Here is a 56,321-nt window from a genome sequence, read left to right as displayed (position 1 = left end):
ATGCGAAAAAAACTAAATACCTTGACTGAAGCCGATCACTGAAGCTAGATTTTACGGAGGTCTACTGGCGAACAAAAAAGTGATCGGCTTGAATGGTATTGACCGATCGGCATCATGGTATTACGCATCGGGTTGGATTCATTGACCGACGCCATGGTTGGCAGCGCCATTGGTTCGTTGCTTTTATCCGATCTTACCGCTGTGGCCGGTGACCGCTATAACTATGGTGTTGAAAATCGTCCCGTAAATATCTTCATCGATGAGGCGGCTGAAGTCGTCAACGATCCCTTCATTCAACTGCTCAACAAAGGCCGTGGCGCAAAAATGCGTTGTGTAATTGCTACTCAGACCTTTGCTGACTTTGCAGCTCGTACAGGCAGTGAAGCTAAGGCTCGCCAGGTGTTAGGTAACATCAACAACCTGATAGCCCTTCGGGTGATGGACGCCGAAACGCAGCAGTACATAACTGACAATCTGCCTAAGACTCGGTTGCAGTACATCATGCAAACTCAAGGTATGTCGTCCAACTCGGACAGCCCCGCGTTATTTACTGGCAATCATGGCGAACGCTTGATGGAGGAAGAAGGCGATATGTTTCCACCGCAGTTATTAGGCCAGCTACCTAACCTGGAGTACATCGCCAAGCTTTCAGGCGGCCGCGTGATCAAAGGTCGAATTCCTATTTTAACCAGCTCTACACAGGCAGCATAAGGAGTCTGTATGCATCATTCTGTCTGTCTGAAAATGACAACACTTACCAGTAAAGAAATGCTCGCTCAGTGGCAGCAACATAACCCCCAGTTCAAGGAAACCTTAAGACTGCTTGAAACCGACTGGCCTCATGCTTTGGCCTCGGTGTATTGCTTGGCGGACTACTTAACGGATGCGTTCACGTTAGATGGCCATTCCATCTTTGATTTGTGTCTCTGCAATGGATTGGGCAGTTATGAAGAAGTCAGTTGTGATGATGATAGTGTACGCCTTTGGAATTTCATTGAGGCACTGACCTGGACTGCCGCCAGTGCTTTAACCGGGATTCGCCTGCGTGATCCTGACCATTTCGAGTGGGCTGCCGTAGATGGTGTGTATTTCCACACATGGATTCGTAATCGTCCAAATCGAATGGCGTATTTGGCTGAAGGACGTATTGATGTGCGTTATGTCAGTGGCCATACATCGACAAAGCGGCTTCAACAAGTGATTAAAGCCCGGATTATGACGCCAACCGTTGCAGCCATGCTGGCGCGAGTAGAAGAGGATGTTTGGCATGAGCAAGCATAAGTCGGTTTGGCTGCTGTGTCTGGCACTGATGCTGGAGATTATTGCCATTGGCGTGTTAGTGCCCGGTGATTGGACTGGCCGGGTTATTAATAAAGAGAAGCAGATGATCCAAAATCAATTGGGCGCACAAACAAGCTATTGGATTGGTCAAACTAGCCATCGCTGGTATCAGTCATGGATTGTGGATACACAGATGGAGCAATCTGTGCGTGATTTTCTAATCCCCACTGAAGAACAACGACTTCGTTCTAAAGGGATGGAGAACATGGGAGGCTTTTGGTTCGTCTGGGTAGAAGACCGTATTCAGTCATTTTTTGATGTGTTGTACCAAGTGTTCACTCGATTTGCTTTGCTGATGGTCTGGTTGCCCTTTGCGCTTATTCTCATGTTACCGGCCCTGTGGGACGGCTTGATGACCTGGAAGATTAAGAAGACAACCTTTGATTTTTCGAGCCCTATCATTCACCGCTACAGCATGATCATCTTGGGTTCAGGCGTCATCTTACTGTTTATGGGATTGTTCGCCCCGTTGGCTATTCCACCGGTGGTTCTACCGTCGATGATCATCGGCTTGGCATTGATGGCAGGGTTGGCGTTAAGCCACTTGCAGAAACGGGTTTAAACTAAGTGATGAAATTTATGCTTCTATCTGCTAAAATTTTGTGGCGTCATAATATCTTGATGTGAGCTTTGGGGTAATAAATGAATATAAATGATGTGTGTGATTATGTCATACATAGGGTTATTGAATCAGGTGAGAGCCTAAGTAACCTAAAATTACAAAAATTGCTTTATTACGTTCAGTCGTGGCACTTAGCTTTTGAAAGTAAGCCGTTGTTCAATGGTAAGTTTCAAGCGTGGGTGCATGGCCCTGTTTCACGAGAAATATACTCAAGGTTCTCAGACACAAAATCTCTATATTCAGATATTAATCAAGAAGATATTAGCCAAGACTTCGACCCTGAAAACTTGGATTCAGATTGTAAGAGTCATATTGATCGTGTTTTGAGTGTTTATGCAAAGTATTCAGGTCCGCAACTTGAAGAAATGACTCATAAAGAATCTCCATGGGTTGAAGCCAGAGAAGGTTATTCTTCTTGGGAACGTTGTGAAGTGGAATTGAATGAAAATACCATGATGGAGTGCTACTCAAAGCGCTTGCAATAATGCAAAAAATACCAGTTTTAGATTTTGAACCTAAGTCATCTAAAGAGCCCGTTTTACTAAGTTCACCTGAAGCAATCAGGTGGACTTTTTCTTTACGGTATTGGGAACAAATTGACTATTTTGGTTTGGATAAATCGGAGTCTAAATGGTTTGTTTCTTTGCTAAATAAGTTAAAGGATTTATCACAAAAAGAAGTTGAAAAATTTATATCGGATGCCGCTGAAAAAGAGGCCTGGCGTTACCACAATATCAATTGGAATCAAAAGAACATACCAATTAAGCGCGAAGACTTAACTTGGATTGATGATTGTTATAGGAATAATCCTGAAGATTTTCCCATATTGCAGTTTCAAGTATCAAAATCCTTAGGACGTGTTGTTGGGTTTTGGGACGAAAGGAACGTATTCAACGTTGTACTTCTAGATCCGCTCCATAATATCCAGCCAAGTAAATCCCACTCGTATCGAGTCGATGATTGTAGTCCATTAAGCTGCGATTATTCTTCCATGATCTATAAATTAGATCTTATAAAGAAATCCCCTAAATGCACAGAAGAATGCATGACATTTAAAGACTTATCAAAGATTGATTCCATGAGTATTTCTACTAATGTGCTAATGCATTACTTGAATGATGAAGATATTCAAGAATTAGAGCGCGCTCTACAGGACGGAGGATATTCCGTAACAGACATACTGTTGCTAGGAATAGAAAGTCTTAAGCCGTAATTTTTCGAGATTGGCTTAATAACTACAAAATTCTTCAATCTATCTGACCACCGAACCCACCAATCCCAAGTCATTCTTCACTTCCCAATTCAAACAACGTGGAGTGACTATGGAACCTGTAAATATTCCATCCTATATCGATGACCCGCCGCACTTCCTGCTTTGGAGTGCCGATGAGATGGCTCCCATTCTGTTGGGGCTAGTGATCGGCATTTTTACCGGTAATGCCTTGGTTTTATGCCTGTTGGGGTTGGTGACAACCAAGCTCTATCGGCGTTTTCGTGATGGTCGCCCGGATGGTTTTATTCTTCACGCCATCTACTGGGCCGGACTGTTGCCAACCAAAGCCAAGACGATCCCTAACCCATTTATCAGGAGCTATCTGCCGTGAAGTTCGACGTGTTTTTAAAATCATGGCAAGGCACGCAATTAGAGAACCGATGGCAACGGTTCCTGATTGCGGTGCTGGTGCTATCTAACTTGCTGCTTGCGGTTGCGGCATTTTCTCGCAATACCGTGGTAGCCATTCAACCGCCAACCTTGTCTGAAACGGCTGAAGTGTCACGAAACCAGGCTACTCAGCCTTACTTGGAATCCTGGGGGCTCTACCTAGCTGAGCTTATGGGCAACGTGACGCCGGGCAATGTGTCTTTTATCCGGGTTGCTATCGAGCCGCTACTTTCACCTGCGGTGTACCAGCAAGTGGTCGATGCACTGGAGATTCAGGCAAGACAGATCCGTGAAGACCGAGTCACGCTCAAATTCCAACCCAGACAAGTGGAGTATGAGTATGAAACCGGCCATGTCTTTGTGACCGGTTATTCCTTGGTCTCTGGACCATCTGGAGATGAACAGCGTCAAACTCGCACCTATGAGTTTGACATCGACATTGAGCAATACCGTCCAAAGCTCAATTGGATGGATACGTATGAGGGGCAAGCTAGAACGAAGCGCGTTCGTGAAAAGTTGACCCAAGAGCAAAACCGGAGGGTGAATGATGCGAACCAAAATTAGTCGATGGCTGACTCCAAGCTTAATCGCAATCAGCTTGAGTGGCGTCCTGTTATCTCAAGCGTCGTATGCAGACGTGGAATTGCCGATTGTGCCAGCCAGTGTGATGAAGCAGTCTGCTACTGCAAATCCACCGACTCAAACCAATACGGCTTCAACGGATGTGCCAACAACGCTAATGATGACACCGGGAGTTAATGAACTGATCCCTGTAGCTCTTGGTCATCTGAATCGGATTGTGACGCCGTTTGAATCGCCTCAGGTGAGAACAACCAGTGATGCTCAGACGCAAATCAAGGGGAATGTTGTATATGTGGCCACGGACAAAGAATCACCGGTTTCACTTTACATCACTCCGCCTGGTCAGGAAGCGCCCGCATTATCTGTCACCTTAGTACCTCGTCGTATTCCACCGCGTGAAATTACCTTAGCTATTGATGGTCAGCAGTGGCCTATTAAGGGCGTCGTGAACCGAAAAGCCGCCACTTGGGAAACGGCTCAGCCATACGTCGATAGCTTACGTGATTTACTCAGACGCCTTGCACTAAATGAGTTACCACAAGGCTATGACATCCGTTTAGCTGGCCAAACTGACACAAGCCCGAAATGTTTTCAGCCTGGCTTAAAGTTTGGTTTTAAGCAGGGGCAAATTGTGACGGGACATTACTTCACCGTCTATGTAGGACTGGTTGAAAGCTTTGCCGATGAACCGATAGAAGCCAGTGAAATAGCTTGTCATGCACCAGATATAGTGGCAAGCGCCTACTGGCCTCGCAATATCTTGTTGCCGGGTGAAAAGACTGAGTTGTATGTGGTTGTTCGCAATCATCGTGAAGAAGCGGTGGAAAGTCAGCGACCTTCGCTTCTTGTGGGAGGTAAGTAACGATGAAAGCACAATGGGAACAAATGAGCCCGAACATGAAGCGGGGCCTATCGGTTGCCGGTATTGCTGGTGGTCTCATTCTTATGGTGATGGTGTTTTCACCTAATCCTGATGATGGCTCAAGCAGTCGGAACCGACAGGAAACAATCCGGCACATTCTTACGGATACCAATACTCGTGATGTTGGGGTCGATAGTTTGGCTGCAAACGTAAAACTACTCAGTGAGCGCAACGAGCAGTTACGCCGTGAAGTTGAACGCTTGCGTCGTGACGTCGATTCAGGACGGCTAAGCCCAGGTTCGCCTTCAATACCAAGTGAGGTTAATGCGGAGTTGGCTCGCCTTCGAGCGGAGCTTGATGATGTTCGCGCTGGAGGTGATTCAGTAGCTGAAGGCACAAATAGCCGTTTTGAAGTACCTTTATCTGCCATGGAATTGCCTAAAGAAGAAAAGCCACTGCCGTCTAACCCAGACGACTATTTTGCCAATGCGCCGCTGCCAGATCCGCTCTATCAGCAGCCAGCCAGTGGCCAAGGTTCACGAGCACGGGATGTTCCATTGCCGCCAATCACGATTCGTATGATTGAGCCTGAAGTGGTTGTCGAGCCAGAAGTTGTAGTGGAAGAAGCGCCGCCTTTGTATCTACCGGCGGGCAGCATCATCTCAGGTACTTTGATCACGGGTTTGGATGCACCTACTCACGAGTCCGCAAGACGCGAACCTTTTCCAGCATTGCTGAGGATTCAAAAGGAAGCCATTTTACCCAACCGATTTAGAGCGGATATCAAAGAGTGTTTCTTGATCGCCGCAGGTTACGGTGATTTGAGCTCTGAGCGTGCCTATTTGCGAGGCGAGACCATTTCATGTGTGAGAGAAGATGGCGGCGTCATTGAAACACGACTGGATTCTTATGCCGTAGGTGAAGACGGCAAAGCCGGTATTCGTGGCCGATTAGTGTCGAAACAAGGCCAACTGGTGGCTAAATCGATGATGGCCGGATTCCTACAGGGCTTGGCAGGCGCATTTGATGTGAATCCTGTACCAACGATTCAGACGGGTAATGCCGGTGATACTCAGCTGTACCAGCAAGTCATGAGCCAAGAAGCATTACAAGGTGCTGCGATTAAAGGCACCGGTAAAGCATTGGATCGAGTGGCCAAGTTCTATTTGGACATGGCTGAAAATATGTTCCCAGTCATAGAGGTAGACGCTGCAAGGAAAATTGAAGTCATAGTCACTCGTGGGGCCTCGTTGTCGTTGGCCACTTCGCAAGGGGGAGGTGCAAGAAGATGAAAAAATTCTGCATGTTGCTAACCGATCGAAGTCCGTTTCAGACAATAAGATGTGTATCCAGAGGAGAGTTAACCATGACGACATCAATGCAGAACAACCTAAAGCACCAGTCAAAACAGTGGTCTAAAGCTGGATTATTTTTATTGGCAGTCGGCTCAACCTTATTGTCTGGCTGTAGTTCATTGGGTCTCGGGAGTAGTGAATATGGATGCCCAGGTATGCCTGACGGTGTGCGCTGTTTATCCGCTCGTGAAGTCTATGAGCTTACCAGTAATGGCGCTGCACCCAAGACGATTGATGCTGTGGCGACTCGAATTGGTTCTCCCTCGGGGTATTCACAATCTGATTTAGAAACAGGACTGTTGAGCCATCCAGCATTACCCGAGACGCAGCAATCTGCACCTATTCGCATTCCTTCAAGGGTAATGCGGATTTGGATTGCGCCTTGGGAGGATGATCGTGGGGACCTGAATTTATCCAGCTACGTGTTTACCGAAATTGAACCGCGCCGGTGGGATATTGGGGTGTCAGCACCTCGAACGGTTTCGCCAGTGCTACGTCCACTTCAGACTCAAAGCGATTCTGCCTCAGCGGGAGCTGATGGTAAGCGCGATAACTTGAGTATCTACGGAGAAACTAACGAATGACAAATGCAGTTCGCACCATTCAGACTCAGCGCCTAATGACCATTGGTGCGCTTGGTTTGATGGCGTTAATGATTTCGGAGCCCTCATTTGCGGGCACCGGTGGTGATGCTTTCACCGATGTGTGGGATACCCTAAAAGATTGGACCCAAGGTACTTTGGGACGGATCGTAGCGGGAGCCATGGTTCTGGTGGGTATTGTGGGCGGTATCGCTCGCCAAAGCTTGATGGCTTTTGCTCTGGGCATTGGTGGCGGTATGGGTCTCTACAATACGCCAACCGTCGTTGAAAGTGTTATGTCTGCAACCTTACCTGTTGTTGCCAGCACTCAAGAAGTTATTGGCACAACAGTTCCAGCAATCAGTGCCGTTTTACTGGGCACCTGAATGTGAGCCATAGTAGGCAGTTCACTTAAGGTAATCAAACTAGGTCTACACAGCATCGGGTTATTAGTGATGTTGTGTAGACCTTTTCATTTCAACAACGCCGCATTAGCGAGTTTAGTTTACAGTATTAGGTATATTAATACCTAAGGTGTTAAAATCTCTATCACAATAAACCAAATGGTTTATACTGTTCGTGATATTCATACTTTGGGTGTTAAAATGTCATCTAAGATAAACTGGCTTGTTGCTCATACTTCTCCTGGTGCGCTAGTACTTCAGCAATGGCTGACTGAAAACGGCGTGAGCTACTCGTTGGCTCAGAAGTACGCGCAGAACGGTTGGCTGAAGAAGCTTAGTTCTGGTGTGTACTATCGTCCAAATGCGCAAGGCGATATAAAGCCAACTTGGGTTGATGCCATTCAAGCATTAGATGTGCAATTGGGCGTTTCAGTTCATTTGGCTGGATTGAGCAGCTTAACTCACCAAGGACTGAGTCACTATTTACAGCTGAACAAAGAGCAAGTTTGGATTTGCGTTAAAAACAAGTCGTCCTTACCAAAATGGTTTCGTGAATTCCCTTATCAGAATTGGTTTTACTGTGGAAACCATAAGCTTGAACTGAATCCCGAGAAAGATTTGAAAAGGATCACGGTTAAAGAGAAAGAGCTCACTGTCAGCTGTGCAGAACTTGCTGCCTATGAGGTGGTAGACGCGATTGGGAAGCTGATTTCATTTGAGCATGTCGCAGAATTATTTCAGGGTTTAGTCAATCTTAGCCCTAGAAAAGTACAAGATATTCTTGAACGAAGCAGCTCTGTTCAGGCAAACCGAATATTTCTATTTCTGGGTCGATACTACGATCACCAGTGGGTCAATCGCATAGATGAAACAAGAATTGAATTGGGTGCAGGAAAGCGGCAGGTTGTCGAAAAAGGACGTTTTGATGAGCGATATCAAATCACAGTGCCAGAGATATTAAGCGTCAAAAAAGGTGAACAACATAATGGATAAAGATAGCCCATATTACAAACAGGTTTCCTTGCTCATAAGAATGCTTCCTGTGGTAGCAACAGAGACGGTTTTTGCACTTAAAGGTGGCACCGCCATTAATTTATTTGTGAGAGATTTTCCTCGGTTATCTGTAGATATTGATCTTGCTTATCTTCCACTTGAACCAAGAGATGAGGCTTTGATTAATGTCAGGGCTGCATTGCAGCGCATTACAGACAGAATCAATACTCAACCAGATATCCGAGCGGCACTTCAGGATAATAAAGCTGATGAACTGAGAATAGTTGTATCAAGCCCGGTTGCGACGATCAAAATTGAAGTGTCGCCCGTCGCCAGAGGTACATTACATAGTGCAGAAATAATGCCAGTTCAAGAGTCTGTTGAAGACGAGTTTGGTTATGCTGAGATTCAGGTAGTCAGTCTTCCCGATCTGTATGGTGGGAAATTGTGTGCTGCAATGGATCGCCAACATCCTCGCGACTTATTTGATGTGCGTATGTTACTTGGCAGTGAAGGGATTTCGAGAGAGATTTTGGTGGGTTTTTTAACCTATACATTAAGTCACCCTAGGCCTATTAATGAAGTCATGTCGCCAAACTGGCAGCCTCTGAATGAGAAATTTCAGGCAGAATTTGACGGAATGACTTTTGAAAAAGTTGAATGCGAAGACTTAGCCTCTGTTAGGCCCATGATGTTAATTGAACTGCAAAAACATTTCACAGAAAGGGATCATGCTTTCCTTATGTCATTCAAAAGAGGGCAACCTGACTGGGCATTGTTTGACTATCCTAATGCAGCAGACTTGCCAGCGATTCGTTGGAAATTGCAGAACATTAACAAATTGGCAAAGAATCAAGCAAAACACCAAGAGCAATTAGATAAATTGAAGCAAGTGCTTGATGATTGGCTTGTTAACGCAAACGCCGAGTAATTCGTTTATAACAAACCTCAACGAGCTATAAGCCCCCTAGTTAGATTGCGATTTCTTCAATCTATCTAACCGAGTCCACATAGGACAACTGCATAGACTGGAGCCTCGATTTACATTAACGAGGACTCCTCATGCGAAAACTATCTCCAATCATTCTGGCGCTTGCGCTGTCTCCATTGGTTCAAGCTGAACCTGTGTCTGAAGTGTCGCCCGTTGGCAAAATTGACGGCATGGTTTCTTTGCCGGTCACGGGTATGAAAGCGGTCGAAAGCAATGGCCGTATTGTTTTCATGTCAGACAGTGGCCGGTTCGTCATTGATGGCACGCTCTATGATGCCTGGTCGAAAAAGCCGCTTACCAGCCTTGAAGAGATTCGTGAAGCGGGAAACACGCTGGACTTAAGTCGTCTTGGCTTAAAAATGGATGATTTGAACCCACTGACGCTGGGCGAAGGCAAAAAGAAAGTGGTGGTCTTTGTTGACCCCCGGTGCCCGCACTGCCATGAGCTTTTGAAACAAGCTTTACCGTTAACCAAAGAATACACCTTCCAAATACTCCCTGTGCCAGTGCTTGGTCCTGATTCAGAGCGTCAGGTTCGCCAGCTTGGCTGTGCGCGTGACAAAAAAGCGGCCACCGATGCATTGCTGAATGGCCGGATTGGTAACCTAGAACAGGATGATGCCTGCAACTTAGAACCAATGCAGCGTACCTTGGTGACGGCTCAAATCCTGGGCATTCAAGGTGTGCCTTTCATCGTCGCCAATGATGGTCGCATCAGCCGAGGCCGTCCTTATGATCTTTCTGCTTGGTTGGAGGGGCGTTAATGAAAGCCTCTCTGTATTCAGGGCAACGCGCTTCAGAGCTCTTGCCAGTATTGGCCTATTCCGACGATGAGCAACTGTTTTTCATGGAAGACCAGAGTGTTGGCTTTGGTTTTCTATGTGACCCGTTGCCGGGTGGTGATGAGTCTGTTGCAGACAGGGTTAATGTTCTACTCAACAACGACTGGCCAAAAGACACTTTGCTGCAATTTGGCCTGTACGCATCCCCTGATATTCAAACCGACCTTCAGCGCATGATGGGCTTACGGCATCGTCAATCCGATCCATTGCTTAGGGCGTCGATACGCAAACGTGCGGATTTCCTCGATGGGGGCACGGTTCAACCGATAGAAGAATCGACCCAGACTCAGGTACGCAACTTTCAACTGATCGTCACTTGCAAATTGCCTTTGGAAAGTTCTATACCGACGGAGCGTGAGTTGAGTAGAGCATCCGCGCTTCGAGCTTCTTTCTCACAGGCGTTGGCAACGGTTGGTTTTCGCGTCACTGAGATGACTGACCGAAATTGGCTCGCGGCATTAAGTGCTCAGCTTAACTGGGGAAAAGATGCTTCTTGGCGCAATCCATCTCCAATCCGCAGTGAGGCAGATAAACCACTTAGGGAGCAAGTGTTGGATTATGACCGAGCTATCAAGGTGGATAGCCAAGGTCTGATGCTGGGTGATTACCGAGTTAAAACCTTATCATTTAAGCGCTTGCCTGAGCGGATCTGGTTTGGTCATGCCGCAAGTTTTGCGGGCGATATGATGACGGGCAGTCGCGGTTTACGCGGCAGCTTTTTGCTAAATGTCACCATTCACTTTCCCTCAGCTGAGGCGATGCGATCTCGTTTAGAGACGAAGCGTCAATGGGCGGTCAATCAGGCCTATGGCCCGATGCTCAAGTTTGTGCCGGTGCTTGCAGCCAAGAAAAAGGGGTTTGATGTTCTTTTTGAAGCTTTGCAAGAAGGTGATCGTCCTATTCGGGCAAATATGACCTTAACGCTGTTTTCCCCGACGGAAGAGGCGTCCATCAGCTCTGTTTCAAATGCTCGAACCTATTTCAAAGAGCTCGGATTTGAGCTGATGGAAGACAAGTACTTCTGTTTGCCCATTTTCCTGAATGCCTTGCCATTTGGAGCTGACCGCCAGGCGATGAACGACTTGTTTCGATTCAAGACCATGGCGACACGGCATGTCATCCCTCTGTTGCCTTTGTTTGCGGATTGGAAAGGCACTGGCACGCCGGTGATTAACTTTGTTTCCCGTAATGGTCAGATCATGAGTGTGTCCCTTTATGACTCGGGCAGTAATTACAACTGTTGCATCGCGGCGCAATCGGGGTCGGGCAAGTCTTTCCTAGTGAACGAAATCATCTCCTCCTACTTATCAGAAGGAGGCCAATGCTGGGTGATTGATGTTGGCCGCTCTTATGAAAAGCTGTGTGAAGTCTATGACGGTGAGTTCTTACAGTTCGGGCGGGACAGTGGCATTTGCTTAAATCCGTTTGAAATCGTTGAGGACTATGACGAAGAAGCGGATGTACTGGTTGGGTTATTGGCCGCAATGGCCGCACCTACGCAGTCATTAACGGATTTTCAGATGGCCAACTTAAAACGTCAGACCCGTGAACTGTGGGAGAAAAAAGGTCGTGCCATGTTAGTTGATGATGTGGCAGAGGCTTTAAAAAATCACGAAGACCGACGTGTGCAAGACGTGGGTGAGCAGCTCTATCCGTTTACGACACAGGGCGAATATGGCCGTTTCTTTAATGGTCACAACAATATTCGCTTCAAAAACCGTTTCACCGTTCTGGAGTTAGAAGAGCTCAAGGGGCGTAAGCATCTACAACAAGTGGTGTTGCTTCAGCTTATCTACCAAATCCAACAAGAGATGTACTTAGGTGAGCGGGATCGTCGCAAGATTGTGTTCATTGACGAAGCCTGGGATCTGCTGACTCAAGGTGATGTCGGTAAGTTCATCGAGACGGGTTACCGTCGATTTCGAAAATATGGCGGCAGTGCTGTAACGGTAACGCAGTCGGTCAACGATTTGTATGACAGCCCTACAGGTAAAGCCATCGCTGAAAACTCGGCCAATATGTACCTGCTTGGCCAAAAAGCTGAAACCATCAACGCGCTCAAAAAAGAAGGCCGCTTGCCACTAGGTGAAGGCGGTTATGAATACCTGAAAACGGTTCATACCGTCACGGGTGTCTATTCCGAAATTTTCTTTATTACCGAGATGGGCACCGGGATTGGCCGCCTCATCGTCGATCCGTTTCACAAGCTGTTGTACTCGTCCCGTGCAGAAGATGTAAACGCGATTAAACAGTTAACGCGCAAAGGCCTTTCTGTTGCTGATGCCATCTCTCAGTTGTTGAAGGAGCGAGGCTATGAATAAAACCACGCTTTGGCCATTTATGGCTTCTATTACTTTGTCTATTGCTGGTAGCGGTTTAATGACCAGCTGGCTCTTAATGAAAACACTCGAACCCATCCACAGCCAGTTGGCGTTAAGTACGCCCATTGCAGTCGTGGATTTTGGGGAGGCGGTGTTGTCATTGGGCCCCAATGCCAGCGAACAAGACATCGAATCCAGGTTGCTTCAGACCAATCAGCAAATTGAAAAGCTAAAAGCAGCCGGTTTTATCGTGCTGGATGCCCAAGCGGTGGTGGGTGCTGATGATTCTGTATTTGTGCCAGTAGGCTCAAAGGAGGTGTCTCATGCAGATACTCCGTAAAAGAATGCCTTGGCGGCCATATCTCATTCGGTTGACCGTTCTTGCGTTAATCATGGCCTTGGTAGGCACCTACGCCATGATGCGCTACCGAATAGGTATTGATACCCAGCAAGAGCGCTGCCTGCCTGATACCACGGTGTATCTGATTGACCTATGGAATAAAGAGCCCGTTAAGGATGGTTTGTATGCCTTCCACTCAAAAGGACTCGCTCCGTTATATAACGACGGTACTCGTATGCTGAAACGCCTAACAGGGATGCCTGGGGATGAAGTCAATGTGACTCCTGAGCATGTGCTGGTGAATGGTGCTCAAGTCTCTACCGGCATGGCATTAGCCCGGCGTCTTGGTGTGGCGGAATCACAATTTAGCCGCTCATTGACGCTGCAAGAAAACGAGTATTGGTTTTCCGGCGAGGCTGCTACGAGTTTCGACTCCCGCTATTGGAATGCCGTTAAGCGCGAGCAGATTGTCGGTCGCGCTTGGCCGCTTTGGTAGGAGGTAGATGATGCAAAGACTATGTCTCTTATTTTTGTTGGTTGCTCCATTGGCTTGGGTTCAAGTGTCCTGGGCACAAGAGCCTTATCCGTTGTCTGACGAGGACAAAAAGATCGTCGAAATGAGCCGCAGCATTTTACAAAGTGCTGTGGATGGCTCATCTGAATTTATCGAGCCTTTTGCACCGGTTGAACAACCTGTGTCGCTCAAACACAGCGATGAATGGTTGATATTTGCGTCGTCCTCACTGGGGGATTCCTCACTGAAGCAGCTATTTAAAGAGGCCAGTACAACCGGCGCTATTGTGTTGTTTCGGGGAATTCCTGAAGGAAAGACCTTGGGGGCGGCTATCCGTGATTGGCATACGCTGATGGTGGGACTTGATCCTGTTCCTCAGGTTCGAATCGATCCGAAAGCCTTTGTGCACTGGCGGGTGACTAGCGTGCCTGCCATTTTCCGCATAGAAGATGACAAGGTGACTGCAAGTGCACTAGGGGTTTACAGCAAGGACTGGTTGCAGCGTCAAATTGAAACCGGCAATACCGGTTCATTGGGTCAACGCGGTCCTATTCATTCGATTTTAGAACCGGATTTGATGCAAGTGGCGATGCAGCGTTTACAGTCGATTGACTTAGGCGCGTTAAAGAAAAAAGCCATTGAGCGTTTCTGGTCTCGCCAAACATTTACTGAGTTACCCAAAGCCACGCAGTATCGGATAAGAATGGTTGATCCAACCATCGTCATGCATCGGCCACTATTGGATGCCAATGGCCGAACATTGATCCCAGCAGGAACGCGTATTAACCCGCTAAAAGCCTTGCCATTTACTCAGCAGCTTGTGGTGTTTAATGCGTCGAACGCTGAAGAAGTGGACGCAGTTGCGCATTGGCTTGAGACGCAAGATAGGACACTACGACGCATTACGCTTATCACCACGCAGCTCGACCGTACTCAAGGCTGGAATAGCCTCAATGCGCTCGAAAAGACATTGGACAGTCCGGTTTACCTTCTCAATGCCTCGCTAAAGCAGCGCTTTGATTTGCAAGTCACCCCATCGTTTGTTCAAGCAAAGGGACTCGCGTTTGAAATTGAAGAAATTCCAGCAAAGGAGCTTGTTCATGAAAAAGCTCAATAATACGTATCGTCTGTTGCGGACTCTCGTTGTCATGTTTGTCCTTGGCGCATCTATTCCTGCTAAAGCCGAATTGACCTGCCCAGACGCGGGGTTATTGTCCGGCAAGTTGCTGACGTATGTTTGCTGGTCATGCATTTTTCCTATCCGGGTTGCCGGTCTTCCTCTTGGCTCTGGCAATGTCCCAAGCGGCGCATCAAACAAGTCATTTTGCTTATGTGAAGACAACTTAGGTGTGCCAAGGCCAGGTATTGTTACCAGTATGTGGGAGCCAGCGCGTTTGATTGAACTGGTCAGAACGCCGGGTTGTTCGCCTTCCCTGGGAGGGATTCGTTTACCGTTAGGTGATAGACGACTGCAAGGTGGTCATGGCGAGGGTGAATACGATACCGGTGATCTTGCTTTCTACCATTACCATTATTACGCCTTTCCGCTTTTGGTCATGCTCGATTTGTTCATGGATGGCAATTGCAATGCCGATGGTTACATGGACTTTGACTTGATGTATTTGTCGGAATTGGACCCAACATGGCTGAACGATGAACTGGCCTTTTTTACTCAGCCTGAAGCTGCTGCCGTTGCCAATCCATTGGCTATCTCTGCTTGTACCGCTGACGCTGCCTCATCAACGCTTGGTAAACCCATCGACCAGTTGTTTTGGTGTGCTGGCAGTTGGGGCCATCTCTACCCGTTATCTGGCCACACCTTAGCTTTTGGCTCATTAGCAGAAAACACCAGTCATTTAGCGGCGCGAGCAATCGCGGCTCAACACAGGCGTGGTCTTGCTAGGCGAACAATGGGGAACAGTGCGCTATGCCGACCTGTTATCGAACCCATGCTGCCGAAATCCCAATACAAGATGAGTATGTTCTTCCCTGTACCGGAAACTGAAAGTGCGCATGTCATCGGTGAAAGCACCATGAAATGGGGAGAGTGGCGAACGATCCCCGGTGCCGGAGAAGATGCGCTCTACATTTTGTGGCGCTGGCAAGACTGCTGTAACTTGGGAGGTTAACTATGAAACCAACACTTTTTACCCGAGTTTTAGCGGGTATTTTATCAATCACTATGGCGTGCTTGCCCTTACATGGTGTGGCCGCTGATGTGCAGCGCCAATCCGGCCTAAGCGGACAACAAGAAGGTAAGCAATTGCTGCAAAACTGGACGATGCCCGCACTCAATGGCAATACATTGTCGGTGCCGAATGGCAGTGGTAATGAGTCCATTAACTTGCAAGAGCTTTTCCCTGGTATGGATCAGGGCTCATTGGATGTCTTAACGGGCGTTTATGGCTCTGATGCCAGCATGAATCAATTGGGGACACAGCGCCAAGAGAGCATGGCATCCGAAAGTGGCGCTACGGGTGAAGCATTTCGTTCGTTACAGCAAATCAAAGACAGGTCTCGGCCAGATATGGTCAATGATCCGCTTTGGGCATTAACTGATGCGGTTCAAACTGACCCCAATCTATTAACGCAAAGCTTCCCAGGCTGTGAGTCTCAAGGTGAAGGCAGCCCAAACTATCAGCAATGTGACAGGCTCAATACAGCGGTTAACAGCTGCACTATTACTCACGATTACACGGCAGGCATTATTGAGCATGTTTCAGGACCGATGAACCTTCGCTCTTGTGGTGAGGGGTGTCTTGAAGTTTGGATAGGACGAATTGGCGACAACTACTGGAGTGGTCGTTGTAAAGTGTTCGAACAGGCCATCACACTCAAAGTCGTGAATCCCGATGCGATTACCTCAGCCGTACTTGAGTACGCCAAATGGGATGACTACATGCAAGTGTGGCTTGGTGATCAGAAAGTCTGGTCTGGGCCGAACAATAACTTTCCACCAGAAACGGCTGGTCGCTGCGAGCTTAGTACCAGTTGGGAGCGCAATCCTAATACTGACTTAACCGCTAAGCTAAAAGCGGTAGAGCCCGGTTTAGAAGTGCCGGTAAAAATTCGCGTATCGGTTACGGGTAGTGGTGAGGGGTATGCACGCATCAAGGTGCGTTTTGATCCAACCAAGGTGGTGATGAATGATAGTTGGTCACCACAGTCCTGTATCGAACAAGCAGCGGATATCCCGACGAAGTTTTCAGACTACAGCATTCAATGTACGGATCAGCCGTCATCAACCAACGGATGTACGGTGGTCAATGGTGTTTCAGTTTGTGAATCCTATTTTGCCCCAAGCCCAGTGGCTGGCATATCGCCTTTGTGTCGGCGTGTACAAGTGAGTGTGGATGATGAAAGCTATAAGGGGATTGAAAATCAGGCCTGCCAAGTGCTTGAAGCGAATCCTTCCTGTGGCTTCATGTCATCAGAATGTGCTGAAACCAATGATAAAGGTGAATGCATTCGTTTTACCGATACCTATGACTGTGGATTGCAAACCAGCGATCCAAAGTGTGTGGTATCCAACCTTATGCCAAGTAGTTTTGAGGCCTGTGAGCCTACTCAGACGATTACGCCATTCACTGAAACCAAGCATGTACCGGATTACCAGGTGTGCGAAAAGATCAGCACGCTTACTCAGTGTCAGTTAGAGCGACGTGTATCTGCTGAAACCCATCAACAAAGCTGGTCCATTGAGCGTGGTTGCTTTAGCTCCGAAACGCTCAGTTTTGTTCCACAGCACAGCAGTACTATGCAAACTGGAAACGCGACGCTGAGGATTTTTGATAATCAAAATACTGAGATAGAAATCACCGAGTCGCCATCCAAGGCAAATGGTTGGAAAACGACACTCTCACTGACGGGCAATAAGAAAACGGTGACTGAGACGAAACCGTCCATTAAGTACCCTGAAATGACCTGTCCAAAAGGAACCTTGGTTGGCTCATTGTGCAAGGTCGTTAATGGGTCGATTATTTCGTGGCATGAACCTCAGGAAGTCACTCGTTCCAGATGTGAATCCGGCTGGAACAAAGTCGATTTCGATACTTGCAGCCGAGAAGTTCAGAAGTGTTTGGCTCCTGCGAAACTGAGCGCTTCATTGACCTTCTCTGGCAAGTACTTAGAGCAAGACGTTGTTCATCAATCAAGTGACCCAGGCATAGACCAATGCTTGATGCAAACGGATCAGTTTACTGCGGTGCAGTGGCAGTGTTTGGATACGGGCACAAAACGAATTGAAGGGTTAACGGTTGGTAGTGGCGAGTTGGCCAATCTGGGAAGCCTTTATCCGGCGGTTGTTTCGTCTCCTGCTCATTTAACCAGTCGTGGCAGTTCTGATGGACTGGGGCTCTCATGCTGGAGGGCAAGAGCGACCTACAATGCTTCGACTGCTCATCCAGAGTTCAACATGGGCAGCTCAGATAGCTGGGTAGATGCCAATGGTAATACACAAACCATCGTCAATAACGGACAAAATACGACCACCAATACGTGTGCCGCGCTAGAGCAAAACCCGGCCTGCCAGTATGTCAGAACCGAATGCACTGAAGGCGGGGCTGGTCATGAAGGCTTCTGTTATATCCAAAGTTTGGTGTATGACTGCGGACAAAGCGTTGAAGTGCAAAATGCTCGAATGGAAACTCAATACAACTGTGAGGGGCCAGTTCGCTGTATGGGCACAGATTGTTTAGAGCCAGAGTCAATCAAGCAGGCTAACTTTGCAGAAGCAGCTGCGATGCTTAATGCGGCGCAGTTTATGACCAATGATATGTCATGTACGGGCGCTGATGGCCAAGATAACGTCGAGTGTACGGTCTTTAAAGGTAATGCTGGCCAGTGCAAAAAAGCCGTTGGTGGCATAGTGGATTGCTGTGAAAAGCCAAGTGGCGTGTCGTTATCGGATTACATCACGATGATAGTGGCGGTTAACAAGCTTGATACGGCAGTCATGGCCATGAATCCGTCGTCAGCTATCTATGGTTCGTGGAATACGCTTAGGGAACCAATCACCAGTACTTGGAGTGCGGTCAAAGAGCCCTTTGTGTCTGCATGGGACTCTCTCATGGGGGCTGGGCCATCAACGGCTGCTGGCGCGGGAGCGGAGCAAGCTGCGACAGGCTTCATGCAGGTGTTGACCAACAAAACGGCTGAATGGGTAGGCACGACCTTTGGTTCGGGGGCGCAATCGGCACTGTTTAGTAACGTTGGTGGCGCGGTTGGAGCCGATGGTGTTGTTTCGGGTGGTAACTTCGCGCTGGGTGGCGCTGCTGGCGCGGTTCTGAGTACGGTTATGACGGCCTACATGATTTATTCAGTCACCATGATCCTCATTCAGCTTATCTGGAAATGTGAGCAGAGTGAGTTTGAAATGAACGCCAAGCGGGTATTGAAGAGTTGCCACTATGTAGGCTCTTACTGCAAGTCTAAGTTCTTAGGTGCCTGTGTTGAAAAACGGCAGTCATATTGCTGCTTTACTTCGCCGCTTTCACGGATCATTCAGGAACAAGTACGTCCGCAATTGGGCCTTGGCTGGGGCAGTGCCAAGTCACCAAACTGTGAAGGTTTAACCGCGAGTCAGTTAAACCAGGTGGATTGGAGCCAAGTCAATCTGGATGAATGGATAGGTATCTTATCGATAACAGGCAACCTACCCGAAGTACCGCCACTGGATCTGGAAAGACTCACTGGCTCAGGAAGTACCCTAAACGTTGATGGAAACCGTCAAAGTACCGCAGACAGAGCCATTGAACGGCTAAACGGAATGGATGCCCAGAAACTGCGTCAGGAGGCGACAGAAGAAATTTCGGGGAATAATTAAAAGAAGTTGCTTCATCAGTATTAATGGAACCAGTACTGATGAAGAAATAGAAGTGTTTGATTCATCATTCTTCCGAAGTTTACTAAATAGCTTGATCGATTAGCATAAGCTTGAGTTTTAGGGAAGCTGCGAATAGGTCCTGCGATTTAGGTATCGAGCGAAGCTTTGAGCTTTGAGCTGACCGCCTAACTTTTGAACACCAAATTTCCAATTCTCCCCAATTTTCGGCCGGATTTCGACCCTATTTCGGGCGATTCCCGGATTTCAGACAGATCTTGGCTGTCGTCGCAACATTTGGTCTACTTTAAACAGGTTTGCCAAGGTGAATAGCATGGCTAACTGAGAGTCATTTTTCATCAGTCCTTTATAGCGTGCTTTGATAAAGCCAAACTGACATTTGATGATCCGAAACGGATGCTCTACCTTTGCCCGGATGCTGGCTTTTAAGTATTCGATGTTAATAATGGTTTTGTTCTTACGAGGATGCTTTTTCAGGGCTCGCACCTTGCCGGGACGCTCGGCAATTAGCCATTCTACATTCGAGTCTTTCAGTTCTTCCCGCTTCTCTGCGCCCTGATAACCAGCATCACCAGAGATGAATTCCTCGTCGCCGTGCAACAGGTTTTTCAACTGATTCAGATCATGTTCATTGGCGGCAGTAGTCACCAGCGTATGGGTTAAGCCGCTCTTGGCATCCACGCCAATATGGGCTTTCATGCCGAAGTGCCATTCGTTGCCTTTCTTGGTCTGATGCATATCCGGGTCACGTTGCTTGTCTTTGTTCTTGGTGGAGCTAGGCGCTTCAATAATCGTCGCATCCACCAACGTGCCCTGTGTCATCATCACACCACAATCCGACAGCCATTGGTTGACGGTTTTAAATAACTTGCGCGTGAGTGTGTGTTTTTCCAGTAAGTGCCGGAAATTCATGATGGTGGTGCGGTCAGGAATGGCCTTATCCAGTGACAGTTGTGCAAACTGGCGCATTGAAGTAATCTCGTACAGCGCGTCCTCCATGGCTTCATCACCAAGACTGTACCACTGCTGCATACAGTGAATGCGGAACATGGTTTCCAGCGGATACGGACGGCGACCATTACCCGCCTTGGGGTAGAAAGGGTCTATTACATCCAGCAATTGAGACCACGGTAGCAGGTTATCCATTCGGGATAAAAATATCTCTTTACGAGTCTGACGGCGTTTGCTGGAAAACTCGCTATCGGCAAAGGTGAACTGGTGGCTCATGGAACATTGGTTCCTGCTGGATTGCTATGTCACTATGATCTCACATCAGGAACTTATTCGCATCTTCCTTAGATGGCACTGTGTTGAGTTAGATTGAATTTAACCAGTTCAATGCTTCAAGTTCATCTGAAAACTGTTTTACTCTATATTGAGTAAGTTGGACATTATCTTTGATTGCAGGATAGATACCATTTTGAGGTTCATTATCGAGTATTGCAATTGCAGCGTGTTTGAATTTTAGTTCTGATGTTACAAATCTCGCGAAAATAGTTTGTTCAACTTTTGAAGCTTTTAAATTGGCTAATCGATAATCAATGAGTAACTTATAAATGGCTTTTTGTTTGTAATCAGTAATTATTGTTTGAAAGATTTGAGTGCGTTCATCGAAGTCTATCTCTCCTTCATATACCACCATTATAATGTGAGAATTATCAATTTTTGATATATGGTGTGGCATAACAAAGTTTACTCTATACAAGGCTCATTCATAGGGTTGATTATAGATTAATATGCCAGTGAATCGCTACCAATAACTTAGACACTTCCCAGCCTTTCTTGGTAACGGTTTTCATACTCTACTGGTGACAGCAGATTATTGGAACCATGTTTTCTTTTGCAGTTATAAAACATCTCGATGTATTCAAAGATATCGCTTCTGGCATCGTCTCTTGTTGAGTAGATTTTTCGCTTGATGCGTTCACGTTTCAGTAGTTGGAAGAAACTCTCAGCAACAGCATTGTCGTGACAGTTTCCTCGTCTGCTCATGCTACCTTCCAGGCCATTAGCTTTGAGGAATGCTTGCCAATCATGGCTGGTGTACTGGCTTCCCTGGTCGGAATGCACCATCACTTGTTGTTTAGGATTACGCCGCCAGACAGCCATCAGCAGCGCATTCAGCACAATGTCTTTGGTAATGCGTGACTGCATTGACCAGCCAATCACTTTGCGTGAGAACAAATCCACGACCACTGCCAGATATAACCAACCTTCGTGAGTGCGGATATGTGTAATATCCGTTACCCAGGCTTCATCTGGCGCCGTAGGATTAAACTGACGCTGCAACCGGTTGGGAACAACAATGTGACTCTCACCACCACGATGACGTGGCCTGCGATAGCCCACCTGAGCCTTCAGATCTTCTGAGCATTACTTCAAACAGCTACGTATGATAATAGATTCCCCGTTTAACACGCTATTTACTCTCTATTGCATATCGACTCAAAATTAGTGCAACAATGTTCTTGGCAATATTCTTTTTAGCCTCGTCACTTAGCGCATCTTCAATTTTAAAAAGCTGTGGCCAGAAACACTGCCCTTTTACCAAACTGTCTATTTCATTCACCACGTATTTAACATCATCAAAAGCCAATCTGCCATCAGCCTTTGCATCATTGAGCCATCGATGCATGGCCGTTTCCTGAGCTTTTAACTGCGCTACTTCGTCTTTGAGTTTATCAGGTTTATAAAAGAAGTAGCCAATCGCTACACGGGCTAAATCAAGATGACTTTCACTTACCATAAACTCGATGTCTTTGAGAATGATGCTTTGCAGCTGTGTATCGAGAGGTTCGTTAGGTAAGTAATGCGCTGTGATATTCATTATGGCACTTTGCCACTGCTCGGTGACAAGATGCATAACTAAATCTTCTTTCGTAGAAAAGTGATTATACACAGTACGCTTAGACACATTAGCCAACTCAGCAAGCTTATCCATGCTAGTACCTTTCACGCCAAATTCTTGAAACGCTTGCGTCGCTGCTTGAATAATCGCTTCGCGTTTTAAGTCGCTAAGGGTTCGTGTATTGCCAGCCATTGGTCTACTCTCTTAATCATATAAAACTTCTTTTTACACCGACCAGTTTACTTTTCAATGCAGATGAACCATAATGCACTCGCCAGTTTACTTTTGTATTAGCATACTATAAGGCGCACAATGTTTGCAACGTAGGTTGTTTTTAAATGCAACGATACTGGTTATCTATGTTCAACATATTACTAATGGATGGCATACGACTATGCCCTTGAAACACTACTCACATACTCTAGCGCTAAGTCTCTTTTCTATTTCTATTTTTATTTTCACCGCTTGCTCACCTGAAAAAGCTCAGCAGCAACAATCGGAGGTAGTGCGGCATGTGAAGTTTGCTGAAGTCTCACCTATTCCCAATTTTGACGAATTTACGTTTCCTGCCGTCGTATCTGCTGTGAAAACTGTTGATTTGAGTTTTGAAGTCTCTGGCCGATTAATACAAACCGATTTAGTTACCGGCAGTGATATCACTAAAGGCAAGCTGCTTGCCACAATAGACAGAAAGCCCTTTGAGCGCAGAGTTGAAGAGTCTAAAACCAGATTAGAACAAGCAAAACGAGAACTCGATAGAATTGAAAAAATGTTCGCACAAAATTTTGTATCTCAAAGCGCACTGGATTCGGCAAAAACATCCTATGAATTATCTGTTATTGACCTTAAAAACGCAGAACAAGACTTAAGTTATACTCGGCTTTACGCGCCATTTGATGCGAAAGTATCCCAACGTCTTGTAGAAAATAACAGTTTTGTAAAATCAGGGACTGCTATCGCCCGTTTGCAAGATGTGTCGAAAATCTACTTTAATATCAATGTGCCAGAGCGCTTACTTACCGCCAACATAGGGCGTGGCATTAAGCAAGCGAGTGCCACATTGGCGACAAACCGCAGTCAGTGGTACCCAGTAACTTATGTTGAGCATTCCACACAACCGGACCCCGTATCTCAAACCTACGAAGTAGTATTCGCCATGGAGCCTCGAAAAGAATTACCACTCACTCCTGGTGCTCGAGCAGTGGTTAAAGTAAGCCTTCAAGGTAGTTTATATTCCGACGGCTTAGTCGTGCCAGTGAAAGCACTAGTCGGTGATGAGAACGATGGCTTTGCCGTTTGGGTACTTGATGACAGTCTACAAACAGTGAAACAACACAGCGTTGATGTCAAACATATCGAGGGGGATATTGCTGTAGTAGAAGGGCCAATTTCACTTGGTCAAAAGGTGGTTGCCGCTGGAGCAGCACAAATGCGAGAAAACATGAAAGTGCTTCCGTATAAGGGAGAAAAATAAACCATGGATATCGCCCGCTTTTCAATCGACAAACCCGTAAATGTTTGGCTGATGGTCATCATACTGCTACTAGGTGGTGTGCTGGCTATGACCAAAATTGGTCGACTTGAAGACCCTGCTTTTACCATCAAACAAGTTAAGATATACACTGCTTATCCTGGCGCTAGCGCGGAAAAAGTTGAACGTGAAATCACAGAACGTTTAGAAATCGCTATTCAACAAATGCCCCAATTAAAAGAAGTGACTTCAATATCTTCTCCAGGGCGTTCTGAAATTACCGTAGAGGTAAAGAGAACTTACGATAGTGATGTGTTACCTCAAATTTGGGACGAATTGAGGAAGCGCCTTCACGACACCGCCAGTTCGCTGCCCACGGGCGCTCAAGACCCCGTAGTATTTGATGACTTCGGTGATGTTTATGGGCTTTATTACGCTCTCAGCGCTCCAGATTTCGATACCCATGAGTTACGTGAGTTTGCCCGAATTATTCGTCGAGATTTACTTACCACTGAAGGTGTGGCAAAGGTCAACGTAACCGGTATTCAAAAAGAGCAAATTGTTGCTTACATCAACCCATATCAACTCGCTGGGTTGGGTATTTCTTTCCCAGATTTGACCTCATTGTTCCAAGACAATCTTCGACCATTCAATGGTGGGCGCGTAAAGGTGGATGAAAAAAACGTGCGCTTGATTGTCAAGCGTGCACCAGACAGATTAGATGAAATTTCAAATCTATCACTGGTGATCCCTGGTACAAACCGTTCTTTGCGTGTTGCTGATGTTGCGACCTTAAAACTCGAACCTGCTGATATTCAGCCTGTATTAGTGCGATATAACGGTGCAGAAGCCCTTACGCTAAGTGTGTCAGCATTAACGGATGTGAACATCGTAGATGTCGGCGAGCGAGTAAATGCAAAAGTGGAGGCCCTGCTCAAACAACTTCCAGTTGGTATTACCCTGACTCCCATTTACGATCAAGCCTCAGTAGTTGATGATTCGGTGGACGGCTTTATCAATAACCTTGTGATGTCTGTGGCCGTGGTAACATTAACCTTGTGTTTATTCATGGGATGGCGCTCTGGGGTTGTGGTAGGCACTGTATTACTTGTTACCGTACTCGGTACCATCCTCATCATGTGGTTGATGGATATTCAGCTTCAGCGTATTTCATTAGGGGCAATGGTCATCGCCATGGGTATGCTGGTCGATAATGCAATAGTGGTAGCAGAAGGCATGATGCTGCGAATGGCAACAGGTGCCTCAGCAAAAGATGCAGCCAGCTTCATTGTTAAGCGCACACAATGGCCGTTATTAGGCGCAACCATAATAGGTATTGCCGCCTTCTCTGGCATTGGTTTATCTAACGATGCAACCGGCGAGCTCCTTTATTCATTGTTTGCCGTAGTGTTGGTTTCATTGATGATCAGCTGGATACTTGCCGTAACGTTGGTCCCCGTATTAGGCGCACATTTTTATCGCAAGGGCATGTCGCAATCACAAAGTGATGCGCCCTCCGCTGCACAACAGTGGTTTAAACACACACTTATCGGCGCACTGAAACTGCGTTGGGTAACCATTGCAGCACTCCTCGTTATTACCATTGTTGCCTATGGCAGTTTTGGTATGGTCAAACAAGGGTTCCTTCCACCATCAAATGCACCGGTATTTTTTGTGCACTATTGGGGGCCCCAAGACCGCGACATTCGCGCGACAGAGCAAATTGCCAAAGAAGCAGAGAAACGTATTTTAGCGCTGGATAATGTCAGTGCCGTAACCACATTTATTGGGCAAGGTGCTGATAGATTTACGCTGACATACGCGCCAAAAAGCGCTAATGAAAACTATGCATTCTTTATGGTCCGTGCCAGCGAATTAGAGCACATTCCTGCCATTCAACGTGCATTAACCAGCAAGCTAAGTGATTTGGATTTAGATGCCAATTTCTATATGGAGCGCATGCAATTTGGTCCAGGCTCAGGCGCTAAACTCGAAGCGCGTTTCTCAGGTCCAGATACTGAAGTGTTACGCCAACTAGCAGAAGAAGCCAAAGCCCGTTTATTTGAAGATGGTCAGGTGATTGATGTTCGTCATAACTGGCGAGAGAAAGGGTTTGCAATAAACACACAGTTCGACAACTACAATGCGGGAATTGCTGGGGTTTCGCATTCAGATTTTAGTCAAACCGTACAGTACGCAAGCAGTGGTGTGAAACTGGGCACCGTGCAAGATGGTGATTATGCCTATAATATCATGGCAAAAATGGGGAACGCCGATGACACGGCTCTTCAGTCTATTCGCGAGTCTCAAGTATGGTCTTCTCAGCAACGTCAGTATATTCCTTTTACCCAGGTATCACATGGCTTAGACCTTATGACTGAAGAGCTGCGCATTCATCGCAAAGATCGCCTGCGCACCATAACCGTTGAAGCAGAGCCTGGCGAACATGAAACCGCAGGCAAAGCGCTGGCGCGTATTCGCCCGTTAATTGAAGATATTGATTTGCCTGCGGGCTACAACCTTGAATGGGGTGGTGAGTTTGAAAGCGCTAGCGAAGCTCAACAGGCCTTAGGTGCAGGTTTACCCGCTGGTTTCTTAGTGATGTTCATTATCTCGGTGTTATTGTTTGGCCACGTACGCCAACCGCTTATTATATGGCTGGTTGTCCCCATGGCGGTAGTAGGTGTAGTCACGGGCTTGTTGTCTACTGATATGCCATTCGGCTTTATGTCGCTACTGGGCTTTTTGAGTTTATTCGGGATGCTGATTAAAAATGCCATAGTACTTATTGAAGAAATTGATCTTCAAATTGAAGAAGGATTGGCAATAAAAAGCGCCATCGTTGAAGCCACACTAAGCCGCGTCAGACCCGTAGCACTTGCGGCCGTGACAACTATATTGGGGATGGCTCCATTGTTGTTTGATGCTTTTTTTGCCGATATGGCTGTGACCATAATGGGCGGACTCACATTCGCGACAATTCTAACGCTTATTGCCGTTCCCGTTTTATATAGCCTGCTATTTAAAGTAAGTTATAGAAAAGCCTAGCAGCTTCTGAATAAATGTAACGTTAATTTGGCGCTTGCTCGATACGCTCTATCACCTTTGATAAAACGCTCGTCAAAGGTGCTAGCGCCATTTTAGCGTTTTGCTTCTACCCTTTTCTGCATAAACTTCATCACATTTCGCCACGACACTATACCCACTGGGTGATAATGTATGTCGACTATGGGTATGCACGATATCTTATTGTTATTGAACAATTCGATGGCAGTAAAAACGGAATCCTCCGGGGTTAAGGTGATGACTTCTCGGGTCATGATTTGATGGGCACGCTTATCTAAATGTTGCTCTGTCTCGCACTCGCTCACCAACGGTATCAATAAACGGACTTATCGCTTTTAAAAAATCGCGATCTGAAATGATTCCGGTAAGTACATTGTCATGTACCACGAGTAAATGATGAAATCCCGTTGCCGAAAATAGCTCTCTAAGCGACTGTAAGCTGTCATCCATGTGAACACTCACTACGCGCTTAGACATTATGTTCGCTATGCCCATGCATACCCTCTTGTCGACTACAAAGCACCTGTCTAATTATTGAGATTAAAAATCACACTGGCGAAAAGCAAGTATTATCTCAATAAAACAATTTTATTGATGAGCAATTCACCTGTGCATCTTTATTACCAAGCCTGAGCCCTAACGGGGTAAGATTAATGCACAAATTGAGTATTCCTTATATCTGCAACAGAATATTTATAAGAAGCGTCTAGCCACTGCTTGTAATAAGCCTTAGACTGCGAGCATAAAAATAAAAACGACAGTTATGGTGAATCCTCAAATCACGCACTTTTTCCCATTCGTCAACAGGGTCCATTCCTGCCCAATCTTCAAATAGCTGAGTTTGTTGCCTGCTTAGTCTTAGGCCGTATTGATCACGCATGTAGAAATAAATTCTAGCAATATCACCCTGACGGTTAACTGGTGGTTCTGCTCGACGGTCTTTGAAATCAACTTCGAAGTCACATAGACCATAGGATCTTGGTTCATTCGGAATCATGCCAAATCGTAAATTTGATCTATCCCCATTGAGCTCTCCTACAGATGGTACGAGGTTATGGAGATCCGAAACCATTTTAGAAAACTCAGGCTCATTCTTTTCGCAGTTCCGACGTCCGCCGTTTTGCCAGCATTGGCGTGGATGGTCAATTTCCCAAGCTGAGACAACGTGCTCCCACTCCAAGCGTTCTCCTAGTTTCGGTTGCTTCCTTGGTTCATATCCGCAAGATGCAGCATCAATCGCACCATCATTGTTATAGCTACATCCACAGTAAAACGTACTCTGGTTGTCTTGGTAAATTTCTCGGGCAAATCGTTTTGCCTGGCTGAACGATGTTGGGTGTTCTGCAAATGCAGGGATAGCGAACAACACTATCAAGAAAGTAACGAGAAAATTAGTTCTATTCATGTAAATTGGCCAAAAATGACAGTTAAATTCATTTTAATGATTTTGATAGAAAATACAGCAAGATGAAGAGCCCCTTCGAGAGGGGCTGGTTGATGGGAGCCTAGTTGGCTAGTTGGCGGGGGTATCTGTTTCCTCTTCAGTGATATCGTCATCGGTTGAAGGCACCGCTTGTTCAACTTCTGCTTCTTTACCTTTGGCTTGAGCTGATTTTCGTGCTCGAATTTCGATATCAATAATGCGTCGTGCAAGTTTGATAATGCGCTGTTGCCATGCGTAGTTGCCATCAACACGTTGTTTGTTGCTGAGCACGCTAGACAACCAGAGTGTGTCCATTGAGATCATCAACGCATCGAGTTTGCGAACTAAGCCGACAAACTGGCCAACCTGAGGCGAGCTGATTTTGGCGTTGAAGGTAATCGGGTCGGTGTAGTCAGGTACTTCATCGATGCCGTTGGACTCCATCAGTTTGTCCAAACGAGCTTGTTCGTTGTCTACCGCTTTAGCGCAATCCTCGATCAACTGGCTAATGATCTGTTCCACTTCATCAATTTCGTTCTCATCGCCAATGATGCGCAGGATGACATCGATTCCGTAAAGCGCACTGACCGTCCGTCTAAAAACACGGTCAACGACACGTTGCGCCTGTAAGCTGTTAATTGTGAATGATTGTTCAAAGATGGGTTTTGAGTAATTGGGTTTTGCTTGGGCCATAAGTTTGCTCCTGATATGACAAAAATCAGTCCCTAGCCTAATCCTCTGTGCGGTAATGGCCTTTCAGCTAGGTGGAAGAATTGAGCATCTTTCTGACTATCCTGTCTGGATAAGACGGTTATACTGACTATCAAATATTGCTGATCTGTTTCAGTGATATCTGCGCCTGAGAGCATGAGCTCAAAGGAAGCCCGCCGCTGAGTATTCTCAGTGGTACTAAGAGGTAGCTAGCCTCCCTAAACAAATAGCCTGCATGTTTTTACATGCTCAACCATGCGTTCCTTACGGTTCGCCTTTTCACCACCCAACTGGGGGAGTTTTCCCCAGTTGGGGGTGACTCCTTCAAAACCAACTTAAGGAGTCACCAATGGAATATATCTTCGGATTTATTATCCAAATCGCAGGCATTATGTTGCTTGCAAAACTGAGCTGGTCGCTTTTGCGATTGCTTGCTCGTCAAAGCGTGCGTCCGTTTCGATTTGTACTTACTCAAATTAAGCGATTGCTCACACCAACACTAAAACGTCGTCCAATGGCAGTGCCTAAAGCTCCTGGTATGCCCCGTTTGACATCTGCGTTTTACAAAGAGCCACATCCGTACGACATGGCTTTACTCGAAATACCAACCTATCTGCGTCGTCAGTCTTCTTTGCCCAGCCGGGTAGAAGCGACTGTGTGCACAGAGTTCAACTAAGACGAGGAGAACATCATGAAAAACCAAGTAACACTCATAGGCTACGTTGGCTCTGAGCCAGAGACACGAGCCTATCCATCAGGTGATTTAGTGACCAGTATTTCACTGGCCACTTCTGAGAAATGGCGCGACCGTCAATCCAATGAGCTCAAAGAGCATACGGAATGGCATCGGGTTGTTTTTCGAGATCGTGGTGGATTTAAGTTAGGGCTAAGAGCAAAAGATTTAATCCAAAAAGGAGCGAAGCTTTTTGTTCAAGGGCCTCAGCGCACGCACTCATGGGAGAAAGATGGTATTAAGCATCGATTGACCGAAGTGGACGCGGACGAGTTTCTGCTTCTTGATAGTGTGAACAAAGCATCTGAGCCATCATCTGCGGATGATGCGGGCTCCAAAGCTAATTGGGCACAAACTTATCTTGAACCAGATTTTTAACCGAGCAAGAACGCTTTAACCCAGCCGGGAGTACTTTCCCGTCAGGGGCAGACTCCCACTTTGATTGTCGGAGTCCAAAATGGAAAAACCAAAGCTAATCCAACGCTTTGCTGAGCGCTTTAGTGTCGATCCAAACAAGTTGTTCGATACCCTAAAAGCAACAGCATTCAAGCAACGTGACGGTAGTGCACCGACCAATGAGCAGATGATGGCGCTCTTGGTTGTTGCAGATCAGTACGGCTTGAACCCTTTCACCAAAGAGATTTTTGCGTTCCCTGATAAGCAAGCTGGGATTATCCCAGTGGTAGGTGTCGATGGCTGGTCTCGCATCATCAATCAACACGACCAGTTTGATGGCATGGAGTTTAAGACTTCAGAAAACAAAGTCTCAATGGATGGTGCGAAAGAATGCCCGGAATGGATGGAATGCATCATCTATCGGCGCGACCGTTCGCACCCAGTCAAAATCACTGAGTATTTGGATGAAGTCTATCGACCGCCTTTTGAAGGTAACGGCAAAAATGGCCCTTACCGTGTAGATGGTCCATGGCAGACGCACACTAAGCGAATGCTAAGACATAAATCCATGATCCAGTGTTCCCGCATTGCGTTTGGCTTTGTGGGAATTTTCGATCAAGACGAAGCGGAGCGAATTATCGAAGGCCAAGCAACACATGTTGTTGAGCCATCGGTGATTCCACCCGAGCAAGTTGATGATCGAACCCGAGGGCTTGTTTACAAGCTTATCGAGCGGGCGGAAGCTTCAAACGCTTGGAATAGTGCATTGGAATATGCCAATGAACATTTTCAGGGTGTTGAACTGACGTTTGCGAAACAAGAAATATTTAATGCACAGCAACAAGCAGCCAAAGCGCTTACACAGCCTTTAGCTTCTTAGAGCCACGCATTCATTTTACTAACCCTGGCGGGATTATTCTCCCGTCAGGGGGAAGGTCTCGTCTTTTTTTGGAGATCTTCCATGACTAAATCAGCCTCACTTTTTCGCTTGGTATTGGTTGTTGCCCTTGTCTTAGGTTCGATTCAAGCCGGTAAAGCGGCAATTGATTCGGTTCAAGCAAGTGTTGTTCAGCACCAAACAGCGTTAGCACAAGCTGCAAAGTAACCACTTAACCCTGAAGGGGAGTTCTCTCCTTCGGGGAAGTCTCCCCTCAAAGGAGGCAATATGAAGGTTATCGACCTATCACAACGTACTCCTGCATGGCACCAGTGGCGCATTGCAGGGGTTACGGCATCTGAAGCCCCAATTATTATGGGGCGTTCACCCTACAAAACACCTTGGCGATTATGGGCAGAAAAAACTGGATTCGTATTACCGGAAGACCTGTCGAATAATCCAAATGTGCTTCGCGGTATACGGTTGGAGCCTCAAGCAAGGCGAGCATTTGAGAATGCGCACAATGACTTTCTTCTGCCGTTATGTGCTGAAGCCGATCATAACGCAATCTTTCGGGCCAGCTTTGATGGCATCAACGATGCGGGCGAACCCGTTGAACTGAAATGTCCTTGCCAGTCAGTTTTTGAGGATGTGCAAGCTCACAGAGAACAAAGTGAGGCGTACCAGTTGTATTGGGTGCAAGTTCAGCATCAAATACTGGTCGCCAATAGCACGCGTGGTTGGTTGGTATTCTATTTTGAGGATCAACTGATTGAGTTTGAAATACAACGAGACGCGGCGTTCTTAACTGAATTGCAAGAAACAGCGCTTCAGTTTTGGGAGTTAGTACAGACCAAAAAAGAACCGTCAAAATGCCCTGAACAAGATTGTTTTGTTCCCAAGGGTGAAGCCCAATACCGCTGGACATCGCTGTCTCGGCAGTATTGCTCAGCACATGCCGAAGTTGTCCGACTGGAAAATCACATTAAATCTTTGAAAGAGGAAATGCGAGAAGCTCAGTCAAAATTGGTCGCTATGATGGGTAATTACGCTCATGCGGATTATGCTGGGGTCAAACTCAGCCGCTACATGATGGCGGGCACTGTGGACTATAAGCAATTGGCCACCGATAAATTAGGCGAACTGGACGAACAGGTTTTAGCCACTTACCGAAAAGCGCCACAAGAGCGGTTGCGTATCAGCACCAATAAGCCAGAGCAGCCCGTTGAAACACCAATCAAAATCAGTCTTGAGCAAGAGAACTTGGTTCTGCCAGGTGACTCGCCGAGCTCATTTTATTTTTAACGTTCACTTGGAGCCGATTTCGGCTCCTTTCTCATGCGCTTACATCGAGTGCATCAGAAAGCAGTTTCACTCGTAGCCAATGCTGGGTACGAATGATAGAGCGAGCTGAACTCTTACATACACAGCCATACCACAATCCACACACCACCCGACGGGGACTTCATTCCCTGCTGGGGCATGGGGCCTCGTCAAAACTGATGAGGTTTACAATGACTGAACAATCCCCATTTTTGGTTCAAGTGAATCAAGCGTTTAATGTCCCGGCTCCTGATGCTTTCGTTCTGGAAGGATTTAGTGCCGACACTACCCATCCAAACATTCCCGTTCGCAAGGACGAGTATGTTTTTAGAAAAGAAGACTTACGTGACGTATTGGCGTTCTTGTCTAACCCAGACGGTGACGGTTTGTATATTACAGGCCCCACTGGATGCGGTAAGACCTCGCTAATTTGCCAAGTTGCTTCTCGATTGAATTGGCCTGTTCAGCAAATTACTGCGCACGGTCGATTGGAGTTGTCCGATCTTATCGGTCACCACACACTGGTTAATGGCAACATGACCTTTGTGTATGGACCGCTGGCGCTGGCTGTCAAGCATGGCCATTTGCTGATCATTAATGAAATGGATCTTGCTGAGCCTGCTGAACTGGCTGGACTCAATGACATTTTGGAAGGTGCCCCTTTGGTCATCGCACAAAATGGCGGAGAGATCATCATGCCACACAACAAGTTTCGATTTATTGCTACCGGCAACAGTGCGGGCAGCGGTGACCAAACGGGCTTGTATCAAGGCGTGCTTCAACAGAATTTGGCTTTCCTTGATCGCTTTAGAATCATTGAGGCGACCTATGCAGAACCATCTGTAGAGGAAGCCATTCTGGAGAACGTTGCGCCGGGCTTACCAGAGGTCTTTCGCCAAAAAATGGTGAAGGTGGCTGGTGACATTCGTCGTCTTTTTATTGGGGGCGCGGATGGCGGTGCAGAACTCAGTATCACCATGTCCACTCGGACCTTGGTGCGCTGGGCAAAGTTAACACTTGCTTTTAAAGGAGCTCCTAACGCAGTGGAGTATGCACTGGTTCGGTCTTTGACGGCTCGTGCTGAGTTGGAGCAACGTGAAGCCATTCACCGTATTGCCGCTGATGTCTTCGGTGACCACTGGGAGGATTGATGATGGAAAAGTGCTTTGCTCTTTACCGTTACAGTCATTCTGATGGGACAGCCAAAGAATGGGCAATTTACGTTGGATCAGATAACCAGGAGATTGAGGTTCGGTTTGGAAAAGCAGGTCAATTGTCGCAGCAGCGATTGATTGATTCGACTGATCCTAACGCTGAAGCAGACCGACGAATCAATGAGAAAATCAACAAGGGTTATCGATTGGTTGGACAAGTCGGCATTGATCATCAAGGGCGGCCATTTGAACTCTCAAATGCGCTAGATAGCGTCGCGTGTGCCAATAACGTCAGTTGGGAGTTTCGTACTCGCAAGGACGTCAATGGCCAAATCTCGCTGGCGCAAAAAGCGTTGTTCGATATGGCAAAGCTGCTTGAAGCCTATGGCTTGGCTGTTATTGATGATAACCAGATCAGGATTGGAGAATGGTCATTAGGGTTTTGCAAAAGCGGATTACCTAGTACCAATCAAATCAGCATGGTGTCAGGTGAAGGCGCTGGCATTGTTAACACTGATGATGGCCCGTGGCCATTGTTGCTGTTACTGGCCTTTAAGCGTCAATTACCACCACTGTGTTCGCTCACAGTAGCGAGTCCTGAAGGGATAGAAGTATCCGACCAACTGAAGTTGGAAAAAGATGTATTGCGGTTGCTAGGCAGTGATTTAGAGCGGGTTCGCCCGATAGCTGAAGCACTGGACTTAATGCCTGTGAAAATCGATCTCAACCAATCGTCGCCTGATTCGCAAAATTACTATTTCTGATAGCGGTATTGCCATTAGCGCGTCAACTACTACCACCCAAGCGGGGGCCATTGCTCCTGTTGGGAGTGGTGTGTCCCCATCTCGCATGAGGATGCACTATGAGTATTCAAACCCTCGACAAACTTTTGATTTGTCACATCGACTGTTCCATCTGGAGCGGTAGAAAAAAACTACGGCCTGAAGATTTCAGACTAGCCAATGGCAGCCAACTTCCACCGAAGGATGTTGCCAGCTTAGGGAGTAAAAAAATTTGCGACCCTGAGGCATTGGCGAACTTTGAAAGGCTTAAGAAAGAAGCGCAGCGTTTGTGTGAGCAAGTCGGTGTGCGGTTCTTAGGTGGCTATGCCGTCCCTGAAGACCGAATTGATCAAATTGTTCCAGAACTTGACCGTATAGGTCAGGAGTTTGCGCAGTGCAAGCAGTTGTTCTTGGACAACTATGATCAGGTGACTTTTGACTGGGTTGCAAAACACCCGGAATTTGCAGATGCAATCCGGCGTGCGCTGTCACCCATCGAAGACGTGGAACAACGGCTTCAGTTCGATTATGCCATCTATCGAATGCAACCGGCTGACCAAGCTGGTGGCTTAGATGACAAGGTCAATGGTATGGGACACACCCTCTTTAGGGAGGTGGCTCGTGATGCCAATGAACTGTTTGAGCGTTCCGTTGCAGGCAAGAATCAAATCAGTCAGCGAGCCCTTAATCCGCTCAAGCGATTAAGAGACAAGTTGGATGGTTTGTCCTTCCTGGATCATCGAGTTCAGCCGATGGTTGAAGCGATGGACAATTTATTTGTTCGTCTGCCGAAGACCGGCCCTGTGACAGACAATCTCTATCACGAACTGATGGCGACCATTTTAATTTTGTCTGATCCAGACAAGATGAGAATGCACGGTGAAGGTCAATTGGATATCAGACAACTGATGCCCAAACCTGAACCTAAACCCGCACAGCCAGTATCTGCTCAGGCAGATAACTTACGTGCAATACCACAACCAACCGTCAGACCAAACCTTGGTTCGACTGTACCAAACTCATTTTATTTCTAACGTCCTTGAGGGCATGTTGCCCTTAAGGGCGCATGTCCTCTGAACTATGTAAGAGGAAATTATGCAATCAACCATCCATAACCCCAGCCAACTGAACCAGTTTGAAGCACATTTTCGTGGTGTGACTGATGCGGTTGAAAGTGAATCGATACCAGAAGTGGCGTGTTGTCGAACGTTAGTACAACGGTCGTACTCAACACATAGTGTCGTGATCCCCAAGAACCCTGTTTTGATCGCAGATGCGGACGCACAAGGAACTTGGGTAACGGCCATGGTATTTGTTCCAAACATGGCATTGCAGCAAACCGCTTTTGAGCGGGCCTGGCTGCAATATCAACACGAGGTGTCTACTCAGTTACAAGACCAGTACGGTCTGACATTGGATGACATCCTGAGTTTAGACCAGCTTAAAACGTCATTTGAGCAGCACGAGAGTCCAGCTCAATTGGTGGCTTGGTTAGGTCAAAAATACGACCTGGATAAGCTAAAAGCACAGGTTTAAACACTCACATTCCCAGCGGGGAAACGCTCCCGCTGAGGGAGTATTCCCCCTAATGATTAGGAGACTCCCATGAATCATCCATTAAAAAACGCACTGCCAATCGTAGCCGCCGCTTATGGCGAAAAGTTTGGTGTGAAGGTGCTTATTCAAGGACAAGACGCGTTTACCGATGGTGAGCGAATTGTGATCCCAACAGCAAACCCTGACGACCCACACTATCAACAGATAGCTTGGGGTTATCTGGCTCATGAAGCGGCGCATATTCGCCATACTAATTTTGACATGGTGCAGAAGGCGTCGTCCAAACCGATCCGTAAGGCACTTCTCAATATCATTGAGGACGTTCGCATTGAAAACGAATTGGCAAAGGATTATCCCGGAACCCGGCGCAGTATTTCGCAAGTGATTGAGTACATGGTGGACACACAGCAAATGTGTGTACCTGAACAGCTTGAGCCTGCATCTAACTTGCAAGCCTGGTTGTTGTTCCGCTTGAGATGCCATTTTCTGGGCCAGAAAGCGCTGACGCCTTTGTATCAAGCAGTCGATGAAAGAGTGAGACAACTCTTTCCTGCCGCAGCGATGAGCCGGTTAAGCGCCATGCTGACAGCAGTGACTAGCTTAGGCTCTACAGGCGAAGTGCTAAAACTTGTCGATGCCATCGTTGCCATGTTGGAAGAAGAATCTCGTCCACCACAGGATGAGTCGGATGCTGATAGCGGTAATGACATTGGACAAGATGCGAGTAATGACAGCAATAGCAGTAGTGACAGTCAAACCCCAGAAACAGGTTCGTCTGCAACAGGGGATGCTGCTGAAACAGGTGATTCAGATAACTCTGATCAAGCTGACAATTTGCGACAAGCCTTAGAGGCCAGTGCCGCTCAGTTTGAACCCGATACCTTTGCACAAGTGGCAGAAGTGTTGTCGGAACAAGCTGTAGGACATCAGGGCGTCACTCCACTCAGTTTGCCCCAAGCAGAGCAAGCTATGTTGGGTGATGAGGCCATCTTGACCTTATCGGCGTCTGAGTCCGCTCAAATTCGAGCCCGACTTAGGGGCATGGTTCAGTCCAGTCAGGACAATCGGAATCATGCCAAACGGCACGGTCTTCGAGTTGCAACCCATCGTCTTGCCGCTTCACAAGCAGGTGAGTCGAGATTGTTTATTCAAAGGCAACCTCGCATTGCGCCAAATGCTGCTGTGCACTTGCTGGTCGATATATCGGGTTCAATGGGTAAGCCCATAGGCGAGGGGAATCGCAAGTACTTTCATGTTGCCAATGAAGCCGCTTTGGCTTTGGCCATGGCACTGGAAGGCATACCGGGTGTTGTACCTGCGGTCAGTTATTTTCCTGGTATTCATCAGGAAGTTTCTATCGCGTTGTTGCCCAAGCAATCGGTTCGACATCGGGCCGCCTGTTTTGACCAAAAACCACGAGGTTGTACGCCTATGGCACAAGCGATGTGGTTTGCGGCAAACAGTTTGTTAGCGCAAAAACAGAAGCGAAAGCTAATGATAGTGCTAACCGATGGTGACCCAGATGATTGGGCTGCCACGCATGACATTGTTGACCGGTGCAGACGCAGTGGCTTTGAGCTACTGGGGATCGGGATTCAAACACGCAGTGTTGAGAGATTCTTTCCACAAAGCATCGTGATTAACGACGTCAAAGATCTAAAGCGTGAGTTATTCGAAGTAACACAACAACTGTTAATTCAGTAACCACATCCATTTTACCACCCTGCGGGGACGATTCCGTCCCCGTCTGGGCATGGGTTCGTCTCCGTTTTTTTTGGAGACTCCTATGAAAAACAAAAAATTCTTAGCTGGCGAAGAAGCCGGTACTTACATCGTTCCTGAGCAGGTGACCGAAGCGGATATATTAGATATGGCGCTCAAGCTTGCTCGTGGTCGATTGAGTAAAGGTCGCAAAATTGAACAGCCATCGTCGGCGTTCTCATACCTACAAACACTGATGCACGAGTATGAGCACGAAGTCTTTGGAGTGCTGTTTCTTGATACAAAGCATCGCGTTATTCGATTTGAAGAGCTGTTCAAAGGCACTTTAGATGCAGCGAGCGTGTATCCAAGGGAAGTAACAAAGCGTGCGCTAGAGCTTAATGCGGCAGCAGTGATACTGGTTCATAACCATCCATCGGGTGATCCTGAACCTAGTGAAGCTGATAAACGCATCACTCATCGACTCCGTGACGCCTTGTCACTTGTTGATATTCGAACGCTTGACCATGTTGTGGTCGCATCCGAGGGCTGCGTTTCGCTTGCCGAACGCGGTTATCTTTAATGAATGGGCGCATTGCCCATTCTCCTACATCACAAAAGCAGTCCCATCAACACACATCATCACAGCTCGAATTTCTATTTGAGTTTGATGATGCCCCAGTCACTTGGTCTGACACGGAAATCTGGCAGTTACGCGAAGGCATTCTATTGGATGCGATCCGAGTATTGCTGGATGGCCGTGTCAGTACTCGGTTGCGAAAGGATGTGTTGTCGTGGATTAAAAATGACGAATTAGCGCCATTTTGCTTTCGTGTTTGCGCGATGGCTGCGGTTGTCGATCCTGATGTGCTTCGTGATTCCATCATGTGGCTATTAAGACGACATGGTATCCAGCTTGACTAACGTTCCTGCATTAACCAAACGGCTTAATGCAGGACCCAAGCTGACTTTTACCACCAGTGGTAGGAGTCGGCTTTTTACTTAAGGAGGTTATATGGCGTTACCTTTACAAATTGAAACAGTAAGGCCATATCTTAATGGCCAATGGCTTCAAGTATTAGCGGCATTGGTGCCAGAACTTGATGCCGCTATTGCTCGAAAAGGCCGTCATGTGGCTTGCCCTGTTCATGGCGGTCGTGATGGCTTTAGGCTGTTCAAAGATGCTGAATATACCGGAGGTGGCGTTTGTAACACCTGCGGTATCTTTCATGATGGTTTTGAACTGTTGTCTTGGATCAATGGATGGAACTTTGCTCAGTCTATTGAGGCAATCGGCCAGGTTCTTGGTATTCAACCCGGACAAATACAAGCGCCTACTCGGCCAATACCGAGTAACGCTGTTGATTGGAAGGCTAAAAAGCAGGAAGAGGACAAAGCGATTATCTATCGCTTGAATCAAACCTGGGGAGAAACGTTTTCTCTTGCAGATACTCGTGCGCAACCAGTTTGGAACTACTTGCATCGTCGTGGCATTGTGACGCGGCTTCGTCCTGAATGGGATTCGGTGCTGAGGTTTCATCCAAACTTGCCTTACCATGATGAAGATGGTCTGTTTATCGATAGCTACCCAGCGCTGCTAGGTAAAATCGTTACTCAGCAAGGGCGTTCGGCCACGTTTCATCGGATCTACCTAAGTGAAGATGGATTTAAAGCGCCGGTTGAAAAGCCTAAAAAGATGATGCCCATACCCAGTGACAGAACAATCACTGGTGGTGCCATTCCTATAGGTAAGCCTGGTGAGGTATTAGGTGTTTCTGAAGGCATCGAAACAGCTTTAGCGGTTACCAGAGCTACGGGACAGACATGTTGGTCGGTTGTGAATGCAACGCTACTGGCTAGGTTTGAACCACCAAGTAATGTGAAAATGCTGTACATCTGGGCAGACCACGATCTCTCTGAGACCGGCCTGAACGCAGCGAATGAACTCAAGAAAAAAGCCTGGCAGAAAGGCGTTCTGACACAAGTCCTAATCCCTCCGATACCAACGTCACTCGGCGTGAAAAGTTGGGATTGGAATGATGTGCTGAATGTTTACGGTGCCATGGGCTTTCCGAAAGTTCATATCTGATCCAAGGGGCTTCGGCCCCTTTTTTTGCGCCTTGCATATTTGAAAAAACATGGAGAATGAAAAATAGATAACCAATAGGAGAAACAAATATGATGGTATTAACCCTGTTAACAAAGCAGATTGATGGTGAGTTTACGGTTTACTGGAAGACCGGCCTTCGAAGAGGTGGTGAGCTAAAGGTCGATTTAGGTGAGCAATACGACAAGCTACCTGAGCAGCAAAAGCCAATTGCAGCTGAGGTTTATGCTATTCATCACCTACTGTCAGTGAAAGAGGTGATGGGGAGTAACCGAAGCGGTAATGGGCTTCAAATCCGGGTCAGTAAAGGAGCCATCAAAAAGTTACAGAAACAACGCTCAACTCAGCATTCACTTTACAGCCTGACTAGGTTCTTGCTCACCCGCTACCAAGAAGCACAGATATCGGTAGAAAAACGGGAAGAATGGCTCTCCCATTCCTTCGAAGAATACTGCGTCGATAATGCTACCGTGAGAGAAATCGATGAGGTCATCAATGTGCCAAGTATTGGGCCTGTCGTGGTGACTCGTCATGCACAGGAACGGTTTGTGGAACGGCTTTCTGACGGTGTACCTAAGCATCCTTGGAAGGCTTTGTGCACTAAGCTGCTATGCTCGGGGCTAACTAAAGCCCAGTTACCAGAAAGTGTCGCTATCCAAAAAGCCAAAAAATATGCACAAGAGGCCGAGTTATGGCAGCATGTGGGGAGCAAAATGTACTTTGTTATGATTACGGGTGACTCAATGAAGACATTGGTTACGGTTTTTGCAGTTAAGTGAGCTAATGTAGTATTCGCACTTTATGAATATTACTTATGTGCCAATAGCAGAAATTCACTGAGATTCGATTAAATCGGAGCTTTTCACTGAAAGCGGACATTCGGCACGAGTTAAGCGAGACGAACTTTGGAGCATTTAAAGTTAAGTCGAATTTGCAGGTTAACTACCCTCAGGCACAAAGCAAAAATATTTGTACCCATAGATTGCCAAGGCTTGACCAGATAGTCGTCCGCTCCCAATTCCAGACCCTTGACCCGGTCTTCTACACTGTCCCTTGCGATGAGAAATAACACAGGCGTGATGGATCTGGCCTCTCTCAATGACTGCATAATTCGCCAGCCATCCACATCAGGCAGCATTACATCAAGGACAATCAAGTTATACGAGCCGGTAATCGCCAGGTGGTGACCATCGAGCCCGGTCCGGGCGAGATCTACCACAAAGCCGGATTCCATGAAGCCCTGCCGGATATAATCCCCAGTTTTTACTTCATCTTCTACGATGAGAATCTTCATCGTTCCACTCCGCTCTACAGTTCAGGCCAAGGAAGCCAGTCCATTTCATTGTCGTCAATATCAATTTTATAGTCTGAAATCTGCCCACAACATGACCAGAAAATGACAAATATGTAATGTTGGTGGCCGGAAGCTAGGTTATATCGGTGAGAAAAGCGTTGTTCGCATAACATGACTAAAATGTAATGCTTGCGGGAGCAGCCTGGTCATCTTTAACTAATAAGTTTATGGTATCATGATTCATGTAATCTCCTCCTTTAAGAAGCCGCAAAAAACGCGGCGCAAACTGCCTGCTTATTTGAAAAGGTGCTTATCCATGGGTCACGATAATTCTGAGTCTCATTGTCATCACCATACACCCTCCCACACGGGCTCAGGGCTTACAGACCCGGTCTGCGGCATGGGTGTAACGGCAGACTCTGCCCAGCATGTTGAGCATGCGGGTAAAACTTACTACTTCTGCAGCACCAAATGCATGAATAGATTCCAGCATGACCCTGAGAAGTTTCTTTCACCAACCCCGCCACCTCCCTCGGAAGCGGTCAAAGGCACAATTTATACGTGCCCGATGCATCCGGAAATACGTCAGGACAACCCCGGAACCTGCCCTAAATGCGGCATGGCACTTGAACCCCTGATGCCCAGTCTGGAAGATGACAATCCCGAGCTGGACGATTTTTCCAGGCGATTCTGGTGGACATTGCCTTTTACCGTCATTGTCACGGTGCTTGCCATGTTTGGGCCACAGCTTGGCTGGTTCGAGATGGCGACGCAAACGTGGATAGAGCTTGTACTGTCGCTTCCCGTGGTGCTGTGGGCCGGACAGCCGTTCTTCGTACGGGGTTGGCAATCAGTGGTCAACCGCAGTCCCAACATGTGGACGCTCATCGGCTTGGGTACCGGTGCCGCCTTCGTCTACAGCTCGCTGGCAACCGTAGCTCCCGGTATATTTCCGGAAACATTCATGTCCATGGGGCGTGTGGCGGTTTATTTCGAAGCCGCAGTGGTGATCATTTCCCTTACGCTGTTTGGTCAGGTGCTGGAGCTTCGCGCGCGTTCCCAGACATCCGCTGCCGTCCGGTCATTGCTCGGTCTGGCGCCCAAGACGGCCCGCCGTATCAATGCAGACGGAACAGAAGAAGATGTACCGCTGACGCATGTGCATGAAGGTGATCGTTTACGCGTACGTCCCGGTGAGAAAGTTCCTGTCGATGGCATTGTTGAAGAGGGTGCAAGTTCTCTCGATGAATCCATGTTGACTGGTGAATCGTTACCCATCAGCAAGCGCCCGGGTGACAAGGTCATAGGGGCAACGATGAACACCTCTGGTGCACTTGTGATCCGGGCGGAGAAAGTCGGCTCGGCCACTGTGTTGTCACAAATTGTCCAGTTGGTGGCTCAGGCCCAACGCTCTCGGGCGCCGATGCAACGGATGGCTGATTTGGTGGCGGGTTACTTTGTCATGGCGGTGGTAGCCATCGCCATCCTCACCTTGGTCGTGTGGGGCATGTTCGGCCCGCAGCCAAGCTGGGTCTATGGCCTGATCAATGCGGTCGCTGTTCTGATCATCGCTTGCCCTTGTGCGTTGGGGCTCGCAACGCCCATGTCAGTCATGGTTGCTACCGGACGAGGCGCAACCCAGGGTGTTCTGTTTCGTGATGCAGCAGCAATAGAAAATCTGCGCAAAGTCGATACGCTCATCGTAGACAAGACCGGCACCTTGACAGAAGGCCGACCCGCATTCGATCAGGCTGTTTCCGCTGGCGAGTTGGACGCCGATGAAATCTTGCGCCTGGCTGCCAGCCTCGATCAAGGCAGCGAGCATCCTTTGGCTGACGCTATTGTCAGCGCTGCGCGCGAACGTAATTTGGTGCTCAGCCCAGTGGACGACTTTGACTCGGGTAGCGGCATAGGCGTACGGGGCAAGGTTGAAGGCAAAATAATGCTGTTGGGCAACACTGCGTTCATGCAGCAGGATAACGTCAATGTTGATGGCCTGGCTGCCACCGCTGAGGGATGGAGGATAAAGGGTGCGAGTGTGATGTACCTGGCGGTTGACGGCACACTGGTCGGCCTACTCGCCGTTTCCGACCCCATCAAACAGAGCACCCCTGAAGCGGTACAGGCGCTCAAGGCCGCGGGAATCAGGGTCATCATGGCTACTGGTGACGGTATTTCAACGGCAAAAGCGGTCGCCGAACAACTAGGCATAGACGAAGTTCATGGCGAAGTGAAACCGGCCGACAAGCTGAATCTGGTTGATAAGCTTCAATCAGAAGGTTGCATCGTTGCGATGGCGGGCGACGGCATCAACGATGCCCCGGCACTGGCCAAGGCGAATGTCGGTATCGCTATGGGAACCGGGACGGACGTAGCGATGAACAGTGCGCAAATCACCTTGGTAAAAGGAGACCTGCGGGGTATCTCGATTGCCCGGGACCTGTCAAACAAGACTGTTCTCAATATGAAGCAGAACCTTGGTTTTGCGTTCATTTATAATGCGTTAGGCGTTCCACTGGCTGCTGGCGTCCTGTACCCGTTTGCCGGGTTGCTTCTATCACCCATGTTTGCAGCCCTGGCGATGAGTCTGAGTTCAGCGTCCGTTGTATTCAACTCGCTGCGGCTTCGTGGTTCCGTTTAAGCTGGATACGTCGAGGGGGTAGCGGAAAATGGCGAGTCTCTACTCGCCATTTTTCTTCGGTTTTTCGGGTAAGGGGATTAAATGGTTGATCTTACCTTTGCATGAGAGTGAGGCAAACCGGCATCTCATCGGATTATCTGGTTGGACATTCGGGGTCAGATCCAGCTGTTGTTCTCACTGCAACAATTGCATTGATATGCTTAACGGGCGAAATAAGTGGAGTCAGACAAAAATTAAATAACTGAGACCCCGTGCCGCTTCACCGTTAAATTGCGTATCTGATCTAAGCTGACTACAATGTATTACATTGTTTTGCTAAAGGTGAAAAGCATGAGCGTGACGACAGTTCGCTTACAAGCCGAGGTTGAGCAGCAGTTGGATGCTATCGCTAACAGGCTTAATCGCAGTAAAGGCTGGGTGATTAATCAGGCCTTAGCGGAATACATAGATAAGCAGCAGTTGGAGCTAGCTCGCTGGCAACAAACCCTGGATGCTATGGAATCTGCAGCGCAGGGAAAAGTGGTGGACGCCGGTGAAGTGCACAACTGGTTAAGCAGCTGGGGAACGGAACATGAACAGGCTGCACCGGGATCGGTTAAGTGAAATTAGTTTATACCGATGAGGCTATCGGCGATTTAAAGCGTTTACGGCAGTTTATCGCCGTGCATAATCCAACCGCCGCCAATAGAGTAGCTGCAGAGTTAATAAGTAAAATTCAGCTGTTGCCAGCCTTTCCTAAGCTCGGCACTCCGGTTGCGCTGGCGCCTGTGCCGGATGTCATTCGTGACATCATCTTTGGCCACTACGTTGTGCGTTATTCATTACATAGCAACACCATTATTATTCTGCGGGTATGGCACGGGCTTGAAAATGAACGCTAACCATTGGCCAGGTTGATGCCATAATCCGGCAACGCCGCCAGAGCGAACAAAATTTAATCTCGAAACGTCAACAAGCCCTAATAACTACAGGCTAATAAATTAAACCCGCTTCGTTCGCCGAAGTGGGTTTTTTTAATTTTATGATTTCGATTCTAGATGAAATTGCATTTTCTGAATTCGTACCGCGTTGACAATTGCGAGTAGAGCAACGCCCACATCTGCAAATACTGCTTCCCACATGGTGGCCATTCCGCCAGCACCAAGGGCTAATACGATTATTTTTACAGTAAATGCCAAAGATATGTTTTGCCAAACTATACGTTTGGTTTGTTTACCAATTGCAATAGCTGTAGGAATTTTGCTGGGTTTGTCATCTTGAATTACCACATCTGCTGTTTCGATAGTTGCGTCACTCCCAAGCCCGCCCATTGCAATTCCAACATCACTTAGCGCGACCACAGGCGCATCGTTAACGCCGTCCCCCACAAATGCAACTGTTTCATTTTTTCCCTTTAACTCTTTTACCTTGTCGACTTTATCCTCGGGGAGAAGATCACCAAATGCATTTGGGATTCCCAGTTTCTGCGCTACGAACTGTACAACGGTATTTTTATCGCCACTAAGCATAGTAATATTGATACCTAGTTCCTTTAGTGTATCTACGGTTAATTGGGCATCTTCTTTTATGTTGTCAGCGATGGTGAGGTAACCAGCAAACTTATTATCGTAAGCAAACGCAATGACGGTATAAACAATTTTGGCCGGGTCTACATCGTAGGAGACATTGAATTTATTCAATAACTTGAAATTGCCCACTAGTAATTCTTTGCCATTAATCTCCGCTTTCAATCCATGCCCGGAGATTTCCTCAACATTGGAAAGTGTAATTGAGCTATCAACCTCTCCTACGTATTCGTGTATAGCTGTGGCGACCGGATGAGTGCTTTGGTTCTCCAATACATTTACCATTCGCAAAATTTCTTCACGATCAAAACCATCCTGAATCAGTACATCCTGTACCTTAAATACACCTTCAGTCATGGTTCCTGTTTTATCCATTACTACATTTTGTATTGTTGAAATTGAATCGAGGAAATGGCTTCCTTTGAATAAAATGCCGTTTTTACTTGCCGCACCTATTCCTCCAAAATAGCCTAGCGGAATACTGATGACCAATGCACACGGACAGGAGATCACGAGGAATATCAATGCTCGATAAAGCCACTGATTAAAGTCATAGGCATCTACAACGAAGTACGGTACTACGCAAATTAAAATCGCAAGCGCTACAACGATTGGGGTGTAGATTTTGGCGAATTTGCGTATGAATAATTCTGTTGGAGCTTTCTGCGCAGTGGCATTTTGAACGAGTTCCAAAATTCGTGAAAGCTTGCTGTCTGTGTATGCAGTAGTAACCTTTACTTGTGACACCGTGTTGAGGTTAATCATACCTGCGAGAACACTTTCACCTTTGCTCTTACTATCCGGTTTGCTTTCACCAGTAAGAGCTGCCGTGTTAAATGAGGCTTTATCGGACAGAAGTTCACCATCTAATCCAAGTTTTTCACCTGCTTTGAGCTGAATAATTTCTCCAATATTTACAGTTGCTGCTTTACGCACTGTAGTTCTATTCCCGTCTATCACAGTCACTTCATCTGGGCGCTGATCTAGTAACGCTTTAATATTAGTTTTTGCTCTCTTTACTGCCAAGGTCTGGAATACTTCCCCAACAGAGTAAAAAAGCATTACTGCAACACCTTCAGGGTATTCACCGATAATGAAAGCTCCGATGGTCGCAATACTCATAAGAAAGAATTCGGAGAAAATCTCTCCCTTCATAATGCTTTGGATTGCTTCTTTGATTACCGGCACGCCTACTGGTAGGTAAGCAGCTATGTACCAACCGATTCGAACCCAACCAGTAAACCAGGATTGTGGAATATAATTATCGAGGGCAATAGCAATCAATAAAGCTATCAGACTGATCGCTGGTGGTAAAAACAACTTCACATTGCTATCGCTATCGGCATCATGGTTATGTCCATCGTCATCACTATGATCATTATGGCTATCCGTAGAGCAACAGCTGTTGTTAGCATGTTTGTGTTTAATTAGATTGTCCGCAGCCATATTAATTTTCTCCTCTTGCGTACAGCAAAGCTGCTTTCCCTGAGCGTCATATACATGTTGATGGTCCATAGCGATTCCTTAACTGATTAAAATTTATGAAGCTAGTCTAGCGCTTTAGTTTTCTAGGGTTAATTTTAATTTCGAGAGTATTGAGCTAGTTCAAAGACATTAACATTTTATTCAACAGGTGAACGTTAAAGATCGATGATTCCGTCAATTTGCTAGTTAACTGAGACTCTTATCCAAATCTCATAGTTCACGTTAGAGACTATAAAATTTTCTGTGTAAGTGGCTGTTTATCATAACGATACTCGGTCACCGTACATGATCATAAACTGCGTCATGGCTGGCTTCCAATCTCGTAGTGGCATTGTCCACTTTTTAGCAATCTGGTGTAAAGCCAGATATAGCAACTTCAGCACCGCATCATCACTTGGGAATGACCTTCTGGTCTTGGTGACCTGACGCAGGCTGGCATTAAGCGATTCGATGGCATTGGTGGTGTATATGACCTTGCGTATCTCCGGTGGATAGTCGAAGAACACACTCAGCCTTATCCAGTTATCGCGCCAGGATTTGCTAATGCTCGGATGCTGGTTATCCCAGGTTTCGGCAAACTGCTCCAGCGCCTGCTCTGCCTGTTGCAGGGTTGCTGCGCCATAAATAGTTTTAAGGTCTGCTGCAACAGCTTTACGCTCTTTCCAGCTGACGAAGCGCAGGCTATTGCGGATTTGATGCACGATACATAGTTGCACCTGTGTTTTAGGGTAAACGGCTTCAATCGCATCCGGGAAGCCTTTGAGGCCATCAACGCAAGCGATGAAGATGTCTTCCACGCCCCTATTTTTCAGCTCGTTCATCACCGAGAGCCAGAACTTGGCACCTTCGGTTTGCGCTATCCATAAGCCCAGCAACTCTTTCTCGCCATCGGTGTTTACGCCAAGGGCTAGGTAGACAGACTTGTTCTGGATGCTGCCGGAATCGCGGCTGCGCACAACCAAACAGTCCAGATAGACTATCGGGTATACCGATGCTAATGGCCGCTGCTGCCAGGCTTTGACCTCGTCCAGTACGGCATTGGTGACCTGAGAGATAAACGTCGGCGAGACTTCAACACCATAGGCTTCTTCAAAGTGGGCCTGAATATCGCGGGTTGACATACCTCTGGCATACAGGGAGACAATTCGCTCATCAAAGCCACCGAGCTGTTTCTCGCCTTTCTTGATGAGCTTAGGCTCGAAGCTGCCATTGCGGTCTCGCGGTGTTTCAAGCTCAATATCGCCGTGAATACTGCGCACTGATTTACGACTTTTACCGTTGCGGGAGTTACCGGTGTTTTTACCGGCGGCATCATGTTTGGCATAACCTAGATGCTGCTCCATCTCGGCTTCAAGGGCGCGTTCGGCAAGCTTTTTGGTCAACTGCTTAAGGATACCTTGCTCACCAAGCAGGTCTTCCGGGGATTTGTAGTCAGCTAATAACTGGTCGATAAGCTGGTCTGATACTGGCATTCTTTATTCCTTTCAAATACATGGATAGAATGCCACTTACACAGATTTTTTTATACTCTCGACTTCGGGTTGTACATAGAAGACATCAACAACGGCAGCAGGATTTACTGATCAGTAATGAGCTCACATTGGATATTCAAAGCCATAAATGCTGCTTCCGGAATAAGGGAGTTCATTTGACAACTCGGGAGTTTTTGTTACTTAAAGAGTTAATGCTGCATCCTGGAAAAATCTTATCTAAACAACACTTAGAGGAGATTAATACGGGCTGGAATGGCGATAATGAAGGTAACTCTTTAGAAGTACATATCCACAATATCAGAAAGAAAACAGCGACTTATATAATTAAAACAGTCCGGGGTTTTGGTTACATGCTAAAGAGCCACGATGAGAATTAGAAGTTTACGACGTATCCTGCTCTTGAGCATCAATGGGGTTATCCTGTTATTTATGCTCATCACAGGCGTTAGCACATTTTACAGCACTCATCACGAACTGGATGAGCTTTTTGATGCGCAACTTGCTCAATACGCGAGACTGGTTCGTCATCTTCTTTTGGAAAAGCCATCCGGTGTCACAGATCCAAATACTATTATTGAAGTCCCCCGCATTATGGAAGACGATGCACAGACAACAACTGCGCAGGAACGCACGCTCGAAGGCCACAAGTACGAAAGTAAAATTGCAGTTCAAGTATGGCGTCAAGATGGCAAACTTCTTCTTCGTTCGGCGAATGCAGGTCCCCTTCCTATGCAACCGATGGAAGCGGGATATCATGTTATAAAGTATGACGACCATGAATGGATCGGGTTTAGTCTATTCGCTGCCGATCTCGATGTCTGGATATTCACTGCTCAACGTGAAGATTTTCGCGATGAATTGAGTGTCCATGTGGCGCTTGACCACTTGATCCCACTTTGCATCGCACTTATTCCAATACTAATGCTGGTTTGGTTTGCGGTATATTGGGGCACCAACCTGATTAAGGTTTTATCTATAAAACTATCTCAAACAGGTCCGAACAACTTGAAACAACTGGATCTGAAACTACCCAGAGAACTTGAACCTTTTCAGCATGCGATAAATTCTTTACTGGCAGAATTGAAAGAATATGTTATCAAAGAAAAGAGATTCATTGCGGATGCTTCACATGAGCTGCGAACCCCGCTGAGCATACTCCAGCTCCATACTGACAACCTGTCTGAAGCAAAGTCGCCTGCAGATATGCTAAACGCTAATCTGGCAATTCAAAAAAGCACAAAGCGGCTCTCTCATCTGGTCTTCCAGTTGATGGAAATACAAAAACTGGAGCATCTGGATCAATTGAGGTTTCTGCCAACTGTATTGTTGAATGTCCTCTCTGATGCCATGGCGCAGATTGAAAGCAAATATCTGGATAATGTTAGTTGGGATATACAGGTTGATTCGGCCACCAAGTTACTCGTTGAAGCTGCATTATTTCAATGTGTATTACGGAATCTTCTGGATAACGCAGCCAAATATGCCCAAAAAGGCTCTGTGGTCAAAGTGAATGCTGAAGAAGAATTGACGTTTTGTAAAATTACTATCCGAAATTTCATCTCAACTGAACCAACACCAGATTTGCCCCGTCTTGGTGAACGTTTTTTCCGACATGCCGCGAACCAAGACATTGAGGGTTCCGGTTTGGGCCTGTCAATCGTTCGGAAAATAATCGATTTACATCAAATAGAATTGACGTATCGAGTAAGTAATAACGAAGAGTTTATTGTGGAGTTAAAGGTACCGAACAACCTGAGTTAACATTTGTTGTTATGCCATCAAACATTTAAATCCTTAATAACAATTGATTTAAAAATGTTGATTATAAATTAAAAAGTTATAAATGGCCTTCAATATACGGTCATATCTTCATAGTGTCGTATTGCGTTGAAAAAAGGACCTCATTGAGAAGCTGTTGTTTAGGGAATGCTTCGAGTCGAAGCACACTGTTTTATAGCTGCGTCTTGCTCCGCCATAGTTACAACACTTTATTCCCTCCGGAAAATCTGGGGATGAGGCGGATATAAATCAGTTCACTGACCAGCTCCACCAGGGTTTGAGAAATGATCACTGCCGGCAGCACAGGGATAGCGCCAGGGACAGCCAACGCCAGTGGCAGGATCACCAGTGAATTACGTGTACCCGCGCTAAAAGCGACAGCTCTGGACGCTGGAATATCAAGCTGAAACGCACGTGAAACCGCCCAACCTATCAGGGGCGCTGTGGCTGCAAAAGCAATAAAGACCGGGACTACTTGCAATGTAGTGTCAATTGTCGTTTCAAGTTGAGGGATAAAAGCTGCGATCACAACAAAGAGTACCAATGCTGTAGCTGGCACTGGCCATAATCCAAGTACAGCGGAAACTCGTTCGCCGCTTGTATGACGGCACGCCCAGTATTGAACCACTGCGGCTAACAAGAACGGGATGGCTATCAGCCATATGAACGCGTCAATAAACGGAGCGGCTTGCATCAGCTCTGCGGCCGCCTCACCGAGAAACAATCCAAGATAGGCGGGTAACAACAGCATTTGAATGACCAGTAATGCTGGCGTTGCCGCCAACAATAACCGGGCATCAGCACGCCCTAAATGTGAGAAAGTAACGACGTAATCAATACATGGCGTCAATAATACAAACAAAACACCCAGCCTGATCAACGGCTCGTCAGGTAACCACGGCACTAAACAGGCCACGAGCACCGGAACTATCAGAAAATTGGTGACGAGCAACGCACTCAGAAACCGCACATGTGTAAATGCACGTCTTAGATCAGATAGCGGCACTTGCAGGAAGGTCACGAATAGCATCAAAGCCAGTGCCGGATTAATCGCCTGCTCCAGTACCGCACACACATTCAGGCACTCTTTCGCAACGCAGCTTTTAAAAGCGGGAACAGACATTCGTACAGTTCAAGAGCTGTTAGGGCATACGGATTTGAAGACAACTCAAATATATACACATGTCATCGGTCAACATTCATCAGGGACAATTAGCCCTATAGACCGATAATTTCGTTTTAAATAAACCGGGCTTCATGTCCGGTTTTGCGGTAAAAGCGGTCATTCGCATGCGGATTGTGTTGAAGTGCTGAATCTCTGCTTTTCGCTCAAAGCGGTCCAATCATAAATTTGGCTCGTTAAATTTAGCTGTTGTTACTGTTACTGGTCACAACAGCTAGTCAGAAACACATACGATTCATTCATCTATCTGGCCAATCGCTCTTACCGGGATCATTAGCATGTTAGCTCTATGAAATTTTCTGGAGCTGACAATGAGAACCCCCTTGTTCCCTTGGTTCATCCTATGGGTGACCATCCCAATCATTATTTTCTTTCTATTCATCCTGCCCGCCCATGCTAGTGATGGGCAATTCTATCAGCGTGGTCAGGAAGGCTGGTTTTGGTATCAGGTTATTCCTGAACCTGAGCAGCCTGATGAGCTGATAGAGCCGAAAGCTGGTTTCGTGGAGTCCAGTCAGAGCGAACTAAAGCCTTTTAGTGCCGCATGGTTCCGAGAGCACATGCAGTCGTTCATGGACAAGGCAATTGATGAGCCGACGAATGAGAATGTCAGAGCCTATCTGTATCTCCAGCGAGTCATGATGGATAAGGGCTCACAGTTTGCTGATGTTAGTCAGCAGGTTGTCATGGGCGATCCTGTTTTGGATGAAATCAGTCGTAGACCCTTGGCGACCTATGCTGCCAATCGGATGGATCGAGAAGCTGGCGCTCAACGGGATGTTGCTTTAGGTGAAGTAGCAAAACGGGCTGGCTTGTTCTTCTTCTATCGTTCGGATTGCCCTTATTGCCATGCTCAAGCGCCTATCATCGAATCCATGGCTTTGAACTACGGTTTTGAGGTGTTTGCTATTGCTGTCGATGGCTTGCCTTTACCAAGTGGAGAATTTCCAAATTACAAAGTCGATTCAGGACAAGCTCAATCCTTGTCCGTTACGACTGTTCCTGCGGTTTTCTTAGTTGACCCGCCTAATGTCATCACTCCGATTGGCCAGGGCGCAATGAGCCTTGATGAGCTCAATAATCGAATCATTCTTGCAGCCCATCAAGCCGGTTGGATTGACGATCAAACTTACTATGCCACCAGACCTGTTCAGCCCGGCGTTTCACTCGCGATGTCAGCCCAAGAGCTTAACGAAAAAATATTACAGGACCCTGAGTTCCTTGTTCGCTATCTGCGTGCACAAGGAGGGTTATAACGATGAAAAAAGTATTCCAAGTATCGCTAATCGCCTGTGCGATTGGTTTTTCATCTATGAGCCAAGCAAGCTTGCAACAGGAGATGAATCAGTTGTTTGGTTCAATGACCAACACCACTGCGCCTGGTGTATTCGAGAGTCAGCGGCGTGGCGTTATATCTGGTGGAAGTGTTGTTGTTCGTAACAGGATCATGAACGAAAACCTCGTCTCTATGGTGCCTCCGTCATTCCAAGCTGGTTGTGGCGGCATTGATATGTTCGCTGGAAGTTTGTCATTTGTTAACGCGGATCAGTTTGTTCAATTACTTCGCTCTGTAGCGGCAAATGCCAAGGGGTACGCATTCCAATTGGCGCTCAGTGCTATGTGTGAGAAATGCTCCCAGCACATGGAGACACTGCAAAAGAAAATCCAGCAGTTGAACGAGTATTTTGGCAATTCCTGTCAAATGGCTCAGGGAGTCGTGAACGATACTCTGGCTGCTTTTGGTAAGAAGGGGCAAACAGAAGCCAGCATGTTGAGCTCTCTCAAAGGGGCTGGAGACGTTTTTACCAGTTGGAGTGAGTCCAACGGTAAGAACCCTTATGAGAATGCTTCAAGTGTCGCGGCATCTGATGTGAACAAAACGATTAAAGGTAACTTGGTCTGGCGAGCACTGAAACGTCACTCGGCATCAAGCTGGTTTGCATCGGGGGATGATCGTTTTCTTGAAGCGGTTATGTCGGTGACTGGCTCGATCATCGTTGGTGATTTAGCGAATGCGGCTGATGGTCAAGGTAAAGCCCCAAAACTGACCAGACTGAATGGCAATAAAGTGACTATTGAGCATCTAATTCATGGCGGTAACGTCGCTATGTACCGATGTGACACAGTGACACAAGACGGCTGTCTAAATCCGACAATCGCTAACGTGACCCTAACCGGGTTATCAACTCAGGTCGAAAATTTACTTCTTGGTACAGGTTCTAGTAACGGCATTATATTTAAGTTTGCTCGGAATACTGGGGCAGCTAGCACCACCGAAAAGGCTTTTATGACCTCGGCTCCTGCAAGCATTGGCGGCATGATTCGAACACTTTCAGCATTAAATGAAGGGGCTGCTAGGTCGTTTGCTTCAAGAGCTGCGCCATTTATTGCTGTTGAGATGGCCCGGGCATTGGTTGAAGACATGCTCAACGCAGCTAGAAGCACATCTGGTGTGGAAGATCATGCCTATGCGAAGTTGTTAACCGAAGACCTTGAACGTGCACGTCGCCAAATCAATGAGGAGTACGCTGCGTTGCAGCGAAGATACGGCTCAGAGCAAGAATTGCTGGCGCATTTTAACCAGGTGATTCAGACCATTCGCAAACAGCGTTATTACACCGTTAAATCTACGGCGCTGGGGGAATAGGTCATGTGGGAAATCTATTCCATCGGGGATTCGGCTTTTTTAGAGCAGGTCCTGAACGCTGTCGCGATGATCACTGGTACAGGCGATTTTACTTCAATGGTTCGCATTGGCTTGCTCATTGGGGTATTGATGGTCTCTGTTCAGGCCTTAATGCAAGGTGGTCGTGGGATTAACTTTCAACACGTCTTAGTCTCATGGCTAGTCTTTGCAACCATGTTTGGACCCAGTACCCGAGTGAGCATTGAGGATGCGTACACGGGACAAGTTCGAGTGGTTGATAATGTGCCCATCGGTGTTGCTGCCGCAGGCAGTACGATTTCGACTGTTGGCTTTCAAATCACGCGATTGTTTGAAACGGCGTTCTCAACTCCCGCCATGACGGAATACGGCTTTGCATCCAGTTTACAGTCACTGATTAAAGTGAGAAAACAGGTGATGGATCGCTCTGGGTTGGGTGATGCAAATCGTGTCGGTGGCTCAGATATCGAACAATCGTGGTTTAACTACATCAAAGAATGCACCTTGATTGGCATCGACATAGGCCAAAAGAACCTAGATCAGGTGCTAAGTGATCCTAACCCGATGACTGCGATTAGGTTTGATTCGCGCATTTATGGCACGCGCATCATGCTAAGTGGTAGCAGTAGTGATTTGGACTGCACCGATGCCTATAGCCAGCTGAAACTCATGACAGAATCAACCTTCATTCCAAGGCTTAAACAGGTTTTGTCAGCCTCATTGGGGACTTCGTCAGCAACGGATACTGATGACGTGATCCGAAATGCACTGAATAACCTTGGTTTGGCTTCGGTTAACACCCAAGAGTACATGACCGCGTCAGTGCTTTTGCCTATTTATGAACAAAGCGTGACGGGCAAGTATATGGATGATCAAGCTTTCACCGCAGCCGTTATGGTTAACCAAGCAATTGAGCAGCGCAATACGCAATGGGCGGCGGAGCAGACCCTGTTCCAAAGCATTGTTCGTCCGATGATGACGTTTTTTGAGGGTTTCATTTACGCCATCACCCCATTGATGGCCTTTGTGATAGCCCTTGGCCAAATCGGGATGCGAATGGCCGGGAAGTACTTGTTAATCCTGCTTTGGATTCAACTTTGGATGCCTGTCATGGCCATCATTAACCTGTATATTCATTTAACCGTTGCAGGGAAAATGTCGGCTCTTGATGCCTTTGCAGGTACAGAAGTGCCATCTTTTGCTGGGATGATGCAGATGGATTCAGTGCTGCAAACCTGGATAGCTACTGGCGGCATGTTGGCGTCGAGTGTTCCGGCAATTTCGCTCATGCTCGTGTATGGCTCAGCAATAACCGCAACCCACTTGGCTGGACGTCTTCAAAACGGCGATGCCATTGATGAAAAGCTGGCTAGTCCAGATGTCTCAAAAAATGCCCCGGTGATGCAATCACAGTCAATGTTCCAAAATTCAGCCCTCACTGGTTCTGCAATGACCGGTGCGTCAAACTTACTAAGCAGTTTCTCTGTCGGAAACGCAGTGGGTTCAATGGTCGGCTCTGCAAAAGATTCCATGACTCAGGCAACTCAAGCCTTTAGTCGTCAGGTTGGCAATACCATGAGTCGAACTTTTGGTGAAAAGCTAAGTTACGACAACCTTTCTTCGGTTGGACGTCAGATCGGTTCTTCTAATTCCGCATCTAGCGCCGTTGTTAATCAGGTTACTGATGACCTGCAAACACGGTATGGTTTCGGAGACGATAAAAAAGACGCTGTACGTGGCTTGGTATCTGGCGTGTTATCGGGAGGCCTAAGGGTCGGTGGCGATGGAACTATTACAAATACCGGTGATAAAGAAGTAGCAGACAAAGGGTTCTTGGGAAGATTACTTGGTACAGGGGGGAATGACTCCCCACAAGGTAGCTTGCCTGGAGTCGATAAGCCTGAATCCTCAAGAGTGCCAAAAATATCACGGTTACGAGCTGGGTTGGATCTAGGTGGTAACTTTAGTGGCCAAGTTGAGTCATCAGAAGGCAGTTCTCGATCTACGACCGCAAATACGCTCACTGGGGAGATGCAAAGCTTGGCATCAAGTGATTCACGACGTGCTGAGTATCGCGATGCAATGGTTAAGGACCTTTCAGATTCAAGACGTTCTGGCGTTGAGATGTCCTTGTCTAACCAAGACTATCAGTCTCTTCAGAGTTCAGCACAAGACGTTGTCACGGCATCAAACCGCTTTAGTGAGCTTGATCAGGCCAGCTACAGTCTATCAGGACAAAGAAATACTGATGGTGCGACGTTAACCCGATTAGCGGCGGATAATCCTGAAGTCATGGATTATTTAGGTCGCTATATGAACCAGCATGTTGAAGCCGGTAACCGATTACGTGAAAACCTTCCAATGTATCAGCGCTTGTTACCTGATGATAATCAGGCGTATGTGGCCGCAGCTATGGAGTCTTTAACCTATAGCAATTCTTCAACGCCCGCTGAACGGGACAATGATTATCAAGCAGCAATGACTGTTATGGCCATGGCTACCGGAGCCGATTTACGATCAATTCAGCCGCGCTCAAATGAAGGCTTGTCATCAACTGCACCTACTTTTGGTGGTACTCAAAGCCAAGTTGAATCGGGTGTATTGGGCGGCTACGAGGATGCAGCAACAGTTCAAACTCAGTTCAACGCAGCTCAATCGGCTTACCAAACCAATCTGTCTGGTATAGAGTGAGCTTACGGCAGCGTAGCTCAACTTATTTCAATTAACCTGATTTAATCATTGTAACTAAATCAACCCGGTCACAATGATGCCAGATAAACTCCTTAACACCCTCGCTAACTTTGAACAGTGGCG

Annotated in this window: 51 protein-coding genes and 5 pseudogenes; 45 read left to right on the top strand and 11 right to left on the bottom strand. The window is 47.0% G+C overall.

The features are described 5' to 3' along the window. Nucleotides 1-117: 117 nt before the first annotated feature. From IEW93_RS17465 to traN, 20 genes and pseudogenes are all read left to right on the top strand, one after another. Nucleotides 118-711: pseudogene (locus tag IEW93_RS17465) on the top strand (TraM recognition domain-containing protein); the annotation flags it as partial. Nucleotides 712-720: 9 nt separating this feature from the next. Next, nucleotides 721-1,281, top strand: a complete 561-nt coding sequence (locus IEW93_RS17460; protein ID WP_188740535.1) for a conjugative transfer protein — start codon at nucleotides 721-723, stop codon at nucleotides 1,279-1,281. Beyond that, a complete protein-coding gene (locus IEW93_RS17455) occupies nucleotides 1,268-1,903 on the top strand; it encodes an IncC plasmid conjugative DNA transfer DtrJ family protein (RefSeq protein ID WP_188740534.1) in 636 nt (211 codons plus the stop codon). The genes IEW93_RS17460 and IEW93_RS17455 overlap by 14 nt, the downstream gene beginning before the upstream one ends. Before the next feature lie 80 nt (nucleotides 1,904-1,983). Next, nucleotides 1,984-2,448 (top strand): Panacea domain-containing protein, encoded by a 465-nt coding sequence (locus tag IEW93_RS17450; RefSeq protein ID WP_188740533.1) that lies wholly within the window; start codon nucleotides 1,984-1,986, stop codon nucleotides 2,446-2,448. Then, nucleotides 2,448-3,176: a UU032 domain-containing protein gene (locus IEW93_RS17445; protein WP_188740532.1), complete on the top strand. Its 729-nt coding sequence runs from the start codon at nucleotides 2,448-2,450 to the stop codon at nucleotides 3,174-3,176. Before IEW93_RS17450 ends, IEW93_RS17445 begins: the two co-directional genes overlap by 1 nt. 109 nt (nucleotides 3,177-3,285) lie before the next feature. Beyond that, entirely contained in the window at nucleotides 3,286-3,567 is a 282-nt protein-coding gene (gene traL / locus IEW93_RS17440; RefSeq protein ID WP_000433889.1) for a type IV conjugative transfer system protein TraL, read from the top strand. After that, nucleotides 3,564-4,190 carry a TraE/TraK family type IV conjugative transfer system protein gene (locus tag IEW93_RS17435; RefSeq protein ID WP_028870242.1) on the top strand — a complete coding sequence of 209 codons (627 nt, stop codon included), beginning with the start codon at nucleotides 3,564-3,566 and terminating at the stop codon, nucleotides 4,188-4,190. Before traL ends, IEW93_RS17435 begins: the two co-directional genes overlap by 4 nt. Continuing rightward, nucleotides 4,174-5,070, top strand: a complete 897-nt coding sequence (locus IEW93_RS17430) for a TraK domain-containing protein (protein ID WP_188740538.1) — start codon at nucleotides 4,174-4,176, stop codon at nucleotides 5,068-5,070. The genes IEW93_RS17435 and IEW93_RS17430 overlap by 17 nt, the downstream gene beginning before the upstream one ends. A 2-nt stretch (nucleotides 5,071-5,072) precedes the next feature. Then, nucleotides 5,073-6,362: a TraB/VirB10 family protein gene (locus tag IEW93_RS17425; protein WP_188740531.1), complete on the top strand. Its 1,290-nt coding sequence runs from the start codon at nucleotides 5,073-5,075 to the stop codon at nucleotides 6,360-6,362. 74 nt (nucleotides 6,363-6,436) lie between these two features. After that, nucleotides 6,437-7,009 carry a TraV family lipoprotein gene (locus tag IEW93_RS17420; protein ID WP_188740530.1) on the top strand — a complete coding sequence of 191 codons (573 nt, stop codon included), beginning with the start codon at nucleotides 6,437-6,439 and terminating at the stop codon, nucleotides 7,007-7,009. Further along, complete coding sequence (gene traA / locus IEW93_RS17415; RefSeq protein WP_000180225.1) at nucleotides 7,006-7,392, top strand: TraA family conjugative transfer protein; 387 nt, start codon at nucleotides 7,006-7,008, stop codon at nucleotides 7,390-7,392. The genes IEW93_RS17420 and traA overlap by 4 nt, the downstream gene beginning before the upstream one ends. Nucleotides 7,393-7,611: 219 nt before the next feature. Next, nucleotides 7,612-8,403 (top strand): type IV toxin-antitoxin system AbiEi family antitoxin, encoded by a 792-nt coding sequence (locus tag IEW93_RS17410; protein ID WP_188740529.1) that lies wholly within the window; start codon nucleotides 7,612-7,614, stop codon nucleotides 8,401-8,403. Continuing rightward, the gene (locus IEW93_RS17405; protein WP_188740528.1) at nucleotides 8,396-9,334 is read left to right on the top strand and encodes a nucleotidyl transferase AbiEii/AbiGii toxin family protein; all 939 of its coding nucleotides are present in this window, start codon (nucleotides 8,396-8,398) and stop codon (nucleotides 9,332-9,334) included. The genes IEW93_RS17410 and IEW93_RS17405 overlap by 8 nt, the downstream gene beginning before the upstream one ends. Nucleotides 9,335-9,465: 131 nt before the next feature. Next, on the top strand, nucleotides 9,466-10,158 hold the full coding sequence (locus IEW93_RS17400; protein WP_001228924.1) for a DsbC family protein: 693 nt from the start codon (nucleotides 9,466-9,468) through the stop codon (nucleotides 10,156-10,158). After that, complete coding sequence (traC, locus tag IEW93_RS17395; RefSeq protein WP_156846295.1) at nucleotides 10,158-12,557, top strand: type IV secretion system protein TraC; 2,400 nt, start codon at nucleotides 10,158-10,160, stop codon at nucleotides 12,555-12,557. The genes IEW93_RS17400 and traC overlap by 1 nt, the downstream gene beginning before the upstream one ends. Further along, a complete protein-coding gene (locus tag IEW93_RS17390; protein WP_001044650.1) occupies nucleotides 12,550-12,897 on the top strand; it encodes a hypothetical protein in 348 nt (115 codons plus the stop codon). Before traC ends, IEW93_RS17390 begins: the two co-directional genes overlap by 8 nt. Further along, complete coding sequence (locus IEW93_RS17385; RefSeq protein WP_188740527.1) at nucleotides 12,881-13,393, top strand: S26 family signal peptidase; 513 nt, start codon at nucleotides 12,881-12,883, stop codon at nucleotides 13,391-13,393. Before IEW93_RS17390 ends, IEW93_RS17385 begins: the two co-directional genes overlap by 17 nt. 121 nt (nucleotides 13,394-13,514) lie before the next feature. Next, the gene (locus tag IEW93_RS17380; RefSeq protein WP_428847854.1) at nucleotides 13,515-14,528 is read left to right on the top strand and encodes a TrbC family F-type conjugative pilus assembly protein; all 1,014 of its coding nucleotides are present in this window, start codon (nucleotides 13,515-13,517) and stop codon (nucleotides 14,526-14,528) included. 31 nt (nucleotides 14,529-14,559) lie between these two features. Beyond that, nucleotides 14,560-15,540: a TraU family protein gene (locus IEW93_RS17375; RefSeq protein ID WP_428847853.1), complete on the top strand. Its 981-nt coding sequence runs from the start codon at nucleotides 14,560-14,562 to the stop codon at nucleotides 15,538-15,540. A 2-nt stretch (nucleotides 15,541-15,542) separates the two neighbouring features. Beyond that, a complete protein-coding gene (traN, locus tag IEW93_RS17370; RefSeq protein WP_188740525.1) occupies nucleotides 15,543-19,235 on the top strand; it encodes a conjugal transfer protein TraN in 3,693 nt (1,230 codons plus the stop codon). A 264-nt stretch (nucleotides 19,236-19,499) separates the two neighbouring features. Here traN and IEW93_RS17365 read toward each other — a convergent pair whose 3' ends face one another. The 4 genes and pseudogenes from IEW93_RS17365 to IEW93_RS17350 all read right to left on the bottom strand — a co-directional run bounded on the left by IEW93_RS17365 (nucleotide 19,500) and on the right by IEW93_RS17350 (nucleotide 22,293). Continuing rightward, nucleotides 19,500-20,480 (bottom strand): IS5 family transposase, encoded by a 981-nt coding sequence (locus IEW93_RS17365; protein ID WP_136249859.1) that lies wholly within the window; start codon nucleotides 20,478-20,480, stop codon nucleotides 19,500-19,502. A gap of 88 nt (nucleotides 20,481-20,568) precedes the next feature. Beyond that, entirely contained in the window at nucleotides 20,569-20,937 is a 369-nt protein-coding gene (locus IEW93_RS17360) for a hypothetical protein (protein WP_136249858.1), read from the bottom strand. A 77-nt stretch (nucleotides 20,938-21,014) separates the two neighbouring features. Next, nucleotides 21,015-21,614, bottom strand: a pseudogene (locus IEW93_RS17355) (IS3 family transposase); the annotation flags it as partial. Between the two features lie 58 nt (nucleotides 21,615-21,672). Beyond that, on the bottom strand, nucleotides 21,673-22,293 hold the full coding sequence (locus IEW93_RS17350) for a TetR/AcrR family transcriptional regulator (RefSeq protein ID WP_188740524.1): 621 nt from the start codon (nucleotides 22,291-22,293) through the stop codon (nucleotides 21,673-21,675). A gap of 208 nt (nucleotides 22,294-22,501) precedes the next feature. On the opposite strand from IEW93_RS17350, the gene IEW93_RS17345 reads away from it, so the two are divergent. Both IEW93_RS17345 and IEW93_RS17340 read left to right on the top strand, forming a co-directional pair. Next, nucleotides 22,502-23,575 carry an efflux RND transporter periplasmic adaptor subunit gene (locus tag IEW93_RS17345; RefSeq protein WP_188740537.1) on the top strand — a complete coding sequence of 358 codons (1,074 nt, stop codon included), beginning with the start codon at nucleotides 22,502-22,504 and terminating at the stop codon, nucleotides 23,573-23,575. Between the two features lie 3 nt (nucleotides 23,576-23,578). After that, a complete protein-coding gene (locus IEW93_RS17340; protein WP_188740523.1) occupies nucleotides 23,579-26,620 on the top strand; it encodes an efflux RND transporter permease subunit in 3,042 nt (1,013 codons plus the stop codon). Between the two features lie 92 nt (nucleotides 26,621-26,712). On the opposite strand, the pseudogene IEW93_RS17335 reads toward IEW93_RS17340, so the two are convergent. From IEW93_RS17335 to IEW93_RS17325, 3 genes and pseudogenes are all read right to left on the bottom strand, one after another. Next, nucleotides 26,713-27,133: pseudogene (locus tag IEW93_RS17335) on the bottom strand (CBS domain-containing protein). A gap of 211 nt (nucleotides 27,134-27,344) precedes the next feature. Then, complete coding sequence (locus IEW93_RS17330) at nucleotides 27,345-28,043, bottom strand: endonuclease (RefSeq protein WP_136249856.1); 699 nt, start codon at nucleotides 28,041-28,043, stop codon at nucleotides 27,345-27,347. A 108-nt stretch (nucleotides 28,044-28,151) separates the two neighbouring features. Then, nucleotides 28,152-28,754, bottom strand: a complete 603-nt coding sequence (locus IEW93_RS17325; protein ID WP_025574392.1) for a hypothetical protein — start codon at nucleotides 28,752-28,754, stop codon at nucleotides 28,152-28,154. Nucleotides 28,755-29,121: 367 nt separating this feature from the next. Here IEW93_RS17325 and IEW93_RS17320 point away from each other — a divergent pair, with 367 nt between their 5' ends. The 14 genes from IEW93_RS17320 to IEW93_RS17255 all read left to right on the top strand — a co-directional run bounded on the left by IEW93_RS17320 (nucleotide 29,122) and on the right by IEW93_RS17255 (nucleotide 40,181). Continuing rightward, nucleotides 29,122-29,448, top strand: coding sequence for a plasmid-related protein (locus tag IEW93_RS17320; RefSeq protein WP_188740522.1), 327 nt, complete (start codon nucleotides 29,122-29,124; stop codon nucleotides 29,446-29,448). Nucleotides 29,449-29,463: 15 nt separating this feature from the next. Then, entirely contained in the window at nucleotides 29,464-29,883 is a 420-nt protein-coding gene (locus tag IEW93_RS17315; RefSeq protein WP_188740521.1) for a single-stranded DNA-binding protein, read from the top strand. A gap of 79 nt (nucleotides 29,884-29,962) precedes the next feature. Further along, nucleotides 29,963-30,781 (top strand): phage recombination protein Bet, encoded by an 819-nt coding sequence (gene bet, locus IEW93_RS17310; RefSeq protein ID WP_000414664.1) that lies wholly within the window; start codon nucleotides 29,963-29,965, stop codon nucleotides 30,779-30,781. Nucleotides 30,782-30,862: 81 nt separating this feature from the next. Next, a complete protein-coding gene (locus tag IEW93_RS17305; RefSeq protein WP_015066581.1) occupies nucleotides 30,863-31,006 on the top strand; it encodes a hypothetical protein in 144 nt (47 codons plus the stop codon). A gap of 60 nt (nucleotides 31,007-31,066) precedes the next feature. Next, a complete protein-coding gene (locus IEW93_RS17300) occupies nucleotides 31,067-32,083 on the top strand; it encodes a YqaJ viral recombinase family nuclease (RefSeq protein WP_148537099.1) in 1,017 nt (338 codons plus the stop codon). A gap of 209 nt (nucleotides 32,084-32,292) precedes the next feature. Next, nucleotides 32,293-33,252: an AAA family ATPase gene (locus tag IEW93_RS17295; protein WP_007104990.1), complete on the top strand. Its 960-nt coding sequence runs from the start codon at nucleotides 32,293-32,295 to the stop codon at nucleotides 33,250-33,252. A 2-nt stretch (nucleotides 33,253-33,254) separates the two neighbouring features. Next, nucleotides 33,255-34,019, top strand: coding sequence for a hypothetical protein (locus tag IEW93_RS17290; RefSeq protein WP_428847855.1), 765 nt, complete (start codon nucleotides 33,255-33,257; stop codon nucleotides 34,017-34,019). Nucleotides 34,020-34,117: 98 nt separating this feature from the next. Then, a complete protein-coding gene (locus tag IEW93_RS17285; RefSeq protein WP_053426188.1) occupies nucleotides 34,118-35,071 on the top strand; it encodes a DUF3150 domain-containing protein in 954 nt (317 codons plus the stop codon). Between the two features lie 61 nt (nucleotides 35,072-35,132). Continuing rightward, complete coding sequence (locus tag IEW93_RS17280; RefSeq protein ID WP_161747932.1) at nucleotides 35,133-35,573, top strand: hypothetical protein; 441 nt, start codon at nucleotides 35,133-35,135, stop codon at nucleotides 35,571-35,573. A 69-nt stretch (nucleotides 35,574-35,642) separates the two neighbouring features. After that, nucleotides 35,643-37,298 carry a VWA domain-containing protein gene (locus IEW93_RS17275; protein WP_188740519.1) on the top strand — a complete coding sequence of 552 codons (1,656 nt, stop codon included), beginning with the start codon at nucleotides 35,643-35,645 and terminating at the stop codon, nucleotides 37,296-37,298. Nucleotides 37,299-37,380: 82 nt separating this feature from the next. After that, nucleotides 37,381-37,878 (top strand): RadC family protein, encoded by a 498-nt coding sequence (gene radC / locus IEW93_RS17270; protein WP_000791199.1) that lies wholly within the window; start codon nucleotides 37,381-37,383, stop codon nucleotides 37,876-37,878. Continuing rightward, on the top strand, nucleotides 37,878-38,219 hold the full coding sequence (locus IEW93_RS17265; protein WP_001014427.1) for a hypothetical protein: 342 nt from the start codon (nucleotides 37,878-37,880) through the stop codon (nucleotides 38,217-38,219). Before radC ends, IEW93_RS17265 begins: the two co-directional genes overlap by 1 nt. A 91-nt stretch (nucleotides 38,220-38,310) precedes the next feature. Further along, entirely contained in the window at nucleotides 38,311-39,384 is a 1,074-nt protein-coding gene (locus IEW93_RS17260) for a DUF7146 domain-containing protein (RefSeq protein WP_188740518.1), read from the top strand. Nucleotides 39,385-39,473: 89 nt separating this feature from the next. Further along, entirely contained in the window at nucleotides 39,474-40,181 is a 708-nt protein-coding gene (locus IEW93_RS17255; RefSeq protein ID WP_188740517.1) for a hypothetical protein, read from the top strand. Between the two features lie 206 nt (nucleotides 40,182-40,387). On the opposite strand, the pseudogene IEW93_RS17250 reads toward IEW93_RS17255, so the two are convergent. Next, nucleotides 40,388-40,696 (bottom strand): annotated as a pseudogene (locus tag IEW93_RS17250) (response regulator); the annotation flags it as partial. 316 nt (nucleotides 40,697-41,012) lie between these two features. Here IEW93_RS17250 and IEW93_RS17245 point away from each other — a divergent pair. The 3 genes from IEW93_RS17245 (at nucleotide 41,013) to IEW93_RS17235 (ending at nucleotide 44,218) form a co-directional block, all read left to right on the top strand. After that, nucleotides 41,013-43,337, top strand: coding sequence for a heavy metal translocating P-type ATPase (locus IEW93_RS17245; protein WP_188740515.1), 2,325 nt, complete (start codon nucleotides 41,013-41,015; stop codon nucleotides 43,335-43,337). 330 nt (nucleotides 43,338-43,667) lie between these two features. Next, complete coding sequence (locus tag IEW93_RS17240) at nucleotides 43,668-43,940, top strand: CopG family ribbon-helix-helix protein (protein ID WP_019677808.1); 273 nt, start codon at nucleotides 43,668-43,670, stop codon at nucleotides 43,938-43,940. After that, complete coding sequence (locus IEW93_RS17235) at nucleotides 43,937-44,218, top strand: type II toxin-antitoxin system RelE/ParE family toxin (protein WP_019677809.1); 282 nt, start codon at nucleotides 43,937-43,939, stop codon at nucleotides 44,216-44,218. Before IEW93_RS17240 ends, IEW93_RS17235 begins: the two co-directional genes overlap by 4 nt. Before the next feature lie 138 nt (nucleotides 44,219-44,356). On the opposite strand, the gene IEW93_RS17230 is transcribed toward IEW93_RS17235, so the two are convergent. Beyond that, nucleotides 44,357-46,417: a heavy metal translocating P-type ATPase gene (locus IEW93_RS17230; RefSeq protein WP_188740514.1), complete on the bottom strand. Its 2,061-nt coding sequence runs from the start codon at nucleotides 46,415-46,417 to the stop codon at nucleotides 44,357-44,359. A 230-nt stretch (nucleotides 46,418-46,647) separates the two neighbouring features. Next, nucleotides 46,648-47,859 (bottom strand): IS256 family transposase, encoded by a 1,212-nt coding sequence (locus IEW93_RS17225; RefSeq protein WP_188740513.1) that lies wholly within the window; start codon nucleotides 47,857-47,859, stop codon nucleotides 46,648-46,650. A gap of 176 nt (nucleotides 47,860-48,035) precedes the next feature. On the opposite strand from IEW93_RS17225, the gene IEW93_RS22065 reads away from it, so the two are divergent. Continuing rightward, nucleotides 48,036-48,257, top strand: coding sequence for a helix-turn-helix domain-containing protein (locus tag IEW93_RS22065; RefSeq protein WP_229706709.1), 222 nt, complete (start codon nucleotides 48,036-48,038; stop codon nucleotides 48,255-48,257). Beyond that, nucleotides 48,247-49,641: an ATP-binding protein gene (locus IEW93_RS17215; protein ID WP_011919302.1), complete on the top strand. Its 1,395-nt coding sequence runs from the start codon at nucleotides 48,247-48,249 to the stop codon at nucleotides 49,639-49,641. Before IEW93_RS22065 ends, IEW93_RS17215 begins: the two co-directional genes overlap by 11 nt. Nucleotides 49,642-49,858: 217 nt before the next feature. Here the strand turns inward: IEW93_RS17215 and IEW93_RS17210 are convergent, their stop codons facing one another. Next, complete coding sequence (locus tag IEW93_RS17210) at nucleotides 49,859-50,782, bottom strand: arsenic resistance protein (protein WP_188740512.1); 924 nt, start codon at nucleotides 50,780-50,782, stop codon at nucleotides 49,859-49,861. Here IEW93_RS17210 and IEW93_RS17205 point away from each other — a divergent pair. From IEW93_RS17205 to IEW93_RS17190, 4 genes and pseudogenes are all read left to right on the top strand, one after another. Further along, entirely contained in the window at nucleotides 50,688-50,891 is a 204-nt protein-coding gene (locus IEW93_RS17205; protein WP_188740536.1) for a tyrosine-type recombinase/integrase, read from the top strand. The genes IEW93_RS17210 and IEW93_RS17205 overlap by 95 nt on opposite strands. A gap of 262 nt (nucleotides 50,892-51,153) precedes the next feature. Continuing rightward, nucleotides 51,154-52,098, top strand: coding sequence for a thioredoxin family protein (locus IEW93_RS17200; protein WP_125891652.1), 945 nt, complete (start codon nucleotides 51,154-51,156; stop codon nucleotides 52,096-52,098). Between the two features lie 2 nt (nucleotides 52,099-52,100). After that, nucleotides 52,101-53,489, top strand: a complete 1,389-nt coding sequence (locus IEW93_RS17195) for a conjugal transfer protein TraH (protein WP_029628494.1) — start codon at nucleotides 52,101-52,103, stop codon at nucleotides 53,487-53,489. Nucleotides 53,490-53,492: 3 nt separating this feature from the next. Next, nucleotides 53,493-56,195: pseudogene (locus IEW93_RS17190) on the top strand (conjugal transfer protein TraG N-terminal domain-containing protein); the annotation flags it as partial. Nucleotides 56,196-56,321: the final 126 nt, after the last annotated feature.

The organism is Shewanella inventionis, from assembly GCF_014641855.1.
In the GTDB taxonomy this organism is placed as follows: domain Bacteria; phylum Pseudomonadota; class Gammaproteobacteria; order Enterobacterales; family Shewanellaceae; genus Shewanella; species Shewanella inventionis.
The sequence above is the reverse complement of the archived record's forward strand: the minus strand, read 5'-3'. Positions and strand labels throughout refer to the sequence as shown.

What these genes read in the sequence shown, in the direction of transcription:
- IEW93_RS17460 (WP_188740535.1), top strand. Translation starts at nt 721, where the DNA reads ATGCATCATTCTGTCTGTCTGAAAATGACAACACTTACCAGTAAAGAA.
- IEW93_RS17455 (WP_188740534.1), top strand. Translation starts at nt 1,268, where the DNA reads ATGAGCAAGCATAAGTCGGTTTGGCTGCTGTGTCTGGCACTGATGCTG.
- IEW93_RS17450 (WP_188740533.1), top strand. Translation starts at nt 1,984, where the DNA reads ATGAATATAAATGATGTGTGTGATTATGTCATACATAGGGTTATTGAA.
- IEW93_RS17445 (WP_188740532.1), top strand. Translation starts at nt 2,448, where the DNA reads ATGCAAAAAATACCAGTTTTAGATTTTGAACCTAAGTCATCTAAAGAG.
- traL (WP_000433889.1), top strand. Translation starts at nt 3,286, where the DNA reads ATGGAACCTGTAAATATTCCATCCTATATCGATGACCCGCCGCACTTC.
- IEW93_RS17430 (WP_188740538.1), top strand. Translation starts at nt 4,174, where the DNA reads ATGCGAACCAAAATTAGTCGATGGCTGACTCCAAGCTTAATCGCAATC.
- IEW93_RS17425 (WP_188740531.1), top strand. Translation starts at nt 5,073, where the DNA reads ATGAAAGCACAATGGGAACAAATGAGCCCGAACATGAAGCGGGGCCTA.
- IEW93_RS17420 (WP_188740530.1), top strand. Translation starts at nt 6,437, where the DNA reads ATGACGACATCAATGCAGAACAACCTAAAGCACCAGTCAAAACAGTGG.
- traA (WP_000180225.1), top strand. Translation starts at nt 7,006, where the DNA reads ATGACAAATGCAGTTCGCACCATTCAGACTCAGCGCCTAATGACCATT.
- IEW93_RS17410 (WP_188740529.1), top strand. Translation starts at nt 7,612, where the DNA reads ATGTCATCTAAGATAAACTGGCTTGTTGCTCATACTTCTCCTGGTGCG.
- IEW93_RS17405 (WP_188740528.1), top strand. Translation starts at nt 8,396, where the DNA reads ATGGATAAAGATAGCCCATATTACAAACAGGTTTCCTTGCTCATAAGA.
- IEW93_RS17400 (WP_001228924.1), top strand. Translation starts at nt 9,466, where the DNA reads ATGCGAAAACTATCTCCAATCATTCTGGCGCTTGCGCTGTCTCCATTG.
- traC (WP_156846295.1), top strand. Translation starts at nt 10,158, where the DNA reads ATGAAAGCCTCTCTGTATTCAGGGCAACGCGCTTCAGAGCTCTTGCCA.
- IEW93_RS17390 (WP_001044650.1), top strand. Translation starts at nt 12,550, where the DNA reads ATGAATAAAACCACGCTTTGGCCATTTATGGCTTCTATTACTTTGTCT.
- IEW93_RS17385 (WP_188740527.1), top strand. Translation starts at nt 12,881, where the DNA reads ATGCAGATACTCCGTAAAAGAATGCCTTGGCGGCCATATCTCATTCGG.
- IEW93_RS17380 (WP_428847854.1), top strand. Translation starts at nt 13,515, where the DNA reads ATGAGCCGCAGCATTTTACAAAGTGCTGTGGATGGCTCATCTGAATTT.
- IEW93_RS17375 (WP_428847853.1), top strand. Translation starts at nt 14,560, where the DNA reads ATGTTTGTCCTTGGCGCATCTATTCCTGCTAAAGCCGAATTGACCTGC.
- traN (WP_188740525.1), top strand. Translation starts at nt 15,543, where the DNA reads ATGAAACCAACACTTTTTACCCGAGTTTTAGCGGGTATTTTATCAATC.
- IEW93_RS17365 (WP_136249859.1), bottom strand. Translation starts at nt 20,480, where the DNA reads ATGAGCCACCAGTTCACCTTTGCCGATAGCGAGTTTTCCAGCAAACGC.
- IEW93_RS17360 (WP_136249858.1), bottom strand. Translation starts at nt 20,937, where the DNA reads ATGCCACACCATATATCAAAAATTGATAATTCTCACATTATAATGGTG.
- IEW93_RS17350 (WP_188740524.1), bottom strand. Translation starts at nt 22,293, where the DNA reads ATGGCTGGCAATACACGAACCCTTAGCGACTTAAAACGCGAAGCGATT.
- IEW93_RS17340 (WP_188740523.1), top strand. Translation starts at nt 23,579, where the DNA reads ATGGATATCGCCCGCTTTTCAATCGACAAACCCGTAAATGTTTGGCTG.
- IEW93_RS17330 (WP_136249856.1), bottom strand. Translation starts at nt 28,043, where the DNA reads ATGAATAGAACTAATTTTCTCGTTACTTTCTTGATAGTGTTGTTCGCT.
- IEW93_RS17325 (WP_025574392.1), bottom strand. Translation starts at nt 28,754, where the DNA reads ATGGCCCAAGCAAAACCCAATTACTCAAAACCCATCTTTGAACAATCA.
- IEW93_RS17320 (WP_188740522.1), top strand. Translation starts at nt 29,122, where the DNA reads ATGGAATATATCTTCGGATTTATTATCCAAATCGCAGGCATTATGTTG.
- IEW93_RS17315 (WP_188740521.1), top strand. Translation starts at nt 29,464, where the DNA reads ATGAAAAACCAAGTAACACTCATAGGCTACGTTGGCTCTGAGCCAGAG.
- bet (WP_000414664.1), top strand. Translation starts at nt 29,963, where the DNA reads ATGGAAAAACCAAAGCTAATCCAACGCTTTGCTGAGCGCTTTAGTGTC.
- IEW93_RS17305 (WP_015066581.1), top strand. Translation starts at nt 30,863, where the DNA reads ATGACTAAATCAGCCTCACTTTTTCGCTTGGTATTGGTTGTTGCCCTT.
- IEW93_RS17300 (WP_148537099.1), top strand. Translation starts at nt 31,067, where the DNA reads ATGAAGGTTATCGACCTATCACAACGTACTCCTGCATGGCACCAGTGG.
- IEW93_RS17295 (WP_007104990.1), top strand. Translation starts at nt 32,293, where the DNA reads ATGACTGAACAATCCCCATTTTTGGTTCAAGTGAATCAAGCGTTTAAT.
- IEW93_RS17290 (WP_428847855.1), top strand. Translation starts at nt 33,255, where the DNA reads ATGGAAAAGTGCTTTGCTCTTTACCGTTACAGTCATTCTGATGGGACA.
- IEW93_RS17285 (WP_053426188.1), top strand. Translation starts at nt 34,118, where the DNA reads ATGAGTATTCAAACCCTCGACAAACTTTTGATTTGTCACATCGACTGT.
- IEW93_RS17280 (WP_161747932.1), top strand. Translation starts at nt 35,133, where the DNA reads ATGCAATCAACCATCCATAACCCCAGCCAACTGAACCAGTTTGAAGCA.
- IEW93_RS17275 (WP_188740519.1), top strand. Translation starts at nt 35,643, where the DNA reads ATGAATCATCCATTAAAAAACGCACTGCCAATCGTAGCCGCCGCTTAT.
- radC (WP_000791199.1), top strand. Translation starts at nt 37,381, where the DNA reads ATGAAAAACAAAAAATTCTTAGCTGGCGAAGAAGCCGGTACTTACATC.
- IEW93_RS17265 (WP_001014427.1), top strand. Translation starts at nt 37,878, where the DNA reads ATGAATGGGCGCATTGCCCATTCTCCTACATCACAAAAGCAGTCCCAT.
- IEW93_RS17260 (WP_188740518.1), top strand. Translation starts at nt 38,311, where the DNA reads ATGGCGTTACCTTTACAAATTGAAACAGTAAGGCCATATCTTAATGGC.
- IEW93_RS17255 (WP_188740517.1), top strand. Translation starts at nt 39,474, where the DNA reads ATGATGGTATTAACCCTGTTAACAAAGCAGATTGATGGTGAGTTTACG.
- IEW93_RS17245 (WP_188740515.1), top strand. Translation starts at nt 41,013, where the DNA reads ATGGGTCACGATAATTCTGAGTCTCATTGTCATCACCATACACCCTCC.
- IEW93_RS17240 (WP_019677808.1), top strand. Translation starts at nt 43,668, where the DNA reads ATGAGCGTGACGACAGTTCGCTTACAAGCCGAGGTTGAGCAGCAGTTG.
- IEW93_RS17230 (WP_188740514.1), bottom strand. Translation starts at nt 46,417, where the DNA reads ATGGACCATCAACATGTATATGACGCTCAGGGAAAGCAGCTTTGCTGT.
- IEW93_RS17225 (WP_188740513.1), bottom strand. Translation starts at nt 47,859, where the DNA reads ATGCCAGTATCAGACCAGCTTATCGACCAGTTATTAGCTGACTACAAA.
- IEW93_RS17215 (WP_011919302.1), top strand. Translation starts at nt 48,247, where the DNA reads ATGAGAATTAGAAGTTTACGACGTATCCTGCTCTTGAGCATCAATGGG.
- IEW93_RS17210 (WP_188740512.1), bottom strand. Translation starts at nt 50,782, where the DNA reads ATGTCTGTTCCCGCTTTTAAAAGCTGCGTTGCGAAAGAGTGCCTGAAT.
- IEW93_RS17200 (WP_125891652.1), top strand. Translation starts at nt 51,154, where the DNA reads ATGAGAACCCCCTTGTTCCCTTGGTTCATCCTATGGGTGACCATCCCA.
- IEW93_RS17195 (WP_029628494.1), top strand. Translation starts at nt 52,101, where the DNA reads ATGAAAAAAGTATTCCAAGTATCGCTAATCGCCTGTGCGATTGGTTTT.